Annotated in this window: 54 protein-coding genes and 1 tRNA gene (2 of these 55 running past the window's edge); 18 read left to right on the plus strand and 37 right to left on the minus strand. The window is 69.8% G+C overall.

The window, feature by feature from the left end; genetic code table 11:
* The 4 genes from ACZ7G3_RS14095 to ssd all read right to left on the minus strand — a co-directional run.
* Positions 1–770, minus strand: the 5' portion of a protein-coding gene (locus ACZ7G3_RS14095; protein WP_470925599.1) for a type II secretion system F family protein. It extends 40 nt beyond the left edge of the window; only the first 770 of its 810 coding nucleotides appear in the window; the start codon lies at positions 768–770; the stop codon falls past the left edge of the window.
* Complete coding sequence (locus ACZ7G3_RS14100) at positions 767–1,642, minus strand: type II secretion system F family protein (RefSeq protein ID WP_470925600.1); 876 nt, start codon at positions 1,640–1,642, stop codon at positions 767–769. The genes ACZ7G3_RS14095 and ACZ7G3_RS14100 overlap by 4 nt, the downstream gene beginning before the upstream one ends.
* Positions 1,639–2,808: a TadA family conjugal transfer-associated ATPase gene (locus tag ACZ7G3_RS14105; protein ID WP_426601298.1), complete on the minus strand. Its 1,170-nt coding sequence runs from the start codon at positions 2,806–2,808 to the stop codon at positions 1,639–1,641. Before ACZ7G3_RS14105 ends, ACZ7G3_RS14100 begins: the two co-directional genes overlap by 4 nt.
* A gap of 416 nt (positions 2,809–3,224) precedes the next feature.
* Positions 3,225–4,349, minus strand: a complete 1,125-nt coding sequence (ssd, locus tag ACZ7G3_RS14110; RefSeq protein ID WP_470925602.1) for a septum site-determining protein Ssd — start codon at positions 4,347–4,349, stop codon at positions 3,225–3,227.
* A gap of 673 nt (positions 4,350–5,022) precedes the next feature.
* Here ssd and ACZ7G3_RS14115 point away from each other — a divergent pair.
* A complete protein-coding gene (locus tag ACZ7G3_RS14115) occupies positions 5,023–5,904 on the plus strand; it encodes an HAD family hydrolase (RefSeq protein WP_470925604.1) in 882 nt (293 codons plus the stop codon).
* Between the two features lie 363 nt (positions 5,905–6,267).
* On the opposite strand, the gene ACZ7G3_RS14120 is transcribed toward ACZ7G3_RS14115, so the two are convergent.
* On the minus strand, positions 6,268–7,092 hold the full coding sequence (locus ACZ7G3_RS14120; RefSeq protein WP_426601301.1) for a Fic family protein: 825 nt from the start codon (positions 7,090–7,092) through the stop codon (positions 6,268–6,270).
* A gap of 111 nt (positions 7,093–7,203) precedes the next feature.
* On the opposite strand from ACZ7G3_RS14120, the gene ACZ7G3_RS14125 reads away from it, so the two are divergent.
* Entirely contained in the window at positions 7,204–8,184 is a 981-nt protein-coding gene (locus ACZ7G3_RS14125) for an ATP-binding protein (RefSeq protein ID WP_470925605.1), read from the plus strand.
* A 330-nt stretch (positions 8,185–8,514) separates the two neighbouring features.
* On the opposite strand, the gene ACZ7G3_RS14130 is transcribed toward ACZ7G3_RS14125, so the two are convergent.
* A complete protein-coding gene (locus ACZ7G3_RS14130) occupies positions 8,515–9,798 on the minus strand; it encodes a polysaccharide deacetylase family protein (RefSeq protein ID WP_470925607.1) in 1,284 nt (427 codons plus the stop codon).
* A gap of 360 nt (positions 9,799–10,158) precedes the next feature.
* Here ACZ7G3_RS14130 and ACZ7G3_RS14135 point away from each other — a divergent pair, with 360 nt between their 5' ends.
* The 6 genes from ACZ7G3_RS14135 (at position 10,159) to ACZ7G3_RS14160 (ending at position 18,370) form a co-directional block, all read left to right on the plus strand.
* Complete coding sequence (locus ACZ7G3_RS14135) at positions 10,159–12,582, plus strand: SulP family inorganic anion transporter (protein ID WP_470925609.1); 2,424 nt, start codon at positions 10,159–10,161, stop codon at positions 12,580–12,582.
* A gap of 217 nt (positions 12,583–12,799) precedes the next feature.
* A complete protein-coding gene (gene acs, locus ACZ7G3_RS14140) occupies positions 12,800–14,755 on the plus strand; it encodes an acetate--CoA ligase (RefSeq protein ID WP_470925611.1) in 1,956 nt (651 codons plus the stop codon).
* A gap of 286 nt (positions 14,756–15,041) precedes the next feature.
* Positions 15,042–16,466 carry a Na+/H+ antiporter NhaA gene (nhaA, locus tag ACZ7G3_RS14145; RefSeq protein ID WP_470925612.1) on the plus strand — a complete coding sequence of 475 codons (1,425 nt, stop codon included), beginning with the start codon at positions 15,042–15,044 and terminating at the stop codon, positions 16,464–16,466.
* A gap of 113 nt (positions 16,467–16,579) precedes the next feature.
* A complete protein-coding gene (locus ACZ7G3_RS14150) occupies positions 16,580–17,068 on the plus strand; it encodes a phage holin family protein (RefSeq protein WP_426523935.1) in 489 nt (162 codons plus the stop codon).
* Positions 17,065–18,033, plus strand: a complete 969-nt coding sequence (locus ACZ7G3_RS14155; protein ID WP_426601307.1) for an alpha/beta fold hydrolase — start codon at positions 17,065–17,067, stop codon at positions 18,031–18,033. The genes ACZ7G3_RS14150 and ACZ7G3_RS14155 overlap by 4 nt, the downstream gene beginning before the upstream one ends.
* A 148-nt stretch (positions 18,034–18,181) precedes the next feature.
* Complete coding sequence (locus ACZ7G3_RS14160; protein ID WP_426523912.1) at positions 18,182–18,370, plus strand: hypothetical protein; 189 nt, start codon at positions 18,182–18,184, stop codon at positions 18,368–18,370.
* A gap of 84 nt (positions 18,371–18,454) precedes the next feature.
* On the opposite strand, the gene ACZ7G3_RS14165 is transcribed toward ACZ7G3_RS14160, so the two are convergent.
* The 3 genes from ACZ7G3_RS14165 to nth all read right to left on the minus strand — a co-directional run bounded on the left by ACZ7G3_RS14165 (position 18,455) and on the right by nth (position 21,530).
* The gene (locus tag ACZ7G3_RS14165; RefSeq protein ID WP_470925615.1) at positions 18,455–19,654 is read right to left on the minus strand and encodes a MarP family serine protease; all 1,200 of its coding nucleotides are present in this window, start codon (positions 19,652–19,654) and stop codon (positions 18,455–18,457) included.
* 47 nt (positions 19,655–19,701) lie between these two features.
* On the minus strand, positions 19,702–20,415 hold the full coding sequence (locus ACZ7G3_RS14170) for an NUDIX hydrolase (protein WP_470925617.1): 714 nt from the start codon (positions 20,413–20,415) through the stop codon (positions 19,702–19,704).
* A 65-nt stretch (positions 20,416–20,480) separates the two neighbouring features.
* Complete coding sequence (gene nth, locus ACZ7G3_RS14175; RefSeq protein ID WP_470925803.1) at positions 20,481–21,530, minus strand: endonuclease III; 1,050 nt, start codon at positions 21,528–21,530, stop codon at positions 20,481–20,483.
* 375 nt (positions 21,531–21,905) lie between these two features.
* On the opposite strand from nth, the gene ACZ7G3_RS14180 reads away from it, so the two are divergent.
* Positions 21,906–22,580 (plus strand): Crp/Fnr family transcriptional regulator, encoded by a 675-nt coding sequence (locus ACZ7G3_RS14180; RefSeq protein ID WP_003975365.1) that lies wholly within the window; start codon positions 21,906–21,908, stop codon positions 22,578–22,580.
* A gap of 111 nt (positions 22,581–22,691) precedes the next feature.
* On the opposite strand, the gene ACZ7G3_RS14185 is transcribed toward ACZ7G3_RS14180, so the two are convergent.
* From ACZ7G3_RS14185 to ACZ7G3_RS14205, 5 genes are all read right to left on the minus strand, one after another.
* A complete protein-coding gene (locus ACZ7G3_RS14185; RefSeq protein WP_470925618.1) occupies positions 22,692–23,534 on the minus strand; it encodes an MBL fold metallo-hydrolase in 843 nt (280 codons plus the stop codon).
* A complete protein-coding gene (locus ACZ7G3_RS14190; protein WP_470925620.1) occupies positions 23,531–24,505 on the minus strand; it encodes an NUDIX hydrolase in 975 nt (324 codons plus the stop codon). Before ACZ7G3_RS14190 ends, ACZ7G3_RS14185 begins: the two co-directional genes overlap by 4 nt.
* Positions 24,506–24,585: 80 nt before the next feature.
* Positions 24,586–25,644, minus strand: coding sequence for an alpha/beta fold hydrolase (locus ACZ7G3_RS14195; protein WP_470925805.1), 1,059 nt, complete (start codon positions 25,642–25,644; stop codon positions 24,586–24,588).
* Positions 25,645–25,894: 250 nt separating this feature from the next.
* Complete coding sequence (locus ACZ7G3_RS14200; protein ID WP_375923950.1) at positions 25,895–26,362, minus strand: RidA family protein; 468 nt, start codon at positions 26,360–26,362, stop codon at positions 25,895–25,897.
* Positions 26,359–26,520 carry a DUF4177 domain-containing protein gene (locus tag ACZ7G3_RS14205; RefSeq protein ID WP_003975360.1) on the minus strand — a complete coding sequence of 54 codons (162 nt, stop codon included), beginning with the start codon at positions 26,518–26,520 and terminating at the stop codon, positions 26,359–26,361. The genes ACZ7G3_RS14200 and ACZ7G3_RS14205 overlap by 4 nt, the downstream gene beginning before the upstream one ends.
* Positions 26,521–26,626: 106 nt before the next feature.
* Between ACZ7G3_RS14205 and bagA the strand changes: the two genes are divergently transcribed.
* A complete protein-coding gene (bagA, locus tag ACZ7G3_RS14210; RefSeq protein ID WP_470925621.1) occupies positions 26,627–27,604 on the plus strand; it encodes an ATPase BagA in 978 nt (325 codons plus the stop codon).
* Positions 27,601–29,061 (plus strand): ATPase BagB, encoded by a 1,461-nt coding sequence (gene bagB / locus ACZ7G3_RS14215; protein WP_470925623.1) that lies wholly within the window; start codon positions 27,601–27,603, stop codon positions 29,059–29,061. Before bagA ends, bagB begins: the two co-directional genes overlap by 4 nt.
* Before the next feature lie 118 nt (positions 29,062–29,179).
* On the opposite strand, the gene wblA is transcribed toward bagB, so the two are convergent.
* On the minus strand, positions 29,180–29,521 hold the full coding sequence (gene wblA / locus ACZ7G3_RS14220; protein WP_426523921.1) for a transcriptional regulator WblA: 342 nt from the start codon (positions 29,519–29,521) through the stop codon (positions 29,180–29,182).
* 459 nt (positions 29,522–29,980) lie between these two features.
* Here wblA and ACZ7G3_RS14225 point away from each other — a divergent pair, with 459 nt between their 5' ends.
* The gene (locus ACZ7G3_RS14225; RefSeq protein ID WP_470925625.1) at positions 29,981–32,293 is read left to right on the plus strand and encodes a transglycosylase domain-containing protein; all 2,313 of its coding nucleotides are present in this window, start codon (positions 29,981–29,983) and stop codon (positions 32,291–32,293) included.
* 191 nt (positions 32,294–32,484) lie between these two features.
* Here ACZ7G3_RS14225 and ACZ7G3_RS14230 read toward each other — a convergent pair whose 3' ends face one another.
* Positions 32,485–32,949, minus strand: a complete 465-nt coding sequence (locus tag ACZ7G3_RS14230; RefSeq protein WP_470925627.1) for a GatB/YqeY domain-containing protein — start codon at positions 32,947–32,949, stop codon at positions 32,485–32,487.
* Between the two features lie 158 nt (positions 32,950–33,107).
* Here ACZ7G3_RS14230 and ACZ7G3_RS14235 point away from each other — a divergent pair, with 158 nt between their 5' ends.
* The 3 genes from ACZ7G3_RS14235 to ACZ7G3_RS14245 all read left to right on the plus strand — a co-directional run bounded on the left by ACZ7G3_RS14235 (position 33,108) and on the right by ACZ7G3_RS14245 (position 35,011).
* Positions 33,108–34,037 carry a metallophosphoesterase gene (locus tag ACZ7G3_RS14235; protein ID WP_470925629.1) on the plus strand — a complete coding sequence of 310 codons (930 nt, stop codon included), beginning with the start codon at positions 33,108–33,110 and terminating at the stop codon, positions 34,035–34,037.
* Positions 34,038–34,117: 80 nt separating this feature from the next.
* On the plus strand, positions 34,118–34,870 hold the full coding sequence (locus ACZ7G3_RS14240) for a Pr6Pr family membrane protein (RefSeq protein WP_426601317.1): 753 nt from the start codon (positions 34,118–34,120) through the stop codon (positions 34,868–34,870).
* A 67-nt stretch (positions 34,871–34,937) separates the two neighbouring features.
* Positions 34,938–35,011, plus strand: a tRNA-Pro gene (locus ACZ7G3_RS14245).
* Positions 35,012–35,088: 77 nt separating this feature from the next.
* Here ACZ7G3_RS14245 and ACZ7G3_RS14250 read toward each other — a convergent pair.
* From ACZ7G3_RS14250 to ACZ7G3_RS14315, 14 genes are all read right to left on the minus strand, one after another.
* Positions 35,089–36,255: a site-specific integrase gene (locus tag ACZ7G3_RS14250; protein WP_470925631.1), complete on the minus strand. Its 1,167-nt coding sequence runs from the start codon at positions 36,253–36,255 to the stop codon at positions 35,089–35,091.
* Complete coding sequence (locus ACZ7G3_RS14255; RefSeq protein WP_470925633.1) at positions 36,255–36,437, minus strand: helix-turn-helix domain-containing protein; 183 nt, start codon at positions 36,435–36,437, stop codon at positions 36,255–36,257. The genes ACZ7G3_RS14250 and ACZ7G3_RS14255 overlap by 1 nt, the downstream gene beginning before the upstream one ends.
* Positions 36,430–37,746 carry a replication initiator gene (locus ACZ7G3_RS14260; protein ID WP_470925806.1) on the minus strand — a complete coding sequence of 439 codons (1,317 nt, stop codon included), beginning with the start codon at positions 37,744–37,746 and terminating at the stop codon, positions 36,430–36,432. Before ACZ7G3_RS14260 ends, ACZ7G3_RS14255 begins: the two co-directional genes overlap by 8 nt.
* A gap of 134 nt (positions 37,747–37,880) precedes the next feature.
* The gene (locus ACZ7G3_RS14265) at positions 37,881–38,120 is read right to left on the minus strand and encodes a SpdD protein (RefSeq protein WP_470925635.1); all 240 of its coding nucleotides are present in this window, start codon (positions 38,118–38,120) and stop codon (positions 37,881–37,883) included.
* 14 nt (positions 38,121–38,134) lie between these two features.
* Entirely contained in the window at positions 38,135–38,329 is a 195-nt protein-coding gene (locus tag ACZ7G3_RS14270) for a hypothetical protein (protein WP_470925637.1), read from the minus strand.
* A gap of 10 nt (positions 38,330–38,339) precedes the next feature.
* A complete protein-coding gene (locus ACZ7G3_RS14275) occupies positions 38,340–38,531 on the minus strand; it encodes a mobile element transfer protein (RefSeq protein ID WP_470925639.1) in 192 nt (63 codons plus the stop codon).
* Positions 38,531–38,731 (minus strand): hypothetical protein, encoded by a 201-nt coding sequence (locus tag ACZ7G3_RS14280; RefSeq protein WP_426558294.1) that lies wholly within the window; start codon positions 38,729–38,731, stop codon positions 38,531–38,533. Before ACZ7G3_RS14280 ends, ACZ7G3_RS14275 begins: the two co-directional genes overlap by 1 nt.
* A 28-nt stretch (positions 38,732–38,759) precedes the next feature.
* Positions 38,760–39,407, minus strand: a complete 648-nt coding sequence (locus tag ACZ7G3_RS14285) for a DUF2637 domain-containing protein (protein ID WP_470925641.1) — start codon at positions 39,405–39,407, stop codon at positions 38,760–38,762.
* The gene (locus ACZ7G3_RS14290; protein WP_470925643.1) at positions 39,407–39,577 is read right to left on the minus strand and encodes a hypothetical protein; all 171 of its coding nucleotides are present in this window, start codon (positions 39,575–39,577) and stop codon (positions 39,407–39,409) included. The genes ACZ7G3_RS14285 and ACZ7G3_RS14290 overlap by 1 nt, the downstream gene beginning before the upstream one ends.
* A gap of 85 nt (positions 39,578–39,662) precedes the next feature.
* Complete coding sequence (locus ACZ7G3_RS14295; RefSeq protein WP_470925645.1) at positions 39,663–41,033, minus strand: FtsK/SpoIIIE domain-containing protein; 1,371 nt, start codon at positions 41,031–41,033, stop codon at positions 39,663–39,665.
* A 5-nt stretch (positions 41,034–41,038) separates the two neighbouring features.
* Positions 41,039–41,389: an SCO3933 family regulatory protein gene (locus ACZ7G3_RS14300; protein ID WP_279564180.1), complete on the minus strand. Its 351-nt coding sequence runs from the start codon at positions 41,387–41,389 to the stop codon at positions 41,039–41,041.
* 120 nt (positions 41,390–41,509) lie between these two features.
* A complete protein-coding gene (locus tag ACZ7G3_RS14305) occupies positions 41,510–42,238 on the minus strand; it encodes a GntR family transcriptional regulator (RefSeq protein ID WP_470925647.1) in 729 nt (242 codons plus the stop codon).
* A gap of 89 nt (positions 42,239–42,327) precedes the next feature.
* Positions 42,328–42,765: an ATP-binding protein gene (locus ACZ7G3_RS14310; protein WP_398133528.1), complete on the minus strand. Its 438-nt coding sequence runs from the start codon at positions 42,763–42,765 to the stop codon at positions 42,328–42,330.
* 280 nt (positions 42,766–43,045) lie between these two features.
* A complete protein-coding gene (locus ACZ7G3_RS14315) occupies positions 43,046–43,786 on the minus strand; it encodes a GntR family transcriptional regulator (protein ID WP_426558304.1) in 741 nt (246 codons plus the stop codon).
* 81 nt (positions 43,787–43,867) lie between these two features.
* Here ACZ7G3_RS14315 and ACZ7G3_RS14320 point away from each other — a divergent pair, with 81 nt between their 5' ends.
* The 3 genes from ACZ7G3_RS14320 to ACZ7G3_RS14330 all read left to right on the plus strand — a co-directional run bounded on the left by ACZ7G3_RS14320 (position 43,868) and on the right by ACZ7G3_RS14330 (position 47,716).
* Positions 43,868–44,962: a DUF1152 domain-containing protein gene (locus ACZ7G3_RS14320; protein WP_470925650.1), complete on the plus strand. Its 1,095-nt coding sequence runs from the start codon at positions 43,868–43,870 to the stop codon at positions 44,960–44,962.
* 472 nt (positions 44,963–45,434) lie between these two features.
* Positions 45,435–46,784, plus strand: a complete 1,350-nt coding sequence (locus tag ACZ7G3_RS14325; protein ID WP_470925652.1) for a hypothetical protein — start codon at positions 45,435–45,437, stop codon at positions 46,782–46,784.
* Entirely contained in the window at positions 46,781–47,716 is a 936-nt protein-coding gene (locus ACZ7G3_RS14330) for a DNA adenine methylase (protein ID WP_470925653.1), read from the plus strand. The genes ACZ7G3_RS14325 and ACZ7G3_RS14330 overlap by 4 nt, the downstream gene beginning before the upstream one ends.
* A gap of 556 nt (positions 47,717–48,272) precedes the next feature.
* Here ACZ7G3_RS14330 and ACZ7G3_RS14335 read toward each other — a convergent pair.
* The 7 genes from ACZ7G3_RS14335 to ACZ7G3_RS14365 all read right to left on the minus strand — a co-directional run.
* Entirely contained in the window at positions 48,273–49,595 is a 1,323-nt protein-coding gene (locus ACZ7G3_RS14335) for a hypothetical protein (RefSeq protein ID WP_470925655.1), read from the minus strand.
* Between the two features lie 317 nt (positions 49,596–49,912).
* Positions 49,913–50,554 carry a hypothetical protein gene (locus ACZ7G3_RS14340; RefSeq protein WP_470925657.1) on the minus strand — a complete coding sequence of 214 codons (642 nt, stop codon included), beginning with the start codon at positions 50,552–50,554 and terminating at the stop codon, positions 49,913–49,915.
* A 330-nt stretch (positions 50,555–50,884) separates the two neighbouring features.
* Positions 50,885–51,472, minus strand: coding sequence for a class IV adenylate cyclase (locus tag ACZ7G3_RS14345; RefSeq protein ID WP_470925659.1), 588 nt, complete (start codon positions 51,470–51,472; stop codon positions 50,885–50,887).
* A gap of 235 nt (positions 51,473–51,707) precedes the next feature.
* Positions 51,708–52,889, minus strand: coding sequence for a restriction endonuclease subunit S domain-containing protein (locus tag ACZ7G3_RS14350; RefSeq protein WP_470925661.1), 1,182 nt, complete (start codon positions 52,887–52,889; stop codon positions 51,708–51,710).
* A gap of 14 nt (positions 52,890–52,903) precedes the next feature.
* On the minus strand, positions 52,904–54,310 hold the full coding sequence (locus ACZ7G3_RS14355; RefSeq protein WP_470925662.1) for an HsdM family class I SAM-dependent methyltransferase: 1,407 nt from the start codon (positions 54,308–54,310) through the stop codon (positions 52,904–52,906).
* A 113-nt stretch (positions 54,311–54,423) separates the two neighbouring features.
* On the minus strand, positions 54,424–54,609 hold the full coding sequence (locus tag ACZ7G3_RS14360; protein ID WP_121714063.1) for a hypothetical protein: 186 nt from the start codon (positions 54,607–54,609) through the stop codon (positions 54,424–54,426).
* 255 nt (positions 54,610–54,864) lie between these two features.
* On the minus strand, positions 54,865–56,025 hold the 3' end of the coding sequence (locus ACZ7G3_RS14365) for an ATP-dependent DNA helicase (protein ID WP_470925664.1). It continues 1,749 nt past the right edge of the window; only the last 1,161 of its 2,910 coding nucleotides appear in the window; its start codon lies off the right edge, out of view — the gene reads right to left on this strand; its stop codon occupies positions 54,865–54,867.

Here is a 56,025-nt window from a genome sequence, read left to right on the forward strand (position 1 = left end):
AGGCCGATCACCACCGGCAGCACGCCCACCGCGATGAACGCGGGCAGGAAGCACAGCCCCACCGGAGCGGTGACCATGACGGCCGCCCGGCGGGCCCGGGCCGTCGTGGCGCGAGCCCAGTCGGCACGGGCCTGGGCCGCGAGCCGGGCGACCGGACCGGCCGCGGGCAGGCCGGACACGTCGGCCCGCTCCAGTAGCCGCGCCAGCGGACCGGCGCCCGGAACCGCGGCCAACCCGCGCCAGGCCCCGCCCGGTTCACCGCCGAGCCGGACCTCCGCCGCGCCGTGCCCCAACGCGTCCCCGACGGGTCCGCCCAGGGCGTCACCCACCGCCTGGGCCGCCGCCACCGGACCGGCACCCGCCGCGATGCAGGCCGCCAGCAGATCGGCTGCCAACGGAAGTTGACGAGCGGCGTCCGCGGCCACGGCCCCCGCCGCTTCCCTCCCGGAGGCCGACCGTCGGGAGCGCCAACGCCACAGCCCTGCCGCACCCACCAGCCCCACCACGACGCCGACGACACCCCCGACCAGAGCCCATCCCGCGCCCACCGTGCCCACCAGCGGCAGCCATCCGCGGACGGCGTCCAGCAGCTCGGCCCGCCGTGGGGTGGCGCGGGCCGGTTCGGGGGCCAGCAGCCCGGTGAGCCGTCTGCGCACCGTCCGCTCCCGCCGCACGGCTCCCAACCCGCGCGCCAGCCATCCGGCGACCAGCACCGTCCCTGCCACTGCCCCCACCACGGACCCAAGCCCGTGGACCACGTCCCCGTTCACGACACCGACTCCGCTCCACGCACGATCCGCGACACCCACCACACGCCCAGGCCCTCCAGGAACCCGCCGGCCAGCAGGCAGCCCAGCCCGGCCCCGGTGTGCAGCAGCACGCGCAACGGGTCGGAACCGAGGGCGACTCCGAGCAGGAGGCCGAGGACCGGCAGGCCGGCGAGTATCACCGCCGTGGCGCGCGCACCCGCCAACTGGGCGCGCAGGTCGGAGCACTGATCACGTTCGGCGCGCAGTGCGCCCTCCAACCGGTCGAGCCCGGCCGCGAGTCCGGCACCCTGGTCGACGGCGACCCGCCAGCACGCCGCGAGCCCCCGCAGCCCCTCGGCACCCGGTTGCCGCGCCGCCGCCGCGAGCGCACCCGGGACGTCCCCACCGAACCGGGCCGCCGCCAGCACCGCCGGCTGCGCGTCACCGAGCCCTCCGGAGTCGTGCGCCGCACACAGCAGTGCCTCGCCCGGCTGGCGGCCCGCCCGCACCTCCCCGGCGAGCACCCCGCACAGCGCGATCACCGCGTCCCGCCGGCGCTCCCGGGCCCACCGCTCTCGGCCTGCCAGGCGTGTCCGGCGCAGCACCGGCACCCCGGCCGCACCCGCGACGACCGGCAGCACCGAATGGCCCAGTACCGCCAGCGCCACCCCAACCGTCAACGACCACCACTCGGGCCTCAGCCGACCGCGGACGCACCGCAGCCCGTCCGTCACCAGGCGCACCGTGGGCGGTCCGGTACCGGCCGTCCCGCCGTCGGCGAACACCCGTCGCGCACGCCGCGCCCCGGAGTGCCACCCGCTCCCGGCCAGCCACGCCGCCGTCGCCAGACAGACCAGGGCCACACCCGTCGACAGCTCACCCGTCCCCGTCACCCGTACGCCTCCCGTCCGTCGGCGCGCGCTTCGAGACCGCCACCGCGCAGCAGCTCCCGCAATCGCTCCCAGCCGCACTCGGCCACGAAGGCCTCCGTGCCCCACCGCAGCGCCGGCACCGTCCGCACCAGCCCCGACGGGTCGCGCTCCAGTACGTGCACCTCGGCGATCCGACGCCGTCCGGTTCGGTCCCGTACCAGGTGCAGGACCACCGAGAGCGCCGCCGCGAGCTGACTGTGCAGGGCCGCCCGGTCGAGGCCCGCGGCCGTACCGAGTGCCTCCAGCCGGGCCGGTACGTCGGCAGCTGCATTGGCGTGCACCGTCCCGCAGCCGCTGTGACCGGTGTTCAGCGCGGCCAGCAAGTGGGCCACTTCGGCGCCGCGCACCTCGCCGACGACGAGCATGTCCGGACGCATGCGCAGTGCCTGCCGAACCAGGTCCTCCAGGGTGACCAGGCCCGCGGCCTCCTGGTTGGCGGGCCTGGTCTCCAGGCGGACCACGTGCGGGTGGTCCGGCCGCAGCTCCGCCGAGTCCTCGGCAAGGACGATGCGTTCGTCCGGTCCGACGAGCCCCAGCAACGCACTCAGCAGCGTCGTCTTCCCGCTGCCGGTACCGCCGCTGACGAGGAAGGACAGCCGTGCTCCCAGCAGCGCGCGCAGTACGCGGTCGCCGCCGGGCGGCACGGTGCCCGCCGTCGCCAGTTCGTCGAGCGTGAACGCACGCGGCCGTACCACCCGCAGCGACAGACTCGTGCAGCCGACGGAGACCGGTGGCAGTACCGCGTGCAGCCGGGTGCCGTCGGGCAGCCGGGCGTCCACCCACGGCCGGGCGTCGTCGAGCCGGCGCCCGGCGACTGCGGCGAGGCGCTGCGCGAGCCGCCGTACGGCACCGGCGTCCGGGAAGGAAACCGTCGTCAGCTCCAGGCCGCCGCCCCGGTCCACCCAGACCCGGTCCGAGGCGGACACCAGTACGTCGGTCACCGTGGGGTCGGCGAGCAGCGGTTCCAGCGGTCCGCTGCCGACGAGCTCCGACCTCAGCTGCTCGGCGGCGCCGAGGATCTCGGCGTCCCCGAGCACCCGCCCCTGCTCCCGAAGGGCCTGCGCCACGCGCGCGGGCGTCGGCTCGGCCCCACTCTCGGCGAGCCATCGCCGGACACCGTCGAGCATCCCGGGAGCGGGGCCCGGGTCTCTCACGGAAGCCGGCGCCGAAGGGCGCCCGTATGCCGGTTCCGGAAGCCGCCCGGAAACCAGTTCCGGAAGCCGCCCGTGGACAGAGGACGTCCGTGAAGCCCAGCGCGGGACCACCCGCCCGGTCGGTCCCGCGTCCGTCCCGGAAGGCCGGCGGCTCGGTGCCTGGGCCCCTTCCGCGGCCGGTCCTCCGCATCCTCCGAGAGCCCCGTCCGGCAACCGTTCGTCAGCGGGCTCCGGTGCCGCACCGGAGCCCGTCCCCCCGGGCACCGGGGAGGTCGGCACTACCGCGGACTCCCCGGCAGCCGGCTCCGCGCACCCGGCTCCGGTCCTCTCGGCCGGCACGCCACCGCTCGGCACACCGCCACCCGATCCCTCAAGGTCCGCAGGGGCCCTCATGCCGCCCCGCCCGTCTCCACCAGCGCCCGCTCCCAGAACTCCCGGCAGAAACGCGCCAGCGGGCCTCGTGCGGACGTGCCCGGGGGGCGCCTGCTCTCGGTGGCGCGCAAGAGCCCGGACTCGATGGGCACCTCACCGACCAGGGGCAGTCCGAGCAGCCGGGCCACCTCGCGGTCGTCGAGCCCGGAGGCGTACGGACCGCGGACCGCGACACGGAGGTCGCGCAGGACCATGCCGACCGCTGCGGCCACCCGGTCCGCCGCCGCGACGGCCCGCAGTTCGGCCGGGACGAGGAGGAGGCCGACGTCGAGCTGGGCGAGGACTTCGGCGACGCCGTCGTCGATCCGGCGCGGCAGGTCGACGACGACCGTGCCGCCCCTGCGCCGGGCCGCCGCGAGCACCGCCCGTACGGCCTGGGCCGGCACTGTGACGCGGTCCCCCCGGTCCCAGCTGAGTACGCGCAGCGAGTGCAGCTCGGGCAGTGACTCCTCCAGGGCGCCGCCGCCGACCCGTCCTCGCGAGGCCGCGAACGCGGGCCACCTCAGCCCCTCGGCCGTCTCGCCCCCCAGGAGGACGTCGAGGCCGCCGCCCAGCGGGTCGGCGTCCACGAGGAGGCTGCGCATCCCCTCGCGCGCGGAGGTGACGGCGAGCGCGCAGGCCAGTGTCGACGCTCCGGCGCCGCCCCGGCCGCCGATGACGCCGACGGTGAGCGCGGGCCGGCCGACGCCTTCGGCGACGTCGGCGATGCGGTCGACCAGCCACTGCTCACCGTCGGGCAGCATCAGGACGTGGTCGGCGCCGATCTCGACGGCCCTCTGCCAGACCCCCGAATCGTCCTGGTCGCGGCCCACGAGGACCACCCCCCGTCTCCGCACGGCTCCGCGCACACGCCGCGCGGCGTCGTCGCCGACGAGGACGAGCGGCGCGGCTTCCCAGCTGCCCCGCTGTCCGGCGGCAGCCCGTACCGCCGGCACCGAGTGGTGCACCTCCGGCGTGGCACCGGCCGCCGCGCACAGACGCAACAGGTCGTCGAGCAGTTCGGTGTCCTCGGTGACGATCAATGGCCCGCTCTGCCGCCCCTCGGCGGCAGGCGGCGGGTCGTTGACGATGGTTCCGGTCATGACTCGCGTCCCCCTTCGCTGCGACTTCCGCGGTCGCGCCCGACATCTGTGGCCTCGCGCGGCCCTCGCGGCCCCGCGATTCGCAATCGCGTGAAGAACCGGCAACCGGTCCCCACGTGAACGGCCGGCGTGAACGCCCGATGTGAACACCGACTTGTACGTCGGCTTGAACTTCGGTCGATCCCGGCCATACGCGTCCTGCAAACACAACCGGCCGTAGAACTCGACGCGGCCCGGACGCATGGGAATCACGGTGCACCGATCCGGGAAATCGTGTGGATCTTGGTCGAAAACTGTGGACAACTCGACGGTTGTGAATATCGCCCCCACAAACCGCGGAGCCCCGCCCCTCCCCCGCTCCGCCCCGCCCACGACTCCCGGAGAGCAGTGCGACGACTACCCTCCGTCAGGAAGCATGGGCATGACAATCCATACTCGGCACCGTCACAGCACACGGCCCTGGAACATGAGATGAGAAGAAAAACCCACCCGGACATGCGACGACCCCCGCCGGGGGGGAGAGCGGGGGTCGTCTCCACGGCCGACTCGGGGGGGGGGGGAGGAGTCGGACCGGGTTAGCACGGTCGCGAACGATCCGTGACTTCCATGGTGTACCCGAGAGCCATCTCAGGCAAACCCACGCGCCCCACCTTACGCCGAATGGGCTGCGCCTATGCTCGGGGTCGTGGAAAACCACTCCTTGCCGCACTCCATGCCCCGCGCAGCCGCCTTCTTCGACCTGGACAAGACGGTCATTGCGAAGTCGAGCACACTCACGTTCAGCAAGTCGTTCTACCAAGGCGGGCTGATCAACCGCAGGGCTGTCTTGCGTACCGCATATGCCCAGTTCGTGTTCCTCGCGGGTGGAGCCGACCACGACCAGATGGAGCGGATGCGCGAGTACCTCTCCGCGCTGTGCCGCGGCTGGAACGTCCAGCTGGTCAAGGAACTCGTCGCCGAGACCCTGCACGACCTGATCGACCCGATCATCTACGACGAGGCCGCCTCCCTGATCGAGGAGCACCACACCGCCGGCCGGGACGTCGTGATCGTCTCCACGTCGGGCGCCGAGGTGGTCGAACCCATCGGCGAGCTGCTCGGTGCCGACCGGGTGGTGGCGACCCGCATGATCGTGGGCGACGACGGCTGCTTCACGGGAGAGGTGGAGTACTACGCGTACGGCCCCACCAAGGCGGAGGCGATCCGGGAGCTGGCCGAGTCCGAGGGGTACGACCTGACCCGCTGCTACGCCTACAGCGATTCGGCGACCGACCTGCCGATGCTGGAGTCGGTCGGCCATCCCCACGCGGTGAACCCGGACCGGGCACTGCGCCGCGAGGCTCTCGCGCGCGAGTGGCCGATCCTCGACTTCCATCGTCCGGTACGGCTCAAGCAACGGATCCGGGGCTTCTCCGTACCGCCGCGCCCTGCGCTCGTGGCCGCCGCCGCGGTGGGCGCCGCAGCGGCCACCGCGGGTCTCGTCTGGTATGCGAGCCGGCGGCGGTCCGCGACCGTACGGAGCAGCCCGGGAAGTCGCTCTTTCACCCGCGTATGAGCGGGAAGGTAAAGAAGTGCAGCGTGCACTTCCGCTTGCCCCGGGCCAGGAGTACAAAGGACTCAACGGCCCGCGAGACCAAGGACATCCGAAAGGATCACCTTAAAACCGCATTTGGCCCCACGGACCGAGCATGGACATCGGGCACCCACGCGACGTCGACCCGTCGATTACGGGCCAGCCGCACCAGGTGACGGGCAAAGTTCCCGACCTGATGGGCAACATATCGAGGACGCCTGGTAACCCGGTGGTCATGCCAGCGGCGGTGCGAGTACTCGTACCGCCGCATTTACGTCCCGCCCGGCACGCCACGCGCCCGACACGGCTCCCCGGGCTCCCTGCCCCTGGGCGCGTCCCACGTTCCTACGCGGCCCCGCGCTGGAGCGCCTCGCACACCGCCGTCGACTCGCGCGCGCCCAGCTCGACCGCCCTGCCGCAGTGGGCGATCCACGCGGCCACACCCTCCGGGGTCGCGGAGACGTAGCCGTCCAGCGCCGTCAGGTAGGCGGCGCGCCCGAGCTCGGCATGGCCGACCTCGGCCGGGCAGACGGATTTGGGATCGAGACCGCTGTTGATCAGGACGATGCGCGCGGCCGCGCGCGCGACCAGGCCGTTGTGCGAGGTGAAGGGACGCAGCGCCAGCAGCTCACCGTGCACGACGGCAGCGGTCACCAGTGCCGGCGCGGAACCACCCGCCATGACCAACCCGGCCAGGCCGTCCAGGCGGCCGTGCGCCTCCTCGGCGTCCGGCAGCGGCAGCCGGACGAGCGGCTCGTCCACCGGCTCGCCCTGCCGGCGGGGCCGTCCCACCTGATCGGCCTTGGTCGCGGCCGCCACCAGGTGCAGCCGGGCCAGCACCCGCAGCGGAGACTGCCGCCAGACGGACAGCAGTTGCCCCGCCTCGGCGGTCAACCGCAGAGCCGCACCCACCGTCCGTGCCTCGTCGTCACCGCTGAAGTCGGTCCGCCTGCGCACCTCCTCCAGCGCCCAGTCCGCCCCGGACAGCGCCGCCGAGCTCCGGGCGCCGCGCAGTGCGGCCTCGGAGGTGATCTCGTTGCTGCGGCGCCGCATGATCCGGTGGCCGTACACCCGGTCCACGGCCTTGCGCACGGACTCCACGGACTCGGCCACGCCGGGCAGTGCGCCCAGGGCCGCGAGCGGATCAGCGGTCGCGCCTGTCGTACTCATGAGTACGACCCTACGCATCCCGACGCCACACCCCACGAATGAGTGGTCTTCTTCACGTAGACCTGGGACCACCTACCACCCACAGCTATCGCTTCACTACTCTTGGTGAACATGAAAATTGCTTTCGTCGGGAAGGGCGGCAGCGGCAAGACCACCCTGTCCTCCCTGTTCATCCGCCATCTCGTCGCCACCGGTGCACCCGTCGTCGCGGTCGACGCCGACATCAACCAGCACCTGGGGGCCGCGCTGGGGCTCGACGAGGAGGAGGCGGCCTCGCTGCCCGCGATGGGCGATCACCTCCCGCTGATCAAGGACTACCTGCGCGGGACCAACCCGCGCATCGCCTCCGCGACGAAGATGATCAAGACGACTCCGCCCGGCGCCGGCTCGCGTCTGCTGCGGTTGTGCGAGGACAACCCGGTCTACGACGCCTGCACCCGGCCGGTGGAACTCGACGGCGGGGCCGTCCGTTTGATGGTCACCGGGCCCTTCACCGACGCCGACCTGGGAGTCTCCTGCTACCACTCCAAGACGGGAGCGGTGGAGCTGTGCCTGAACCACCTGGTCGACGGCCGTGACGAGTACGTCGTGGTCGACATGACCGCGGGCTCGGACTCCTTCGCCTCCGGCATGTTCACCCGTTTCGACATCACGTTCCTCGTCGCCGAGCCGACCCGTAAGGGGGTCTCCGTCTACCGCCAGTACAAGGAGTACGCCCGCGACTTCGGCGTCACCCTGAAGGTCGTCGGCAACAAGGTGCAGGGGCCGGACGACCTCGACTTCCTCCGCGAGCAGGTCGGGAGCGACCTGCTGGTGACCGTCGGGCACTCGGACTGGGTGCGCGCCATGGAGAAGGGCCGGCCGCCCCGGTTCGAGCTCCTGGAGGAGCCCAACCGCCGTGCGCTGCACACCCTGCACACGGCCGTCGCCGCGACCTACGAGCTGCGGGACTGGGCGCGCTACACGCACCAGATGGCCCACTTCCACCTGAAGAACGCCCGTAGCTGGGGCAACGAGCGCACCGGGGACGACCTGGCAGCACAGATCGACCCCGGTTTCGTCCTCGGCGAAGGTGTCGCCGCGCCGGTGTGACGGCACCCTCGCCACCCCCACCACCGCCTCCGGCGCCCTCACCACTTCCGCTGGATGCAGCCTCCGCGATTCCCACCCCCACCGCCTCCGGCGCGCCGCTTCCGCCGGACCCGGTTCCCACGCCGGGCAGTGGACTCACACCTCCGCTGGCCCACACGCACCACCGGGCTCGTTCCACCACCGGACCCACACACTCCAGCGGGCCCCACGCTCCGCCGGAACCACACGCTCCGCCGGCACCATCGCCTCCGCCGGACCCGCTCCCTCGCCAGCTCCGCCGGAACCATCACCTCCACCGGCCCCGCCTCCTCGCCGGCCCCGCCGGAGCGGTCAGCGCTTGGCGGCCGGCGCCCCTGGCACGCCCTTCGGCGCCGGTGCGGGACCGGCCGCGAGGAAGGACGCCCAGCCCTTCTTCGGGGCCTCACCGACGTCCAGCGTGCGCAGCTTCTTCAGAACCTTCGGGTCCTGGGCGTCCAGCCAGTCCACGAGCTGCCGGAAGGAGACACAGCGCACCTCGTCCTTGGTGCACACCTCCTCGACGACCTCCTCGATGGCACGCATGTAGGTACCGCCGTTCCAGGACTCGAAGTGGTTGCCGATGATCAGGGGCGCCCGATTGCCGTCGTAGGCCCGCCGGAAGCCCTGAAGCAGGCCGTCGCGCATCTGGTCGCCCCAGAGCTCGTGCTTGGCGGGGTCGCCCTGCGTCGTGGTGCCCGACTGGTTGACCATGAAGTTGTAGTCCATGGTGAGCTGCTCGAAGGTGTGCCCGGGGAACGGCACCAGCTGCATCGACACGTCCCACAGCCCCCGCTTCTTCTTCGGCCAGACCTGGTCGTTCACGCCACTGCTGTCGTAGCGGAAGCCCATCTCACCGGCGGCCCGCACGAAGTTCTCCTGGCCTTCCAGGCACGGGGTGCGGGCCCCGATCAGCTCCTTGTCGTAGTCGAAGGGGAGGGGGGCCGCGTTCTTCATCCCGGTGTTGGTCTTCCAGGTCTTCACGAACTGCCTGGCCTGCCGGATCTCCTCCTTCCACTCCTCGACGGACCACTCGCCGACGCCGCCGCCGCTGCCGCAGAAGTGACCGTTGAAGTGGGTGCCGATCTCGTTGCCCTCCAGCCACGCCAGTCGCAGCTGCTCGACGGTGTCCGCGATGCCCTGCTCGTCGTTGAAGCCGATGTCGGAGCGGCCCGGGGAGTGCTGCGGCGGACGGTACAGATCCCGCTTCTCCTCCGGCAGCATGTACACGCCGCTGAGGAAGTACGTCATCGTCGCGTCGTTCTCCTTGGCCACTTCACGGAAGTGGGAGAACAGCTTCTGGCTGTCCTCGCCCGCGCCGTCCCAGGAGAACACCACGAACTGCGGGGGCCGCCGGCCGGGCTCGAGGCGTTCGGGTCTGGGGAGATGCGGCTGGGCCCCGGTGTACGCGGTGGAACCGTCACCGATCAGCCGGACCGCGTTCTCGGGTGCGGGCGCCGCTTTCCCCTTCTCCTTCCCCGGACCGTTCGTCCCTTCACCGGAACCGGAACCGCTGCCGATCGCGCAACCGGCGAGCGACGCGGCGCAGACCGCGGCGGCGATCGCGGTACGCGCGGCGATCCTGTGGGTGGCGGCCATGTTCCGCCCACCTTCTTCCTTCTCTCGGGCCAACGCCGACGAGGCGATGTCGGGTGCTGAGCCGGGATGTGCCGTCAGCGCCGTCAAGGTGGCACGAAAGCGAGAAGGAATTAGTACGACAAGCCGATGAAATACCCCATTCACTCGGTTGAGCGGCCCATTACTCCATTTGCGCGAAAAATCTATGCCTTCCCTTTACTCTGGATTACGATCTGTTTACCGAGCGCGACGATTTGCGCACTCGGCGAGTGCTCGGTGAGTGCTCGGCATCCCGCCGTGACCCACGGCCGCGAACCGTCCCCGCCCAGCGGTGGACCGACCATGACCGCGACCGCGCAGCCCCGGAGGAGACGGGAAACAATGTCAGCCTGCGTACCCGCCCGGGCCGATTCGGCCCGAACCAAGCACGTCCATCCACCCCACAGCCCGCCACCCCGCGGCCCCCGGCGCTTCCGCGTCGCGGGCGCCGACGTGTCGGCCTCGATCGCGGTCTTCCTGATCGCCCTGCCGCTCTCCCTCGGGATCGCCCTCGCCACCGGCGCCCCCCTCCAGGCCGGCCTCGTCGCGGCCGCGGTGGGCGGGATCGTCGTCGGACGGCTCGGCGGCTGCCCACTCCAGGTCAGCGGTCCCGCCGCCGGACTCACCGTGGTCACCGCCGACCTCATCGTGCGCTACGGATGGCGTACGACCTGCGCCATCACCGTGCTCGCCGGGCTCGCCCAGCTGGGCCTCGGCTGCCTGCGCGTGGCGCGCTCCGCGCTCGCCGTCAGCCCCGCCATCGTGCACGGCATGCTCGCCGGCATCGGCGTCACCATCGCCGTCGCCCAGCTGCACATCGTCCTCGGCGGCACCCCGCAGAGCTCGGTGCCCGACAATCTGCGGGCCCTGCCCGCCCAGCTGGCGAGCCCGAGACCGGCGGACCTGGCCGTGAGCGTGCTGACCCTGACCCTGCTGCTGCTCTGGCCGCGGGTCCCCGGCCGGGCCGGGCAGCTCCTGGGCAAGGTCCCCGCCGCCCTGGTCGCCGTCGCCGGCGCCACCGTGGTCGCGGCCCTCGCCGGGCTCCGCCTGCCCAAGGTCGACCTGCCGTCCTGGAGCAGCCACGCCCTGGCCACGCTGCCCGACGGCCCGGTGCTCGGCCTGATCGCCGCCGTCCTCACCACCACCCTGGTGTGCAGTGTGCAGTCCCTGCTCGGCGCGGTCGCCGTGGACAAACTGGTCGCCGCCCGGCCGGGTCTGAGCGGCCGGGTGAAACGCTCCGACCTCGACCGCGAACTGCTCGGGCAGGGTGCCGCCAACATCGTCTCCGGATCGCTCGGCGGACTGCCCATCGCCGGTGTGGCCGTGCGCAGTTCGGCGAACGTGGGCGCGGGCGCCGTCAGCCGGAACTCCACGATGCTGCACGGCGTTCTCGTAGTGATCGCCGCACTGCTGATGGTCCCGGCCCTGGAGTTCATCCCGCTCGCCGCACTCGCCTCCCTGGTCATGTCCGTCGGCCTCAAAATGGTGTCCCTGAACCACATCCGCACGGTGACCCGCCACCGTGAGGTGCTGGTCTACGCGGTCACCACCTGCGGCGTGGTGTTCTTCGGCGTCCTGGAGGGCGTCGCACTGGGCATCGCCGTGGCCGTCGGCGTCGCCCTGCAGCGCCTGTCCCGCACCCGGATCACGCACGACGAGACGGAAGGAGTCCATCATGTCCACGTCCGGGGCCAGTTGACGTTCCTCGCCGTGCCGAGACTCAGCCGGGTCCTGCACCAAGTCCCCCAGGGAGCCGACACCGTCGTGGAGTTGGACGGGTCGTTCATGGACCACGCGGCCTACGAGACGCTGCAGGACTGGCAGAAGACGCACACCGCGCAGGGCGGCTCCGTCGACATCACCGGCCGCCGTCCCGGCACCCGCATCTCCGAACCGGCCGATGCGGACGGCTGCCGCTGCCGCCCCTGGACACCCTGGCGCAACCACCAGTGCGAGCGCCCGCAGCCGGCGCCCCCGCCCGGCGCCGACCGGCAGGACGGCACCGGAGAGTCGTCCGGGACGACGACCGGTCCGAGCGGCGCCGACGGTCCGGCCACGCTCACCGGACGCGGTGGCCCGGGCAGGGCCGCCGGATCCAGCGGACGGGAACTGGCGCGTGGCATCAGCGCGTTCCAGCGCAACACCGCCCCGCTGGTACGCGGCGAACTGGCCCGGCTGGCCCGTGAGGGACAGCAGCCCTCCCAGCTGTTCCTCACCTGCGCCGACTCGCGGGTGGTCACCTCGATGATCACCTCCAGCGGCCCCGGTGACCTCTTCGTCGTGCGCAACGTGGGCAATCTCGTGCCGCTGCCCGGCGAGGAGAGCGGCGACGACTCGGTGGCCGCCGCGATCGAGTACGCGGTGGACATCCTGAAGGTGCGGTCCATCACGGTGTGCGGACACTCCGGCTGCGGGGCCATGCAGGCACTGCTCAGCGCCGAGCCCGGGGGTGCGCGGACGCCGCTCAAGCGGTGGCTGCGGCACGGGCTGCCGAGCCTGGAGCGCATGCCCGAGGACGAGGCTGCCCGGCCCCGGCTGGCCGGACGCCGCCCCACCGACGCGGCCGAGCAGCTCTGCCTGGCCAACGTGGTCCAGCAGTTGGAGCACCTGCGCGCCCACGACGCGGTGTCCCGGGCGCTGCGCGCCGGGGACCTGGAACTGCAGGGCATGTACTTCCACGTGGGCGAGGCCCAGGCGTACCTGCTCTCCGAGGACGCCGAGGGCGCGGTGTTCGAGCTGGTCCTCGAGACCGACCTGACCACCTGAGCCGTACGGGTAGCCGGGCGCGGGGAGTGTGAGCGTCGTAACAGGCGCTGAACCCCGCGCCGCCGGCGTCCGTGGGTACTGATGACCACTGGCCACGAGGGCGAACGACCACCAGACAGGTCTAAACCAGTTGTCCGTCGACCCTTGTCATCGGCCCCCCGGGTCTGATGAGCTGTGGCCTGGGACACAACGGACAACCCTGAGAACGGGAGATGTCGTGAGCAACGAATCCTTGGCCAACCTGCTCAAGGAAGAGCGCAGGTTCGCGCCCCCCGCCGACCTGGCCGCCAACGCCAACGTCACGGCGGAGGCGTACGAACAGGCCAAGGCTGACCGGCTCGGCTTCTGGGCCGAGCAGGCCCGCCGGCTGACGTGGGCCGAGGAGCCGACCGAGACCCTCGACTGGTCGAACCCGCCGTTCGCCAAGTGGTTCAAGGACGGCACGCTGAACGTCGCCTACAACTGCGTGGACCGGCACGTGGAGGCCGGGAACGGCGACCGCGTCGCCATCCACTTCGAGGGCGAGCCCGGCGACAGCCGCGCCATCACCTACGCCCAGCTCAAGGACGAGGTGTCCAAGGCCGCCAACGCCCTGCTGGAGCTGGGCGTGCAGAAGGGCGACCGGGTCGCCGTCTACATGCCGATGATCCCCGAGACGGCGATCGCGATGCTGGCCTGCGCCCGGATCGGCGCCGCCCACTCGGTCGTCTTCGGCGGCTTCTCCTCGGACGCCCTCGCCACCCGCATCCAGGACGCCGACGCCCGCGTCGTCATCACCTCCGACGGCGGCTACCGGCGCGGCAAGCCGTCCGCCCTCAAGCCCGCCGTCGACGAGGCCGTCGAGCGCGCCGGCACCGTCGAGCACGTGCTCGTCGTCCGCCGCACCGGCCAGGACGTCGCCTGGGACGACTCCCGCGACAAGTGGTGGCACGAGACCGTCGAGCGCCAGTCCGCCGAGCACACGCCGGAGGCGTTCGACGCCGAGCACCCGCTGTTCATCCTGTACACGTCCGGCACGACGGGCAAGCCCAAGGGCATCCTGCACACCTCCGGCGGCTACCTCACGCAGACGGCGTACACGCACTGGGCCGTCTTCGACCTCAAGCCGGAGAGCGACGTCTACTGGTGCACCGCCGACGTCGGCTGGGTCACCGGCCACTCGTACATCGTCTACGGCCCGCTCGCCAACGGCGCCACGCAGGTCATGTACGAGGGCACGCCGGACACCCCGCACCAGGGCCGGTTCTGGGAGATCGTGCAGAAGTACGGCGTGACGATCCTCTACACGGCGCCCACCGCGATCCGGACGTTCATGAAGTGGGGCGACGACATCCCCGCGAAGTTCGACCTGTCCTCCCTGCGCGTCCTCGGCTCGGTCGGCGAGCCGATCAACCCCGAGGCCTGGATCTGGTACCGCAAGAACATCGGCGCGGACGCCACCCCGGTCGTCGACACCTGGTGGCAGACCGAGACCGGCGCCATGATGATCAGCCCGCTGCCCGGCGTCACGGACGCCAAGCCGGGCTCCGCCCAGCGCGCGCTGCCCGGCATCTCCGCCACCGTCGTCGACGACGAGGCGAACGAGGTGCCGAACGGCGGTGGCGGCTACCTGGTCCTCACCGAGCCGTGGCCGTCGATGCTGCGCACCATCTGGGGCGACGACCAGCGGTTCATCGACACGTACTGGTCGCGTTTCGAGGGCAAGTACTTCGCCGGTGACGGCGCCAAGAAGGACGACGACGGCGACATCTGGCTGCTGGGCCGGGTCGACGACGTGATGCTGGTCTCCGGCCACAACATCTCCACCACCGAGGTCGAGTCGGCGCTGGTCTCCCACCCGTCGGTCGCCGAGGCGGCCGTGGTGGGCGCGGCGGACGAGACGACCGGGCAGGCCATCGTGGCCTTCGTGATCCTGCGCGGCACGGCGGCGGAGACCGAGGACCTGGTCACCGACCTGCGCAACCACGTCGGCGCCACCCTCGGCCCGATCGCCAAGCCCAAGCGGATCCTGCCGGTGGCCGAGCTGCCGAAGACCCGGTCCGGCAAGATCATGCGGCGCCTGCTGCGTGACGTGGCGGAGAACCGGCAGCTCGGGGACGTCACCACCCTGACCGACTCCACCGTCATGGACCTCATCCAGACGAAGCTCCCCGCGGCGCCCAGCGAGGACTGAACCGTCCGTTCCGAGGGCACCCGGCGAGAGACACCGGGTGCCCTTTTGGCGGGTGCCGGCACCGATACGTCACGTTACGCACCGTCACGGAGATCACCCGGCGCTTCCGCCGCAGGTTAGGTAGGCTAATGAGCGCGTAAGAAACTCAACACAAGATCCTCAAGGTCCGCGGGACAAGATCCTCGGAACGAGTTCCTCGAATCAAGGGCCTCGAAGATCCTCATGGTGCGCCGGGAAGTCTGGTCGGCATGTGTTCTGTGCTGCCCATCGACCGGAGGTTCTCCCTGTGACCGCGCCCCGCACCCCCCGAAAAGCCTTCGGACGCCTGTCCCTCCCGGAGCGGAACTACGTCGCGGACGCGCTGCGCACCGAGACCGTCGGCGGTGTCCTGCTGCTCGTCGCCGCGGTCGCCGCGCTGGTGTGGGCGAACATACCGGCGCTGAGCGACAGCTACGAGAGCGTCAGCCACTTCCACTTCGGCCCCGCGGCCCTCGGCCTGGACCTGTCGGTCGCGCACTGGGCCGCCGACGGACTCCTCGCGATCTTCTTCTTCGTGGCCGGCATCGAGCTCAAGCGCGAACTCGTCGCCGGTGACCTGAAGGACCCGAAGGCCGCCGCCCTCCCGGTGGTGGCGGCGCTGTGCGGCATGGCCGTACCCGCGCTGGTCTACACGATCACCGCCACCTCCGGCGGCGGCTCCCTGGCCGGCTGGGCCGTGCCCACCGCCACCGACATCGCCTTCGCGCTCGCCGTACTCGCCGTCATCGGCACGTCCCTGCCGAGCGCCCTGCGCGCCTTCCTGCTGACGCTCGCCGTCGTCGACGACCTGTTCGCCATCCTGATCATCGCGGTCTTCTTCACCGACTCGATCAACCTGGTCGCGCTCGGTGGCGCGATCGTGGGCCTCGCCGTCTTCTGGCTTCTGCTCCGCAAGGGCGTCCGCGGCTGGTACCTGTACGTCCCGCTCGGTCTCGTGATCTGGGGGCTGATGTACAACAGCGGCGTCCACGCCACCATCGCCGGCGTCGCGATGGGCCTGATGCTGCGCTGCCACACCCGAGAGGGCGAGCGGCACTCCCCCGGCGAGCACATCGAGCACCTCGTACGCCCCCTTTCGGCGGGCCTGGCCGTACCGCTGTTCGCGCTGTTCAGCGCGGGTGTCGCGCTCTCGGGCGGCGCGCTCGCCGACGTGTTCACCAAGCCGGAGACCCTCGGCGTCGTGCTCGGGCTGGTCGTCGGCAAGACGCTGGGCATCTTCGGCGGCACCTGGCTGACGGCGCGCTTCACGAAGGCCTCGCTCAGCGACGACCTCCAGTGGGCCGACGTGTTCGCGGTGGCGACCCTGGCCGGCATCGGGTTCACCGTCTCGCTGCTCATCGGCGAGCTTGCCTTCGAAGGCGACGCGGCGATGACGAGCGAGGTCAAGGCCGCCGTCCTCGCCGGCTCCCTCATCGCGGCGGCCCTGGCGACGGTCCTGCTGAAGATACGGAACGCCAAGTACCGCAAGCTGATCGCGGACGAGGAGCGCGACGACGACCTCAGCGGCGTCCCGGACATCTACGAGGAGGACGACCCCGCGTACCACCTGCGTGTGGCCGCGATCTACGAGAAGAAGGCCGCCGAGCACCGCCGGATCGCCGACGAGATGGAGTCGGCGCGGCTTGCCGAAGTGCCGGGCGGGGCAGGCGATGAGGGCGACGGTCCGGCATGATCTGACGAGACGGTACAAAAGACGGACCGTACGCGGTCGGGCCGCCGTAGTCAGGCAGCGTTCGACAGCCACGGAACCGTACGCAGATGAGCCAGCAGAAGAGGGAGACCGCGATGAGCGCACCCGACGGCAGCCCGGTCGGCACCGAACGCAGCATCGGCCAGCTGTTCGCCTCGGCGACCACCGAATTGTCGGCGCTCGTGCACGACGAGATCGCGCTGGCCAAGGCGCAGCTGAGGCAGGACGTCAAGCGCGGGGCGACGAGCGGCGGCGCGTTCTCGCTGGCCGGGGCCGTCCTGGTGTTCTCGCTGCCGATGCTGAGTTTCGCGCTGGCCTACGGCATCCGGACCTGGAGCGGCTGGAACCTCGCGGTCTGCTTCCTGCTGTCTTTCGCGGCGAACGTCCTCGTGGCGGCCCTCCTCGCGCTGATCGGCATCGTCTTCGCGAAGAAGGCCAAGAAGGGCCGCGGCCCGCAGAAGGTCGCCGCCTCGGTGAAGCAGTCGGCGGGCGTGCTGCAGAACGCCAAGCCGCACCCGCGGCCGGAGCTGCCCGCGGACCGGTCCCCCGAAGCCATCGAGGCTGTGGCACGCTCGTCCTCATGACGGACCCCGCCACCCCTATGGGCCAACCCCCATCGGCGCAGCACCCCACCTCGGTCGTACGGCTCGGTGTACCGGGCGGGCGCGAGGTGATCCACCGGGACGTCGCCGCCAACGGCGCCCGCTTCCACATCGCCGAGCTGGGTGACGGACCCCTGGTTCTGCTGCTGCACGGCTTCCCGCAGTTCTGGTGGACCTGGCGGCACCAACTGGTGGCCCTCGCGGACGCCGGTTTCCGCGCGGTCGCCATGGACCTGCGCGGCGTCGGCGGCAGCGACCGCACCCCGCGCGGCTACGACCCCGCCGGCCTCGCCCTCGACATCACCGGCGTGGTCCGCTCGCTCGGCGAGCCGGACGCCGCGCTGGTCGGCCACGACCTGGGCGGTTACCTCGCCTGGACGGCCGCCGCGATGCGGCCCAAGCTCGTGCGGCGGCTCGCGGTCTCGTCGATGCCGCACCCCCGGCGCTGGCGCTCGGCCATGCTCGGGGACGTCCGGCAGACCCGGGCGGGTTCCCACATTCTGGGGTTCCAGCGTCCCTGGGTTCCGGAGCGTCAACTGACCGCGGACGACGGCGCGCTGGTCGGCCGGCTGCTCCACGACTGGTCGGGGCCGCGACAGCTGGACGACGAGGCGGTGGAGGCCTACCGCCGCGCCATGTGCATCCCCTCCACGGCGCACTGCTCGGTCGAGCCGTACCGCTGGATGGTGCGCTCCCTGGCCCGTCCCGACGGCATCCAGTTCTACCGCCGTATGAAGCGGCCAGTGCGCGTGCCGACCCTGCATCTGCACGGCTCGCTGGACCCCGTGATGCGGACGCGGAGCGCGGCCGGGTCGGGGCAGTACGTCGAAGCGCCGTACCGCTGGCGGCTGTTCGACGGTCTCGGGCACTTTCCGCACGAAGAGGACCCGGTCGCCTTCTCCACCGAACTGATCAACTGGCTGAAGGATCCCGAACCCGATCGGTGACCGATGCGACCGACCCGGTGACCGAACGAACACGTCCGGCAGGCACGTCAGAACGCTTGTCCTATGAACGGCCACTTGCCCGGCGCATAGGCCAATTGAGGGGCCCAAGAACGGTTACCGACCTTGGGGCGGGGGCACACGTCCGGGTATGGGCTGGACGCACGACTACAGTGACGTAGCACGCGACGGCCGCTCGACGAGCGGCGTAAGCACCCACCGACGAGGAGGCACCCCGCAACTGGCGGGTGCGGACCTACGGGTGGGCATCCCGCGCATCCTGCGCCGCCGGGCCCGCTGGGTCTCCGTGCGCCTGCGCCATCCACGCGGCGCGAGCTGACACCCACACCCCGGGGACGCCCCGCAAGCCGACATCCCGCGAGCCGACACCCCCGCGACACGCGCGCCGCCGAACACCGGGTTCCTAGAGCGCGCAGTCGTCGCTGTCCACCTGCTGGTTCGCGGTGCGGCCCTTGGCGATGTCCTCACGGATCTCGTCCACGGTGAGCGCGTAACCGGTCTCGGAGTCGTCCAGGGACTTGGCGAACACCACTCCGTAGACCTCGCCCTCCGGGGTGAGCAGCGGGCCGCCGGAGTTGCCCTGACGGACCGTCGCGAACAGCGAGTAGACGTCGCGGTGCACGGTGCCGCGGTGGTAGATGTCCGGACCGTTGGCCGTGATGCGCCCGCGCACGCGCGCGGCGCGGACGTCGTACGCCCCGTTCTCGGGGAAGCCCGCGACGATCGCACTGTCGTCGCGGCTCGCGTCGTCGTCCGAGAACCGCAGCACGGGTGCCTTCAGCTCCGGTACGTCCAGTACGGCGATGTCGCGCCGCCAGTCGTAGAGGACGACCGTCGCGTCGTACTTCCGGCCCTCGCCTCCTATCTGCACCGTGGGCTCGTCCACGCCTCCCACGACGTGGGCGTTGGTCATGACACGGCGCTCGTCGAAGACGAAGCCGGTGCCCTCCAGGACCTTGCCGCAACCGGTGGCGGTGCCCATGACCTTGACGATGGAACGCTTGGCGCGGGCGGCGACCTGACTGCCGGCCAGCGCCGGGTCGGGCGCCTGGACGTCGGGGATCTGCTCGTTGGAGAACGGGCTGAAGACCTGGGGGAAGCCGTTCTGCGCGAGGACGGAGGAGAAGTTCGTGAACCACGTGTCGGCCCGTGCGGGCAGCGCCCTGGAGACGCCCTGCAGCACCGTGGAGCTGCGGACCTCCTTGCCGAGCGTCGGCAGCGTGGTGCCGGCCAGTGCCGAGCCGATCAGCCAGGCGACCAGGAGCATCGCCACCACGTTGACCAGGGCACCGCCGGTGGCGTCCAGAGCGCGGGCCGGGGACCAGGTGATGTACCGGCGGAGCTTGTTTCCGAGGTGGGTGGTCAACGCCTGGCCGACGGACGCGCAGACGATGACGACGACGATCGCGACGACGGCGGCGGTCGTACTCACCTCCGCGTTGTCCGTCAGGACGTCCCAGAGGACCGGGAGCAGATAGACGGCGACGAGACCGCCGCCGAGGAAACCGATCACCGACAGGATGCCGACCACGAAACCCTGGCGGTAGCCGACGATCGCGAACCAGACGGCGGCCAGCAGCAACAGGATGTCCAGCACGTTCACCGATTCAAGCCCCGCCTCGTCGTCGTACGCTCACACCGGTCACCCTGTCATGACCGCCGGTCCAGCGGGACCTGCTTCTCCCTGTCCCAGGGCCGCTCCCAGCCCGCGAAGTGCAGCAGCCGGTCGATGATGCCGGCGGTGAAGCCCCAGACGAGCGCTGATTCGACCAGGAACGCCGGACCGCTGTGGCCCAGGGGATGGACGGCGGTGACTCTGTTGGCGGGGTCCGTGAGATCGGCCACGGGGACGGTGAAGACCCGCGCGGTCTCGTTCGGGTCGACGACGCCGACCGGGGTGGGCTCGCGCCACCAGGCCAGCACCGGGGAGACGACGAAGCCGCTGACCGGGATGTACAGCTTGGGCAGGACGCCGAATATCTGCACGCCGGCCGGGTCGAGCCCGGTCTCCTCCTCCGCCTCGCGCAGGGCGGCCCGCAGCGGCCCGTCGCCCTGGGGGTCACCGTCCTCGGGGTCGAGGGCGCCGCCCGGGAAGGCCGGCTGACCGGCGTGGGAACGCAGGGTGCCGGCCCGCTCCATGAGCAGCAGCTCCGGGCCGCGCCCGCCGTCGCCGTCGCCGTCGCCGAACAGGATCAGTACGGCGGACTGGCGTCCGGCACCGTCCTCCGGCGGCAGGAAGCGGCTCAGCTGTCCGGGCTGCACCGTCTCGACGGCCCGCACCACCGGATCCAGCCAGCCCGGCAGGCCCTCCTTGCTGAGGATCCCGCCCCGCGTGTGCCCCTGCGTGTCGCTCGCCCGTGTCATCGCCACCCCCGTCCTGCCGATTTCAACGCCCGACGCCCCCGAGATCGTTCCGTGAGACCGTTCCGTCACCCGGCCCCCAGCGGAGGTGCCGGGGTGCCGCCCGCGTCCAGGTACGCCTGCGGGGGGTTCAGACGCTGGCCCGGGAATCCGCCCTTCTCGTACTTCAGCAGCTTCTTCGCCTTCTCCACGTCCGTCTCGCCCTCGCCGTACGCCGGGCAGAGCGGTGCGATGGGGCAGGCCCCGCAGGCGGGCTTGCGGGCGTGGCAGATCCGGCGGCCGTGCCAGATCACGTGGTGCGAGAGGTCCGTCCAGTCGCTCTTGGGGAAGAGCGCGCCGACGGCGGCCTCGATCTTGTCCGGGTCGGTCTCGCCGGTCCACTGCCACCGGCGCACCAGGCGCTGGAAGTGGGTGTCCACGGTGATGCCGGGGCGGCCGAACGCGTTGCCGAGGACGACGAAGGCGGTCTTGCGGCCGACGCCGGGCAGTTTGACGAGGTCCTCGAGACGTCCGGGGACCTCGCCGCCGAAGTCCTCCACCAGGGCCTTGGACAGCCCTATGACCGACTTGGTCTTGGCCCGGAAGAAGCCGGTCGGGCGCAGGATCTCCTCGACCTCCTCGGGATCGGCGGCGGCCAGGTCCTCGGGGGTCGGGTACTTGGCGAAGAGGGCGGGCGTCGTCTGGTTGACGCGCAGGTCGGTGGTCTGGGCGGACAGCACCGTGGCCACGACCAGCTGGAACGGGTTCTCGAAGTCCAGCTCCGGGTGCGCGTACGGGTAGACCTCCGCGAGCTCGCGGTTGATACGGCGGGCGCGGCGGACCAGCGCGGTGCGCGACTCACCGCCCGGCGTCTTCGGGGCGACGGTCTTCGCCGGGGCCACGCCCTTGACGGCGGCGGTGGCCTTCTTCGGGACGACGGCGGGCTTCTTGGCGGGCGCCTGCTTCTTCACGGGCGCCGGGGTCCTGCCCGAGGCCGCCTTCCTCGCGGGGGCGGCCCTCTTCGCGGGCGCCGCCTGCCTCGCGGGCGTCTTGTTCACGGGCGCCGTCTTCTTCGCGGGCGCCGTCTTCTTCGCGGGCGCCGTCTTCTTCGCGGGCGCCGGGTCGTTCTCGGCGTTCATCTCCACGGCACCCTTCTCCTCAGTCACCCTCTTGGCAGGCGTCGCCCTCTTCGTCGCTCTCGCCGTCTTCCTACCGCCATCGGAGCCCTGTTCGCCCACGGCGGAATCGCGACGTACACCCACCCGCGCAGCCCCCTCGGCCTGTGCTCTCACCGGCGATTTGGACACCCGGCCAGCCTACGGCCCGGCACCGACATCTGCCCCGCACCCCGAAGATCGGCGTCCAATTGGACCCCTGCCGCGTACCCCAGGACACCAGTGCGGCATCCTTGTGACAGATCACACTGTTTGGACTGTCCGGCAAAATGGGCACCACGGACCCCTGGTACACCGGGGGAACAAGATCCTCTGAGCCGGTCGACAAGGAGAGAACTCGTGGACGACGTTCTGCGGCGCAACCCGCTCTTCGCGGCGCTCGACGACGAGCAATCCGCGGAGCTCCGCGCCTCCATGAGTGAGGTGACCCTCGCCCGCGGCGACACACTGTTCCACGAGGGGGACCCCGGAGACCGCCTCTATGTGGTCACCGAGGGCAAGGTCAAGCTCCACCGCACGTCCCCCGACGGGCGCGAGAACATGCTGGCCGTCGTCGGCCCCAGCGAGCTGATCGGCGAACTGTCGCTCTTCGACCCGGGCCCGCGCACGGCCACCGGCACCGCGCTGACCGAGGTCAAGCTGCTCGCCCTCGGCCACGGCGACCTCCAGCCCTGGCTGAACGTCCGCCCCGAGGTGGCCACCGCCCTGCTGCGCGCCGTCGCGCGCCGCCTGCGCAAGACCAACGACGCCATGTCCGACCTCGTCTTCTCGGACGTTCCCGGTCGTGTCGCCCGCGCCCTGCTGGACCTCTCCCGCCGCTTCGGCGTGCAGTCCGAGGAGGGCATCCACGTCGTGCACGACCTGACGCAGGAGGAGCTGGCCCAGCTGGTCGGCGCGTCCCGCGAGACGGTCAACAAGGCACTGGCGGACTTCGCCCAGCGCGGCTGGCTCCGCCTGGAGGCCCGAGCGGTGATCCTGCTGGACGTGGAGCGGCTGGCCAAGCGCTCCCGCTGACCGGCCCCGGCCGGCACGCCCCGGCCGGACACGCCGGTCGGGCAGGCCTCACACCGGGCAGGCCTCACACGGGGCAAACCTCACACCGGGCAGGAACCGGCCGGGCAGGCCTCAGTCCGGCAGCTGGATGAGCCCGTGCTCGCCCAGGTACTCCAGCTGCGCCCGCACCGACAGTTCCGCCGCCGGCCACAGCGAACGGTCGACGTCCGCGTACACGTGGGCGACGACCTCGCCCGGCGTCCGGTAGCCGTCCTCCACGGCCGTCTCGACCTGGGCGAGGCGGTGGGCGCGGTGGGCGAGGTAGTACTCCACGGCGCCCTGGGCGTCCTCCAGGACGGGGCCGTGGCCCGGGAGCACCGTGTGCACCCCGTCGTCGGCCGTGAGCGACCTGAGCCTGCGCAGGGAGTCCAGGTAGTCGCCGAGGCGGCCGTCCGGGTGGGCCACCATCGTCGTACCGCGGCCCAGGATCGTGTCGCCCGTCAGGACCGCCCGGTCCGCCGGGAGATGGAAGCACAGGGAGTCGGCCGTGTGCCCGGGGGTCGGTACGACCCTCAGTTCCAGGCCGCCGACCCCGATCACGTCACCTGCGGCCAGCCCCTCGTCGCCCAGCCGCAGCGCCGGGTCCAGGGCCCGTACGTTCGTGCCCGTCAGCTCGGCGAAGCGCGCGGCGCCCTCCGCGTGATCCGGGTGGCCGTGCGTCAGGAGCGTCAGCGCGACGCGCTTGCCCGCCCGCTCCGCGGTGTCGACGACGTTCCGCAGGTGCGCGTCGTCCAGCGGGCCCGGGTCGACCACGACGGCCAGGCCGGAGTCCGGCTCGGCGAGGATCCAGGTGTTCGTCCCGTCCAGGGTCATCGCGGAGGCGTTCGGCGCGAGGACGTTCACCGCGCGCGCGGTGGCCGGCCCCGAGAGAACGCCGCCCCGCGGCTGGCCGGGCAGTGCTGCTGCGTCCGTCATGCGAGGGCTCCCCCGGTCGGGTCGGAAGGTGGTGTCGCCGGCGCCTGTGCCGCGCTCGGGACGTGTTTGGTGAACTCGTCGTGCCCCGGCCAGGAGAGCACGATCTCGTCACCGGCCAGCCGCGCCTCGGCCAGTACGGGTGTCATGTCGCGGCCCCGGGCCGACGCGAGCGCCTCGGCCGCCGTACCGCACTCCGCGAGACCGCGCAGGGTCGCGATGGTCGGCGGCATCATCAGCAGCTCACCCTTGTCGTACCCGGCCGCGGCCTCGGCAGGGGTGATCCACACCGTGCGGTCGGCCTCCGTGGAGGCGTTGCGGGTGCGCTGCCCCTCGGGGAGGGCGGCCACGAAGAACCACGTGTCGTAGCGCCGGGACTCGAACTCCGGGGTGATCCAGCGGGCCCAGGCGCCCAGCAGGTCGGAGCGCAGCACGAGGCCCCGGCGGTCCAGGAACTCCGCGAAGGACAGCTCACGGCCGACCAGGGCGGCGCGGTCCGCCTCCCAGTCCGCGCCGGTCGTGTCGCCGGCCACGGAGTCGCGGGTCGGCCCGGCGAGCAGGACGCCCGCCTCCTCGTACGTCTCGCGTACGGCCGCGCAGACGATCGCCTGGGCGCCCGCCTCGTCGACACCGAGCCGGTCCGCCCACCACGCGCGCGTGGGGCCCGCCCAGCCGATGTCACGGTCGTCGTCGCGCGGGTCGACCCCGCCGCCCGGGTAGGCGTACGCACCGCCGGCGAACGCCATGGAGGTGCGCCGGCGCAGCATGTGGACGGCGGGGCCGGTACCGGTGCCGGTGTCCTTGAGGAGCATGACGGTGGCCGCGCGCTTCGGGGTGACCGGGGTGAGGGTTCCGGCCGCCAGCGCGCGGATGCGGTCCGGCCATTCCGCGGGGTACCACTGACCGTTCGCCTGGACACTCGCCTGGACATTCGCCTGGTCATTCGCTTGACCGTCCGCCTGACCGTTCGCCATGGCCGGAGGCTATCCGGTGACGGGCGGATGTTCGAGTGGCCGCCGGGCCGGAGGACACCGGAAGAGGCCCGCGCCCGCGGTCAGCCGGGAAGGGCGGCCAGCCACTCGGTGAGCAGCCGGTTCGTCTCCTCGGGGCGCTCCTGCTGGAGCCAGTGGCCACAGCCGTCGAGGAGGTGGGAGGCGGTCAGGCCGGGCAGGGTGGCCGGATACGCCTCGATCGCGTCGGACAGCCAGGTGGTGGAGGCGTCCCGGTCGCCGCCGAGGAACAGGGAGGGCTGGGTGATGGGGGCTCCCTGGTGGGCGGCCATGTCGGCCCAGTCACGGTCCATGTTGCGGTACCGGTTGAGGGCGCCGGTCAGACCGGTGCGCTCGAACTCCCCGGCGTAGACGTCCAGCTCCTCCTCGGTCAGCCAGGACGGCAGCGGACCGTCCGGGAACCGGTCGCGCATCCTGCCGCCGGGGGCGACGAAGTGCGGGTCGGGCGCCTCCGGGGCGGGCATGGTGTCGCCGGACAGGGCGGCGTAGAGGCCGGCGAGCCAGCCGCGCACGTCGGGCTCGATCTCGGACTCGGCACGGCCCGGCTCCTGGAAGTAGGAGACGTAGAACTCCTGCCCGGCGAAGGGTCCGGCGGGGTCGCTCATGCCGGCGAAGACGTCGCTGGGCTTCGGGCCGCCCGGCGGGGTGTACGGCACGCTCAGCAGGCCGACCGCACGGAACACGTCGGGCCGCAGCAGCGCGGAGTGCGCGGCGATGTTCGCGCCCCAGTCGTGACCGATGATCACGGCGGACCGCTCGCCCAGCGCCTCCACCACGGCGACGTTGTCCGCCACCAGGTCGAGCATCCGGTACGCCTCCACCGCGTCGGGCCGGGAGGAGCGCCCGTAGCCGCGCACGTCGATGGCGACGGCGCGGAAACCGGCGGCGGCCAGCGCGGGGAGCTGGTGGCGCCAGGAGTACCAGGACTCGGGGAAACCGTGGACGAGCAGGACCAGCGGTCCGCTGCCCTGCTCCACCAGGTGGATCCGGCCGGCCGGACCGGGCACCAGGCGGTGGACCGGCTGAAGGGCTGACCCGTGGGCCGGCCGAGGGGCCGCCCCGTCGGCGGGCCGCTGGCCGTCGGGCACGGGTGACTGGGGCATGGACATGGACATGGGCATGGCTCCTCCTGCGCACGTGCGGTCGGTCCGGTGCCGGCGCGGACCAGGGCCGGCACCGGGCCGGTTCCCGCTCCGCACGGAGCACCGGAAGCGATCCTGCGGGCGCGTGGCCGGCGAGGCGAGGTTTCTTGCCACGCCGGCAACGCACACGCCGGCGACGCACCACCGCCCCCGTGGAGCACCACGCTCCCGTGGGGCGCCGGGCGCGCGGTGCCGCCCGTACGCAGTCGCCCTACGCCTGGACGAGCTCGACCTGGACCTCGACCTCCACCGGCGCGTCCAGCGGCAGGACGGCCACGCCGACCGCGCTGCGGGCGTGGACGCCCTTGTCGCCGAGCACCTCGCCGAGGAGTTCGCTGGCACCGTTGATCACGGCCGGCTGGCCGGTGAAGTCGGACGCGGAGGCGACGAAGCCGACGACCTTCACCACGCGCGCGACGCGGTCGAGGTCACCGGCGACGGACTTCACGGCGGCCAGGGCGTTCAGCGCGCAGGTGCGTGCCAGCTCCTTGGCCTCCTCCGGGGTGACCTCGGCGCCCACCTTGCCGGTGACCGGGAGCTTGCCCTCCACCATCGGCAGCTGGCCGGAGGTGTAGACGTACGGACCCGACTGCACGGCCGGCTGGTAGGCGGCCAGCGGCGGAACGACCTCGGGCAGTGTCAGACCGAGTTCGGCCAGCTTCGCCTCGACGGCGCTCACGCCTGCTTCTCCCGCTTCAGGTAGGCCACGAGCTGCTCGGGGTTGTTCGGCCCGGGCACGACCTGGACGAGCTCCCAGCCGTCCTCGCCCCAGGTGTCCAGAATCTGCTTCGTGGCATGGACGAGCAGCGGCACGGTTGCGTATTCCCACTTGGTCATGTGGCCGACTCTAGCCGTTGCCCGGGACGCCTCGGCGGGCCGACCGGGACCACGTTGTCCACAGCCCCGGGCGTACTCGGCGCGCGGACTGGTTACGCTCGAATACGTGAGCAGGCTCCAGGTCGTCAGCGGCAAGGGCGGAACCGGCAAGACCACGGTGGCCGCGGCCCTCGCGCTGGCCCTGGCCACCGAGGGGAAGCGCGCGCTTCTCGTCGAGGTCGAGGGCCGCCAGGGCATCGCGCAGCTCTTCGAGACGGAAGCGCTGCCTTATGAGGAGCGGAAGATCGCCGTCGCTCCCGGGGGCGGGGAGGTGTACGCCCTCGCCATCGACCCCGAACTGGCACTTCTGGACTACCTCCAGATGTTCTACAAACTGGGCAGCGCCGGGCGGGCCCTGAAGAAGCTCGGCGCGATCGACTTCGCGACCACCGTCGCGCCGGGGGTCAGGGACGTCCTGCTGACCGGCAAGGCGTGCGAGGCGGTGCGGCGCAAGGACAGAAGCGGGCGGTTCGCGTACGACTACGTGGTCATGGACGCCCCGCCGACCGGGCGCATCACGCGGTTCCTCAACGTCAACGACGAGGTGGCCGGCCTCGCGAAGGTCGGGCCGATACACAATCAGGCGCAGGCCGTGATGCGGGTGCTGAAGTCCCGGGAGACCGCCGTGCACCTGGTGACGCTGCTGGAGGAGATGCCGGTCCAGGAGACCGCGGACGGCATCGCCGAGCTGCGGTCGGCGCGCCTCCCGGTGGGGCGGGTCATGGTCAACATGGTCCGGCCCGAGGTGCTGGACGCGACCGCCCTGGACCTCGTACGGAGCACACCGCGTACGGCACTCGCCCGCTCCCTGTCGGGGGCCGGGCTCGGCGGGGCGCGGCGGGGCGGACACGCCGAGCGGCTGGTGGACCCGCTGCTGGCGCAGGCCGAGGAGTACGCCGAGCGGTACACGCTGGAGCAGGAGCAGCGGGCCGTCCTGACCGGTCTCGGCCTGCCGCTGCACGAACTGCCCTTGCTCGCCGAGGGCATGGACCTGGCGGGCCTGTACGAACTGGCCATCGAGCTGCGGAAGCAGGGGATCGCATGAGCCCGAGCCCGGACCCGGCCGCCCGTCACCTGGAGGGCGCGCGGCACCTGTCCCCCGCGCGGGTGCTCGACGTCGACCCGCTGCTGGAGGACCCGAAGACCCGCATCGTGGTGTGCTGCGGTTCGGGCGGGGTCGGCAAGACGACCACCGCGGCGGCCCTCGGCCTGCGCGCGGCCGAGCGCGGCCGCAAGGTGGTCGTCCTCACCATCGACCCGGCCCGGCGGCTCGCCCAGTCCATGGGCATCGACTCGCTCGACAACACCCCGCGCCGGGTGAAGGGCGTCGACGACTCGGCGGGCGGTGAGCTGCACGCCATGATGCTCGACATGAAGCGCACGTTCGACGAGATCGTCGAGGCGCACGCGGATCCCGACCGGGCGGCGGCGATCCTCGGCAACCCCTTCTACCAGTCGCTCTCGGCGGGCTTCGCGGGCACGCAGGAGTACATGGCGATGGAGAAGCTGGGGCAGCTGCGGGCGAGGGACGAGTGGGACCTCATCGTCGTGGACACCCCGCCGTCCCGGTCGGCGCTCGACTTCCTGGACGCCCCCAAGCGTCTGGGGTCCTTCCTGGACGGCAAGCTGATCCGCGTCCTGCTGGCCCCGGCGAAGGTCGGCGGCCGGGCCGGCATGAAGTTCCTGAACGTCGGCATGTCGATGATGACGGGCGTTCTGGGGAAGGTGCTGGGCGGGCAGTTCCTGAAGGACGTGCAGACCTTCGTGGCCGCGATGGACTCGATGTTCGGCGGGTTCCGTACGCGCGCGGACGCGACGTACAAGCTGCTCCAGGCGCCCGGGACGGCGTTCCTGGTGGTCGCGGCCCCGGAGCGGGACGCACTGCGTGAGGCCGCGTACTTCGTGGAGCGGCTGGCGGCCGAGGACATGCCGCTCGCCGGCCTGGTGCTCAACCGGGTCCATGGCAGCGGCGCCGACCGGTTGTCGGCCGAGCGGGCGCTCGCCGCCGCGGAAAATCTTGAGGAACCCCGCATTGTGGATCAGGACGGCGGGAAAGCTCGAGTTCGTAACTCTCCTGACACGCACGGCAGTTCAGACTCTTCCGAGCCGGGCCTTCCCGAGCCCGGCTCTTCCGGTCCCGCGCCCCAGTCCACGTCCACGTCCGATCCCGAATCCAAGGCCGACCCCGACCCTGATCACGGCTCCGACCCCGCCTCCGACCCCGATCCGGATCCAAAGCCTGAGCACTCCCCCGAGGCTCCCGGTACACCGGACCGGTCCGTCGACCAGCTCACCGCGGGCCTGCTGAGGCTGCACGCGGACCGTATGCACCTGCTCGCCCGCGAGCAGCGCACGCGTGACCGCTTCACCGCGCGTCATCCCGAGGTGGCGGTCACCGAAGTGGCCGCGCTGCCGGGCGACGTGCACGACCTCGCGGGGCTGCGGGAAATCGGCGTCCGTCTCGCGACGGACCGGCCCGAGCTGCCCGGGACGGGCGTTTGATCCAGCCGCGGCGTCCGAACCGGAGCACCCGAACGACATGCCCGGACGACATGCCCGGACGACGCGCCCGAACGGCACGCCCGAACCGAGGTGCCGCCGGAGGAGCTCCCGGACCGGCTCAGCCCACGGCCGCCACGTAGTTCTCGTAGATCTCTTCGTCGTCGAGGGGCATGATGCCGGCCCCTCGCTCGTACTCGGTCCGCGCCGTCTCCAGCAGACGGCGCCAGGAGGTGACGGTGGGCCGCCGGCGCAGCAGTGCGCGGCGTTCCCGCTCCGTCATGCCTCCCCATACGCCGAACTCGACGCGGTTGTCGAGCGCGTCGGCCAGGCACTCGGTCCGCACCGGGCATCCGGTGCACACCGCCTTGGCCCTGTTCTGCGCTGCTCCCTGAACGAACAGTTCGTCCGGATCGGTAGTGCGGCAGGCGGCCTGCGCACTCCAGTCGGTTACCCAGCCCATACCGGCGCCGTCCTCTCCCGAATCGAGGCTCCCCCACGGCGGCAGCGGCATATTCACCGCCGCCAGTTGAGGACGTTACGGAAGGCGGGCACAGCGCAACACCCCCTTCGGGCCCAATCTTGAATGGCCCGAACGGACTATGGGTAAGCGGCAGATCACCCGGGGGAGTGAGCTGGCGACATGCGTGACTATCCCGGCATTCGGGTCATGCCTGCTACGCCACAACGGACACCGGCTGACACACGAGGCGGATTCGGACGCGCGTCCCACACACTGCGGCACGCGCCCGTACACCCCAACGCGCCCCCAGCGGGGCCCTTCGGAAAAAAGTCGAGCGGATCCGGAACGATTCGGGGTCACCGGACGTATTGATACGTGGCCGCACTGCTGTGACAGTTGAGTGCAGCTTAGGCCAAGGCATATACGCGTGTCCGGCGAATGAGAACGTAGGCTGCCTCCATGCCAAAGAAGCGCTCGGGCGGTGGTCTGTCGCCAACGCAACAGGCCGCCAAGTTCCTCGGTGTCAGTGTCCTCGCGGGAGCCGTGCTGGCCGGCATCGCGTTGCCCGCGGTGGGCGCGCTGGGCCTGGCGGCCAAGGGGTCGGTGGAGAGTTTCGACGCACTCCCGGCCAACCTGAAGACTCCCCCGCTGAGCCAGCGCACCTCCATCCTCGACGCCGACGGCGGCACCATCGCCACGGTGTACTCGCGCGACCGCACGGTGGTCGACCTGAAGGACATCTCGCCGTACATGCAGAAGGCGATCGTCGCCATCGAGGACTCTCGTTTCTACGAGCACGGCGCGGTCGACCTCAAGGGCGTACTGCGCGCGCTCAACAAGAACGCGCGCAGCGGCGGGGTGTCCGAGGGCGCGTCCACGCTCACGCAGCAGTACGTCAAGAACGTCTTCGTGGAGGAGGCCGGCGACGACCCGACGCTGGTCGCCCAGGCCACCCAGCAGACCCTCGGCCGCAAGATCCGCGAGCTGAAGCTCGCCATCCAGGTCGAGGAGGAGCTGGGCAAGAAGCAGATCCTCGAGAACTACCTGAACATCACGTTCTTCGGCCAGCAGGCCTACGGCGTCGAGGCGGCCTCCCGGCGCTACTTCTCGAAGTCCGCCAAGGACCTCGAACTCCAGGAGGCCGCGCTCCTGGCCGGCATCGTCCAGTCACCCAGCCGGTACGACCCGGTCAACGACGAGGCGGAGGCCACCGAGCGGCGCAACACCGTGCTGCAGCGCATGGCCCAGGTCGGTGACATCTCGCAGGCGGAGGCCGACAAGGCCCAGGCGGCACCGCTCGGACTGAAGGTCAGCCGGCCCAAGAACGGGTGCATCACGGCCGTGAAGAACTCGAGCTTCTTCTGCGACTACGTGCGCGAGGTGTTCCTGAACGACCCGGTCTTCGGCAAGACCCGCAAGGACCGTTCCAAGATCTGGAACCAGGGCGGCCTGACCATCCGCACGACGCTCGACCCGCAGGCCCAGGAGTCGGTGCAGGCCTCCCTGAAGGACCACATCTACCAGTCGGACTCGGTGTCCGCGGCGACCACGCTGGTCGAACCGGGCACCGGCAAGATCCTCGCCATGGGCCAGTCGAAGCCGTACGGCTACGGCAAGAACGAGACGGAGATCAACTACTCGGTCGACGCGGCCTACGGCGGCTCCAACTTCGGCTTCCCCACGGGCTCGACGTTCAAGCCCTTCCTCGCCGCCGCGGCGCTGGAGGAGGGTGTGCCGGCGACGAAGGAGTACTCGTCGCCGTACGAGATGGAGTACCCGAGCCCCGTCCAGACCTGTGGCAAGCCCTGGATCAACGACAAGTCCTACACCGTCGAGAACGAGAACGAGACGGAGGTCGGCCCGTACCGCCTGGAAGACGCGATGGGCCTCTCGGTCAACACGTACTTCGTGCAGATGCTCTCCGACATCGGTCTGTGCCCGGTGGCCAACATGGCGGACAAGCTGCACGTCCGGCAGGGCAACGGCGAGAAGCTGCCGCAGAGCCCCTCCGCCCTCGCCCTCGGTTCGGTCGGTATGTCCCCCCTGACGCTGGCGAACGCGTACGCGACCTTCGCCTCGCGCGGCATGTACTGCACGCCGGTCGCGATCGAGTCGATCACGCAGAAGGTCGGCAACGAGCAGAAGTCGCTCGAGGTGCCGAAGTCGACGTGCTCGCGGGCCATGAGCGAGAAGACCGCGGACACGGTGAACACCCTGCTGCGGGGTGTGGTCGACTCCGGTACGGGTAAGGAGGCCGGCCTCAGCGACCGGCACAACGCCGGTAAGACGGGTACGACCGACGAGCGCAAGAACGCCTGGTTCGCCGGCTACACGCCGAACATGTCGGGCGCCGTCTGGGTCGGCAGCGCCTCCCAGGAGGTCGAGATGAAGAACATCTCGATCGGCGGCGTCACCCACGCCCTCGTCTTCGGTGGCGCGGTCCCGGGCCCCATCTGGAAGGACGCCATGACCGGCGCCCTGGCCGGCAAGGAGTCCCCGAACTTCAACATCGTCGACATTCCCAAGGCCGACAAGGACAAGGACAAGGGCCCGGGCGGTGACGCCGGCGACGGCGGCGACGGCGGCGGCGACCGGGACGACGGTGGCAACGGCGACGAGGACAACGGCGATGAGGGCGACGGCGACGCCGGTGTCATCGGCGGCCTGATCGACGGCGGCACCGGCAACGGCGGCCCCGGCGGCGGCTTCCCGGGGAACATCATCCAGGGACAGGGCAACGGCGGAAACGGCATCGGCGGGCGGCGCGACTGACCTCCGGCACGACGCCGAGCTCCGGTACGACACCGAGCCCAGCCCCGGTCGACACCGAACTCCGGTCGACACCGGGCAAGCTCCGGTACGACGGCGAAGACCGGCGGCCCCTTCCTCACGAGGGAGGGGCCGCCGGTCTTCGCCGGTTCTTCGTGGACGCGGTCACCCGCGGTGGCGGGGGACGACGGCACTCAGCCGGCCAGCAGCTTCTTCACCGCGGCGGCGACCCGGCCGCCCTCGGCCTGCCCGGCCACCTTCGGGTTCACGATCTTCATGACGGCACCCATGGCCCGGGGCCCCTCGGCACCGGCCGCCTTCGCCTCCTCGACGGCCTGCGCGACGATCGCGTCCAGCTCGTCGTCGGACAGCTGCTGGGGCAGGTAGGCGGCGAGCACCACGCCCTCCGCCTTCTCCCGCTCGGCCTGCTCCGTACGACCGCCCTGCGCGAACGCCTCGGCGGCCTCGCGGCGCTTCTTCGCCTCGCGAGTGATCACCTTCTGCACCTCGTCGTCGGAGAGCTCCCGCTTCTCCTTCCCCGCGACCTCTTCCTTGGTGATCGCGGCGAGCGTCAGCCGGAGCGTCGAGGAGCGGAGCTCGTCACGATCCTTGATCGCGGCGTTGAGGTCGTCGTGCAGCTTCGACTTGAGCGTGGTCATGGGGTGATTGTCGCAGGTGCGGAAGGAAGAGCGCCTGCTCATTTAAGGACCCTCTGCCAACGACCCTCTGCCGCGACCGTTGGTGAGCATCCCGGCGAGTGCCTTGGCCGGCCGCCCGCGCGGTCGGCTCCCGCCACCGCTTCTGACACGATGGCTGCATGCGCGTGCGATACGGAGTACCCCTGGGAATCACGGCGGTTGGCGCCGCCGGTCTGGTCTACGCGGCGGGCTTCGAGGCCCGCTCGTTCCGCCTCCGACGGGTGACGGTCCCCGTCCTGCCCCCCGGGATGCGCCCCCTGCGCGTGCTGCAGGTCTCCGACATCCACATGGTCGGCGGCCAGCGCAAGAAGCAGCGCTGGCTGCAGTCGCTGGCCGGCCTGCGCCCCGACTTCGTGATCAACACCGGCGACAACCTGTCCGACCCGGACGGTGTCCCGGAGGTCCTGGACGCCCTCGGCCCCCTGATGGAGTTCCCGGGCGCCTACGTCTTCGGCTCCAACGACTACTACGGCCCGAAGCTGCGCAACCCCGCCCGGTACCTGATCGAGAAGGCCCAGGGCCGCCACGGCCTGAACGGCAACGCGCCCGCCGTCGGAGTCGTCCACAACCCGTGGGAGGACCTCCGCGACGGCTTCGACGCGGCCGGCTGGCAGAACCTCACGAACACGCGCGGCATGCTCAAGATCGAGGGCGTGTCCGTCGAGCTGACGGGACTGGACGACCCGCACATCAAACGGGACCGGTACGCGGAGGTGGCGGGCGGCCCGTCCGGCACGGCGGACTTCTCGATGGGCGTGGTCCACGCGCCGTACCTGCGCGTCCTCGACTCGTACACGGCGGACGGCTACCCCCTGCTCCTCGCCGGCCACACGCACGGCGGCCAGCTGTGCATCCCCTTCTACGGCGCCCTGGTCACCAACTGCGACCTGGACACGGAGCGCGTGAAGGGCCTGTCCACCCACACGGCCGAGGGCCGTACGGCCTACCTCCACGTATCAGCGGGATGCGGAACGAACAGGTACACACCGGTACGTTTCGCCTGCCCGCCGGAGGCGACGCTGCTGACACTGGTGGGGCGGGAGCGCTGACCGCCGGCCGGGGGCGGGCCGGGTAACCCACACGGCCCACCCGCATAGCCCGCCATGTCCGGTCTGTCTAGCTTGGGGCCATGACAGCCCCGATACCCAGGGACATCCCGGACCTCCCCGCACTCCCGGGCCCGCCCCGACTGCTGCATTCCCCCGTCCCGGCGACGGCCGTCCTGACCCCCGTACGCCGCCCGCTGGTCGCCGGCTTCCGCGCCCTCACCGCACTTCTGGCCCTGACGGGCGTGACCATCGAACTACTGGTGGGCGGCGGCCCGGCCACCAGTCCCCTGAGTCACTTCACGGTCCAGAGCAGCATCCTGCTGACCCTGGTCATGCCGGCCTCCGCCCGTCGCGCCTGGTCCGCCCGCCACCCCCTGCCGGGCGCCCTCACGGGCGCGGTCCTGCTGTACGTCGCCGCCGGCGGCCTCGTCCACCACCTGCTCCTGGCCAACGCGGCGAGCCCGTTCGCCGTGACGGACGGCACGGGCACGGGCTGGCACACGGCCGCGGCCCACATCCTGAACACGGCCGTCCCCGTCGCCGCGGCCCTGGACTGGCTCCTGCTCACCACCCCCGGCCGCCTGCACCTGCGCCAGGCCGCCGCGTGGCTCCTCTACCCCCTGGCCTACCTGGCCTTCTCCCTGGCCCGCGGCGAGCTCCTCCTCCCCGGCACCCAGGACCGCTACCTCTACCCCTTCCTCGACGTCGACCAGCACGGCTACAAGGGCGTCCTCGGCAACGCCCTCCTCCTGGGCCTGTCCCTCTACGCCCTGGGCGCCCTCCTCGTGGCACTGGACCACATCCGCCCGAACCCGCTCCGCCACCGCAGATAAACCGGATTTCACCTCCGGCCGCCGGTGGGCTAAAGTAAACGACGTCGCCGCGACAAGCAGCGACGATCGGGGTGTGGCGCAGCTTGGTAGCGCGCTTCGTTCGGGACGAAGAGGTCGTGGGTTCAAATCCCGCCACCCCGACAGTGAAACACCAGGTGAGGCACCTACTGAATTCAGTAGGTGCCTCACCTGTTTCGTGTGCGTGTCTATCTGCGTGACTACCGCTCCGGAGCGCGCTTGAAGATGCCGTCCATGATCACAGCGCCGGTCTGGATCACGGGCCGGATCTGCTTCCGGTAGACCTCCTCGGTCACGGCCGTGCCGGAATGGCCGACCAGGCGGGAGATCTCCTCCAGCGGGACGCCACGGTCGGAGAGCAGCGACACGAAGCTGTGCCGGAGCTCCCGAGGGGTCCACTCGTCGGCGTTGACGCCCTCGGCATCCTTGAGCGCCTGGCGGAAGGCGCGCCGGACGTTCGTGGCATCGAGCGGCTTGCCCACGGCCGAGGAGAAGACGAGTCCGTGCTCGTCCCACTTGTCACCAGCAGCGAGCCGTTCCCACCCCTGATCTTCGAAGTGCTGCCAGAGAATCTCCACGCAGCGCGCCGGCAGGGCGAGCGTGCGCCGGGACTTCCGTGTCTTCGTGTCCCCACCACGCCGCACCGAGCGCCACACGGCGATGTGCGGAGGCTGGGGCGGATCGGCGTCCGGCCGTCCTTTCAAGAAGACGTGGTCCCAAGTGAGCGCCCGCAGTTCCTCGGTACGGGCGCCGGTCAGCAGAGCGACGACGATGTACGCGTGCATGGAGGTGCCCTCCGCCGCCTTCAGCACCGCCTCAGCCTGAGAGAAGGACAGCGCCTTGGACGGCCGCCCAGCCTGCCCCTGGGGCACCGAGCACAGCTCGACCACGTTGCGCTTCACCTTGTCCCGCGCCATGGCCCTCTTGACCGAGCGGTTCAGGCAGGAGTGGACAGCTTGCAACGTGCGCGTACTGAGCGTCTGCCCCTTGGTCGCCAGCCAGCGGTCGATGTCCTCCGCACTGAGGTCGCGGAGCTTGCGTGCGCCCAAGGCCGGGATGACGTGCTTCTGACTCAGGAGCGTGCACGTCTCGACGGTGCCAGGGTCTCGCCCCGCCAGACCGTACGCGAGCCAGTCATTCACGGCATCGGCAACGGTGTAGTTCGTCGGCGCGATCGCGAGACCGTCTTCGTGGTCCCGTAGAACCTCCTTGAGCTTGTTCTTCGCCTCGGTCTTGGTCTTGCCACTCCCCCGTTTCACGATGCGTTTGCCGCTCGGGTCGAAGCCGAGGTTCGCCGTGGCGATCCAGCGCTGTCTCTTCTCGTCCCAGTGGAGGCCGCCGTCACCGCGGCTACGACGCTTGGTCATCAGGCAGCACGCTCCATCTGTCCTGCGATGAAGTCCCCGAGGGCGGAGGCGGGGATGCGCCGGCACCGGCCGATGGCGACGGAGGGCAGACGCCGGGTACGGATCAGTTCGTAGACCGTGGACCGGCTCACCTTCAGGCGAGCCATGACTTCACCCACGGTCAACAGCTCTTCGTCACGCATGCGTCGGCTCTCCTTCTGTTCCGGGGGCGGGTTGGAGGGTTTCGGTGAGCCAGGCTTCGGCGTCGGTGAGGGCGGTACCGGCGTAGATCCAGTGGGCGAGGACGAGCGTGGTCGTCTTCCTGCCGGTCTCGGTCACCGCAGCGGCTTGGGCACGGCGGTATTCGGCGCGGGCGGTACGGAGGGCGCCGAGGGTGGTGGAGTAGCGACGGGACTTCGTGGAGAAGTGGCCGCGGAAGCCGAGCATGTGGGCCCAGGCGCGCAGGCGGAGGTGTTCGAGTTCTTTGCGGGCGCCGAGGGTCCAGGCGGTTCGGACGAGGCGACGGGCGTGGTCGCTGATGTCGAGCTGGGCGAGTTCGGCGAGGAACTTCAGTGGGCGGTCGAGGGCGCCGGTCGCGGTTTCGGCGCCCTTGGTGGCGTACTTGGCGATGTACGCGGCCACCGCCCGTTCGGTCAGCTCCTGGCCGCCCTCGAAGTCGGCGGACCGGATGATGCGTACGTCGAACTGGCGGCCGAAGGCGAAGGTGTGGGCGTGGCCGTCGATGGTCGGGCCGTCGACCTGGGCGGCAGTGGCGGCGGCGCGGATGGCGTCGGTGAGCAGTTCGGCGGTGGCCCAGGCGGGAGGCGGGGTGTCGCTGCCGGTGGGGCCGTCGATGCGGATGACGGCGTGGAAGTGGACGGCCCCGCGCTTCTGGTACTCGGCGACCTTGGCGAAGGAGACCCGTGCGTGCTCGCGGAAGGTCCGCTGTGTGAGGCCGGCGCGCTTGGCGACCTCCCGGCGAAGGTAGATCGAGAAGCGCCGCCACAGCAGGCCGGCGTGCGCGTTCCACAGGACGGCCGCTTCGTAGTCGTAGGTGTCCGGGTTGAGCGGGGTGCCGAGTACGGCGTCGTCCTGGTCGTGGAGGGTGCCGCAGCGGCAGGGGCGGACGGTGCGGGCCGGGCCGGTGGGGCGGTTGTGGACCGGGCCGAAGCCGGGGGCGGTGAAGGTGGCGAAGACGCGAGGGTGGGCGGAGACGTGTTCGGGGACGCCCTTGCCGCCGCGCAGGCCTGAGGTGATCAGGTGGAAGGTGTCGCGGCGGTACACCTCTGCGCAGGCGGCGCAGCGGGTGGTGCGGCGGTTGTTGCAGCGGACCAGGAGGTGACCGGCCGGAAGGTCGGTGGAGTCCAGGTGGTGGAGGGCGGCGCCGATCACTCCGGTACGGGTGTCGACGGCGTACTCGGTGCGGTGGCCGTCGAGGCGGATCGGGTGCGTGCAGCCGCCCAGGCCGGAGAGTTGGCGGGCCAGCTCGGGCAGGTTGCCGAGGGAGGCCAGGGTGGAGAGTTCCGCCAGCGGGGGCGGAGTCTGCCGGGTGATGATGGGAGTTCCTTTCGGCTGTTACGGCGGTTGGGAGGGACGGCCCCGGGGCGGCGGGATGCTTGGCGGCTTGTTGCCGCCCCGGCGGCCGGTCAGCGCTTGTTCGCGCTGCTGACGAGGGAACGCAGGACGACGGCGGCGATGGCCACGGATACGGCCGTGACGGCGACCGCCGCCAGGAGCGCGGTGAGGACGACGCCCACGACGACCACCGCGGCGACCGGGCCGATGTAGGGGGCGAGGGTGCGGCCGGCGAAGGGCATCGGGATGTGGGTGTGGTGGTGGGTGAGGTCGGTCGGGGTCGGGACGTCGGGCAGCTTGGGACGGAACACTGCGTATCTCCTTGTCAGTCGCGGGTGCCGTTGACGATGTCGACGCCGGAGCGGGTGCCGGAGTCGATGGCCGGGGCGAGGAAGGTGCGTGAGAGCAGGAAGCCGAAGAGTGCGATCACGACGACGATCCAGACTCGGACGCCGAGGAACCGGACCGTGCCCCAGGCGATGAGGCCCAGGACCAGGACGAGCGGCAGCGAGACGGTCACGGGAGCTCCCTCAGCGGACGCGGCAGCGGTGGGTGCGGGCGGCGAGTTCGGCGGCGGCGCGGCTGTCGTAGTCGGCGGCGAAGCCGCAGCGCGGGGCGGTGCAGGCCGCGGTGTGCTGCTCGCGGCCCCGGTCGTCGTAGTAGGTGGCGACCTGTACGGGGCCGATGCGGACGACGCGGCGGAAGCGCGGGGTGCGGGGCATCAGGGCAGGTCCTTCCAGCTCTCGTCGTTCTCGCCGGTGAAGTCGGTGACGTGGTCGAGGAGCCAGCGCCGGATCTCGTCGCCCTCGTACTCGTCGGCGGTGAGGATCACGGGTTCGGCGATGAGCATCGCTTCGGTGAGGCGGTTCTGGCGGGTCAGCTCGGCAGCGCGGTTGAGCACGCGGAGCGTGGACGGGCGCACGGTCGGAGTACCTCCGTGGATCAGGTGATCAGGTGAGTTGTGCGGCGATGGCTTCGGCGAGCGGCATCGGGACGCCGAGCCTGGCGCGAAGGGTCGAGGTGTCGATGGCTGTGCCGGTCCGGGTCCTGTGTTCGTCAGCGACCTTGTGGGCCAGGGCGACGAGGGCGGGCGGAACGGGCACGGGGGTGGGTGTGGGTGTGGGGGGTTGGGCGGGGTCCGGCACGGGCGCGGTGGATGACTCGGGAGTTGTCGACGTGGGCGCCGGCTCTGTCTTCGCGGTCGGTGCCGCTTCAGGTCCTGCCGGAGGCGTTCGCGTTCCGTGGGCGAGAAGAGTCCCGCCGAGGAAGGCGACCGCGGGCCAGCCGGCGACGAGGATGCGCAGCCAGGCGGGTACGTCGTTCAGGTCGAGGAGGCCGGCGGTCGCGACGTTGGCACCGAGCGAGGCGACCAGGGCGACGAGGAACCAGCACCAGGCCGACGCTTTCGCGGCGCCGGAGCGGAGTCGGTGCCAGGCGGCGACGAGGAGCAGGTCGACGGAGATTGGATACGCCCACGCCTTCCATCCGGTCTGTCCGGCAGCGGCGGCGAGGTCGTGGAGGTGGGCGAAGGACAGGGCCCCGGCGATGACCGCCTGGATCAGGACCGCGTCCGCGCGCACGACCGTGGGGCGGGGCATCAGGCCGACTCGCCGGGGAGGAGGCCCGGCGGGGGCTCCGGCAGCGACGCGGCCAGGGCGGAGCCCATGACCTCCACGAAGGTCGCGTCGGCGCCGGGTGTTTCGGCGTACATGGCGAGATGGCCCAGCAGAAGGACGGTGCGGGCGAAGTCCTCGCAGTCGCGGCACATGGTGGCTGCTCTCCTTTCTTCAGGCATGGCGGGGGTAGGGACTCGGCGCGGGACGGCCACGCCTGCCGTGGGAGGGGCGAGGGGGTTACGGGGCCGGGTGCGGTGCGGTCACGGGCTGAAGTGACTGCGCGGGCACGGTCGAGGTCGACGGCCGGAAGGGTGCGAGTGCCGGTACGTCGGGGGCGAGGTGAGCCGTGGCGCGGCAGGTGGCCGCCGCGTCGGCGAGGGTCAGGTGCGGCGTGCGGATGCGGGACCAGCCGCCGGAGGTGTCGCCCACGGCGGCGAGGCCGGGCCGTTCGGCGGGGATGGAGCAGGCCGCGTAGACGGCTTCCGGGGCGATGTCGCCGAGGGCCATCTTGGCGGAGGCTTCGTCGTTGACGCGGTGGCAGACACGGCCGGTGAGCTGGGCCCGCAGCATGGTCGCGCCCTTGCCCAGCTCAGCGCCGAAGCGCTGTCCGCACACCTCCAGATAGATGCCGGCGGCGCGGCCGAGCTGGGCGAGGCGGATGAGCTGGGTGACCATCTCGTCCCGCCGGTCCTCGTCCTTCCTGCTCGCGACGAGGAAGAGTTCCGCCACCTCGTCGATGAACAGCACGAGGGGCGGCGGGCGGTCCTCGTCGGGCAGTCCCCAGATGTCGGAGGTGATCAGTTCGTCGGGGGTGCCGGGGGCGATGCCCTGCCGTGCCTTGATCAGGTCGTAGCGGTCCTCCATTTCGCTCACGAGGACGGGCAGCAGCTCGGCCGCCTGTCGCTGGTCGGTGGCCAGCGCGGAGAAGCGGGCGGCGAAGGGCGACAGTTCGACACCGCGCTTGCAGTCGATGCCGACCAGGGCCACGGGCTGAGTCGCCAGTCCGGCGATCAGGTTGCGCAGGTACATGGACTTGCCGGACAGCGTGGCACCGAGCACGAGTTCGTGGGGTACGGCGCGGTAGTCCCGGACGAACGCGGTCGCGTCCTCCCGCAGAGCCACCGGCACCCGCAGTAACCCGCCGCCGGATCGGCGAGGCATCCGTACCTTGCGCAGCACATCGAAGCCGACAAGTCGCAGTTCAACGACCCCGGGCTTGATGTCGCGCACGTATACGGCATGGACGCCCCAAGCGTGCCGCAACCGTTCGGCCGAGGCGGCGACGTCGGCGGGTTCCTGCCCGGGAGCGAGCCGGAGCCGCATCCGCAGCCCGGTCGCGGTGGGCCGGATGAGTCCCCGGCGCGGCGGGACCGGCCGGATCTCCCGGCGGGTGGTGGCCCTGACCGCCAGGACCCGCCAGCGAGGCGGTTCGACGGTCAGGCCGCAGGCGTCCATGGTCGAGGAGTACGAGGCGAGCAGTCGGACCACTGAGGCCGGGATCCCGACCGTGGACCAGTACGCGGCGGGGTGGGCATGCCGGGCGTAGGCCGCGCCGCCTATCGCCGCGAGTGACCCGCCCACCTCCACCACCGTCATCAGGTCGGTCACGTCGGTCAGCCCGCCTGAGCCATCGGGAAGGCGCCCGCGGCGACGGCGGTGGCACGGTAGGCGATGCCGTGCCGCTGCTGGCCGTTGAAGACGCTTTCCCAGGGACGTGCCACCAGACCGGGCAGAGAAACGGGAGCTCCGACGGTCAGACCGTCCGTGACTCCGCTCTCCGGGATGGTGACCTGGATCAGCGACGACTCGCCCTCGTCGATGTAGACGACGCCGACCGTCATCAGTGCCTCGCCGCTCACGGCGTCCTTGGCGATCTCCCCGGTCTTCCGGTCCCGCACCTTCGGGGCCGGCGGCTCGGTGAGCAGGACCGTGGCGGACGAGGCGTCAATGCGGATCACACGCACAAATTTCTCCTTCAGAGTCGGCAACCTGCCACCTGACAAGTTGACTTAGCAAGTCCGAAGCTAGGGATGCCAGGTTGACTTGTCAAGTGACATGCAGAGTGAACACGCCCGCGATTCGGGTCAGTTCAGGCGGTAGGTGTCTTCCAGCTCTTGCCTGTCGGCAGGCAGCAGCACATCAGACACCTGGAGTGCTCGCCCGGAGGCGTCGCAGGCGATCACGAGGATGCTCAGGACGGGTACGCCGTCCGGCAGGTCCAACAGCTCGCGTTCGGCAGCGTCGGGCAGCCGAGCAGAGACCCGCTCCGTCACGTGGTCGAAGCGGACCTTCTTGCGTGCTTCCAGGTGCGCCCGCGTCCCGGACTTCAGCGCGTCAGCGCTCGCCAGTTCGGTGCCCTCGACCAGGCCGGCGGGGAAGTAGGAGGAGAGCAGCTCCACAGCCTCGCCGTCCTCCTCGACCAGGAAGCGACGCATCAGAACCTTGGCACGCTTGGGCAGACCAAGAACCGAGGCCACACGAGTCGGCACCGGCACTTCCGCGACCTCGACGAGCCGTCCGGGAGTCTGCGACTCGTCCCGAGCCAGCACACCCCGCCCGCGGCGCTCCCTCTCCTCGACGTCCGCAGGACGCCCGCGCACGATGGTTCCGTACCCCTGCCGGGACTCCAGCCAGCCGTCACGCTTCAGCAGCTCCAGAGCCCGCACGACCGTGGGCCGGGACATTCCGAACGCCTGCACAAGCTGGTTCTCACTGGGGACACGGGTGCCGGGCGGGTACGTGCCGTCCTCGATGCGGCCCTGAATGGTCTGTGCGAGGCGCACGTACTTGGGGGCCTCCACCTCATATCCCATGCACGCCGCCCGTCGAGATTGGCCAAGTCAACTGGTCAACCAGACTAGCGACAATCCCCGGGCAGGTGTAGGAGCGGGGGACGCCTGGCTCAGGCAGGCCACGCATCGGCCATCAGGAAGGCGACCACCGTCCCGCCGAAGCGGCTGGGCCCGGAGTGCCAGGACTCCGCGATGGAGTCGACCAAGAGCAGTCCGCGCCCGTGGGCGTCGTCGGCGTCCGGCCGGCGAAGACGCACGTTCACCGGAAAGCCGGGGTTGTGCACCTCCACACGCAGCGAGGTTCCCTCCCGGAACCACTCCACGCGTACGCACCACTCCTCGTCAGCACGCCCGTACAGAATGGCGTTCGTCACCAGCTCGGAGATCAGCAGCGCGCAGTCGTCGACCGAACAGGCCGGGTTGTACGGGGCGATGAACTTTCGGAACCAGCGCCGAGCCCGGGGGACGGACTCCGGAATCGGGTGCAGGGTCAACGCCCCGAGCCACGGTGATTCCTCGCTGGGACAGCGGTTGAACCGGTAGGTCATCCGCGCTCACTCCTTGCCGCTGCCGTCGCAGTCGAGGCAGCGCCGCTTCGATGAGACACGGGTGCGGTCGTTGGCGGCGGCGAGCGCCACCGACGTACGCGAACCGACGCACTTCCAACCGCGTCCCCGGCATCCTCGGCATGCTGAACGCGTGCCCTGATCCGGTCGCCGACCTGCCACGCCGTGCCCCCTTCCAGTAAGTGGCCTTAGCCACTTACTGGATAGTGGCATTGGCCACTTGTGGCGCGCAAGCGGTTCGCGCAACTGACTGTCTGTCAGGTCACGTCAGCGGATACCCCTGCTCGAACGCCCAACGGTGCGGCGGGTACGTCGCCTCGGCGAACTCCAACGGCCGGTCCTGCATGTCGTAGACGACGTGGTGAACGACCAGCACGGCGGAGCCCGGCTCGAGATTCAGGTCGGCGGCCTCTTCGTCGGTGGCGCCTCGAGCGCACATCCGGTCCTCGGCGTAACTCCCCTGCCGCCCTGTCGTGTTCTCGACGTACATCAGGGTCCCCTCCTGAATCCGCCCGGGATCCGTGAGCTTGGGCGCGCGCTGACCGACATCGGGCGCGAACCAGGAGGTCGACAACGTGATGGGCCCGTCCTGGTTGTTGGTCACGCGCCGGCGATGGACGGCCCGGCGGTCCTTCACCAACCCGAGAGCCTCAGCAACGTGATCCGGGGCGTCCATCCAGCCGGCCGAGGTGATCACCGCGTACTCACCGGGCGTGTAGATCTTCCCGGTCTGACGAGCCCGGCCGTACAACTCCCGCGCACGCCGGTTGACTTCCAGACTCCGCACGTACGTCCCCGAGCCTTGCCGCTTCTCGACGAGCCCCTGATGACTCAGCGCCTCCAAGGCCCGTGCCGCGGTCGGACGGGAAACCTTCCAGTCAGCGGCCAACTGCCGTTCCGACGGCACCTCGTCACCCGCTCGCAGGTCACCCCGAAGGATCTGATCGCGGATGTGGTGAGCGATCTGGAGATACTTCGGTTGCGCCTCCTCGATCTGCGGCACGACTCCTCCTCGTCCAAGTGGCTATGGCCTCTAGCCACTATAGAGTGAGTGGCTAATACCAGAACCCGTAATGTTGACCACATGACGCGGTTGATCGTCGCAGCAGGAGGAGGGGGCGACGCAGTCGCCGCCGCAATGCTTCACGCCGCCCTGTACGGCGACGAGGACCAGGCGGTGATCCTCACCTACGCGTGGGACCGCCTCTTGGTCGACCCCGTACCGGGCCCCCGCAGCGCAGACGACTTCACCGGCCTCGAAGCCATCACCCGGTCCGTCCGGTCAGTGCCGGCGACGGCCCGCCCGATCGCTCCCGCAGGGTCCACCCTCCCCCGCCTCGCAGCCGAGCTTCCCCAGACGTTCGCCCTACTCGACCCACAGCACGGAGCCGAAGGCGTGACGAACCAGCTGGAGGAGCTGATCGCCCACCTGACGCCGGAGTCGATCGACCTCCTGGACGTCGGCGGAGACATCCTCGCCCGCGGCGACGAACCGACCCTCAAGAGCCCACTCGCCGACGCACTGACCCTTGCAGCGTGCTGCCGCGTAGACGCCCCTGTCCGACTCCTGGTCGCCGGCCCCGGCCTGGACGGCGAACTGTCGGCAGACGACCTTCGCTCGCTCCTGGGCCCCGTCGTCCACACCTTCACGGCGGAGGACGTAGCCCCGATCAGCAGCGTCCTGGAATGGCACCCATCCGAAGCCACGGGCATGCTCGCGGCGACGGCCCGAGGAGTCCGCGGTACGTGCGAGGTACGCGACGCCGGCCTGCCCGTACCGCTCACAGACGCGAGCCCACAGCTACACGAAGTCGACCTGGACGAGGCTCTGAGCCACAACGCTCTGGCCCGAGCCATCATGGCGACGACGACCCTGGACGAAGCCGAGGCCCACAGCCGCGAGGTCTGCGGTTTCTCGGAAATCGACTACGAGCGCAATAAGGCCACCTGGTTGAAGAACCAGCCGCCAGCGGCACTCGATACGGAAGCGGTGCTGCGCCAACTCGACCAGTTCGAGTCAGAGGCCCACGCCCGCGGAATCACCCACACGACGTTCCGCCACCTCACCGAGGCCCTGAGCCTCAACGGCACCCAGCGCAGCGACCTGCGCCAACTCCTGCTCTTCAGACGCCCGGATCAGTACGTAGCTCCGCTTTGGTGCATCCCCAACGCCACTTGAGTTACAACTTTCTCTACTGGTTCAAGGCCCGCGCACGGCGCGGGCGCGCGCCGCCTCTACGGCGCGGCCCGCCTCCTGTCTTCGCCCCGGCTGGCCGCGCCCGGCGGCGCGCTCGGCGGCTGCGGGCATGAAGTGGGGAGACACCCTTTGTGGCTGGGGCGGTCGGCTCCACGGCTTTAGCCACCTCCTCGGTTCGGGGCCCGCCTCGAGCAAGACCAGCGGGCCACTCGTTCAAGTTCCGGGCAGGATCACAGCCTGCCCGAGTTGCCGGCCAGCGTACGACCCCCTGATCATGCTTGGCCCCAAACCTGGCAGGACACCGGTCAAGCCCGCTCCGCCGACCTTGCGAGAGACGATTACAGGCCACCTGGCGAAAAATCATCTGTATAGCAATGAGGTCATCAGCCCACGTATGATCTGCCTGCCAGAAAATGTGGTGCACCGCAAGGGGGCGGCGAGGACTATGAGTGGCATGAAACAAGCAAGCATGCATGTGACGTCTCTGACCTTGGACGAGTTGAACCCTCGGCACGCACAGCCAACTAGCAGTCTCGAAGAATCGATCGCCGCCATCCTCGATAAGGATACGGACAAGATCCTGCGGCTGGCCAGGAGCATCGCCGAAAGAGGCCTCAACCCGACTGAACTGATCGTAGTCATGCCCGATGGTGACATAAATGTTGTCCTTGAAGGCAACCGCAGGATCGCAACGCTCAAGCTGCTCCACAAACCTGGCCTGGCTCCCAATGTTCAGCTGCAGCGGAAATTTGCCGCCATCGCCGCAAAGGCAGAAGTCCCTCGGCGGGTTCAGTGCATTATCGCAGAAAGCCGGCAGCAAGCCGCGCCGTGGATCAAGCTCAGACACACCGGAGAGAACAAGGGCGTCGGTGTCGTAAAGTGGGACTCCGCAGAGGTAAGCAGGTTTAGCGGCCGCTCGAATTCCACTGAGAAAGCTAGACTCCTCACGGAAGCCATGAATGCATGGTTCGCGGACGACGTCGACCTCATCGCCGATGTTGCAACCGTCCGGGAAAACAGGATCACTAACCTGGGTCGAATGATCGGAGACCCGGACATCCGAAAGAGACTGGGTATCTCGTTTGATGGAGATTCAGTCATTTCCGAATTCCCCAAAGAGCGGATGCACCGAATCCTCTCCCGCCTGTTCCATGATCTGGCCGGTTCCTATTCGGTGGATAAGATCAAAACGAAGGATCAGCGGACTACCTACCTGCAGAAAGTCGAGGAGGACTTGCCGCGGCTGGCAGATCGACTCGATACACCGCAGAGGTTTTCAACCACCAACCCCGCTGGCAGCGCAGAGTCAGTCGAGGCCAACGAGACGCCGGAGCCGAAGACCCCGAAGCCTCCTAGGCGCAGACGGCCAGACTTCGAGAAGCGGCTATTTCAAAGCGTTTCATTGCATAATGTAAGCATTCGCACTTCGGAGGTCTTCCAGGAGGCGAAGCGGCTCAGCATCGACGAGATGCCAAACATCGCAGCTATCATGGTGCGGATCGTAGTGGACATCGTAGTTCTTGACGCTGCGCATCAACTCGGCTGGAGCCGGGGCCAGGGCGACCTTAAGAGCCGGATCGGTGCCGCGCTCCATCAGGTTGATCCGGCACAGAACAACCCGGCGCTCAAGGATGCTTGGCGCTTCTCACAGAAGGACGAAGGAGCACTTGTGCTGAAGACCCTCCACCAGTTTGTGCACAACTGGCAGTCCAGCCCACTCACATCCGAAGTCCGGAAACTTAGCTTGGCTTACGGCCCCCTGCTGACGCAGATCGATGAACTTATCGAGAAGAAGAAGCGATGAGGTATATCAGTCCTCTGCGATATCCAGGAGGAAAGGCGCGCCTAGCGCCTTATATCGCGCACCTCCTTTCGCGACAACGCCCGCGTCCCCGATCGTACGCTGAAGCCTTTGCCGGGGGCGCGGGCGCCGCATTGCGTCTTCTTGTTGACAACGAAGTAGACCACATTCACATCAATGACCTAGATCCAGGCGTCGCAGCCCTGTGGCGCTGCATTTTTTTTGACTCCGACAGTCTCACCGAAGCAGTCGCCTCAGCAAAAGTAACCATCGACGAATGGCATCGTCACGCAGATATCTACAATAATCCTTCCGGTCGATCTGACATCGAACTCGGTTTTTCAACATTCTTTCTGAATAGGTGCAATCGATCCGGGATCCTGCGAGCGCGCCCGATCGGTGGGCTCGACCAGACCGGAAATTGGAAGATCGATGCCAGATTTAATCGAGACTCACTGATTGAGAGGATCGATCATCTGGCAAAATTGCGCGAACGCGTTACTATCTCACAAATGGATGCACGCTCCTTCATTCGGCACCTTGAGCCGCAGAGCGACCAAACTTTGATGTATGTGGATCCGCCCTACATCATTCAGGGAGACAGGCTCTACCTCGATTCACTAACAGGAGAAGACCACCAAGAGCTGGCGAACTTGCTGCGCCAAACTCCCCTGAGGTGGCTTCTCACTTACGACGCCAATAAACGCATCACCGAAGAATTGTATAAGGGTTTCCGGTGCGTGGAGTTTGACATTCTACACACAGCGCAGATACAGCGGACAGGCGTAGAGTATGCAATTTTTGGGAATAGGTTGATTCTGCCAGAGGTCACCGGAATAATCGGCGACGGAAATTTTAGATGGATGACGTCCAAGAGGAAGCGCGAAACCTCACGGAGTGTCGCGGAGAATCGCAGCGTGCAGCCTAATGGCTAGGAGCCGGAAGCGACGCAGGCCGTGCCAGATGCATGCCAAACGCGTCGGCAAGGAGCGGTCAACCACGGTGCCTTCCCAGGGAGGCACAAGCCTCATCTCGTGATTAAGAGCTGATCAAAGCAGTACCAACGCGGGAGGGTACTCGTGATTCCCAAGCTGAGGGCTCCGACCGTCGTCACGGGCCGGCCGTGACCGCTTGCTCTGGTTGACGTCACACCCCGATGGCGTGGCTGAGGCTGGTGGGGGTGCAGCGAGTCACACGCGCGCGTGGTCGGTCGGCGCACTCGCCATCGTGGCTGGCTGTCGTCGGCTAAGCTTCGTGCCACTGCCGTGCCAGATACAGCGGTCAGCCACGGTTAACAAGGGTGTCTGGAGGTCGAGTTGCCGGGCAACTCGTCAGGCATCGAAGCCGCAGGTCGCCGACTCGACGCCCCAGCCTCTCTCCTAAAGCGGTGCTGACTCAGAACTGTTGTGGTGCGATTTATGGCGCCGCCGCGAAGCGAGTGGAGCATCGCCAGCGAGGTGAAGCCTCACGCCCCTTACCGCCGAGGTCGGCTTACGGCGTCCACAGCGGAGAAACGCGGTGCGGCGTCGAGGAGACGGCCAGCAGCGATGTCATACCCCCGGGAACACCGAGCTTCCCTAGAGCCCAGTCGAGCGCAGCAGCTTCAACATCGCACATTCTGGCTATTAGGCTGGTCTGTTCCGGCAAAAGGATTCGCCGGGGGATCACGAACGTCTCACGGACCCGGTCGAGGGGCAGCCCCCTTCGGAAGCCCTGCGCGGCGGGGCGGGGCGCGTCCTCATTCGGCGGGAGCGGCAGGCGTCGGCGGGCCGCGTTCGAGACGATGATCCCGGCGACGTGGACATACTCCCCTAGGAGTGGTCCGAGCAGTTCTGCGAGCGCGTCGGTCTTGGCAGCGAGCGACATGTCGGCGAAGGGTGTCGGGAAGTGGAAGAGGCCGCTGTGGTCCTCCACCCAGATCCACGCAGTGCCCGCTCCCTGTGTCTTGGCGCACTTGCCGCGTACCTTGCCCAAAAGCCGCTTGCCCTGGTCTCTCTCTACGGTGTCCCCGGTCAGTGTGGTGCCCTGGGGGGCCGTCCCTGGATGGACGGTCAGCCGCCTCCCGGCGCTGCTGACGACGTCGACTGCGGCCTCCGAGGCCGTGCACTGTTGGGCGGCATCTTCGGTCCGCTTCTTCCAAGTTTCGAAGTCGTCGTCGTTGAGGAGTTCGGGGAGGTCTCCTTCCCAGTAGATGTCGCGGCCCCTGTCTAGGGTGAGGAGGTGGCCCCGGCAGTTCTGGCGGAACTTCTCGTAGTCCTGGAACCTTTGGTCCTCAGCGAAGGTGACGACCTCGATGAAGACCGGACCAATACGGACGTCGCCGGGGCCGCCGCTGGCTTTTGCCGGCTCCAACTCGACCGGGAGTCCGCGGGCCGCCCCCATGAGTGCAAGCCGAGCCTGCGTCTGGGTGTGCAGGAACCGGGACAGGGTGACGTCGCGGCGGGCGTCCCGTCTGACCGAGGCAAAGCCGGGCACCTCGGTTTTCTCCAGATAGGCGTACGCGGCCCACCACCGAATAGCCTCCACCCATGCTCCCCGCTCGGCTCCATTCATGAACTGAAGTACCGGGGCAGCCCGGCCCAGACCGACGAATGTGTCGCTGGCCCGGCCAGAGGCGGGCGAGGGGGTCACAGCCTTGGGCAGCCAGCGGCTGTCGAAGAACGCGGTGAGCCCGGCCACCGCGCGGGCGGTCACCTCGTGACCTGCAGGGGAGAGATAGTCGGCGCCCTCTGGGCAACCGAACCACGCCGCCCAGTCGATCGCCCGGAGGCCCTTGTCGATCGCCCGCCATATCTCTTCGTCCCGAGGGTGCATGCCCATCATCATGAAGGACTGGCAGACGAGGGCGCGGGCATTTTCCCGAAGCGTGGCGCTTGCTCCCGGCGGCTCGCCTAAAACCACTCCTTGTCCGGTGGCCGGGCTGCTGCTCGACCGCACCACAAGCGCACCAGATCAAGCGGGGAACAGCGGGAAATCAACGGGAAAGCGGCCCACCCCTGCGAGACCACGATCCATCCGTTCGGCAATGTCAGTGCCCGAACCGCCCCCAAATGATCGCAGCTTCCCAAGCTGAGAGCGCGAGGTCATTGCTCGTTGCCCATCCTGGGGGCCCATGGCCGCCGGAGCTCACATCACCCGACCACGGGGGGAGGCGGCGTGCCTGCACTGTCGCGCTCGGCACGACGCCGGAGCCGGTCTTCCTCCTGGGCCTCCGCGATGGCTTCCCACTCGTCCCGCTTGGCCTGCATGGACTCCCGCGCCTCCCGGAAGGCGTGGTTAGGTTCGGGCAGTGCCTCTTCCCGCTGCCACGTTCCTACGCACTCCACAGCATGGGCGATCACCCCGCGCAGCACTCCGGCGCGGGAGCGGCCGTGGAAGGCATACACCAGCCCGCTGTCCCACTCTTCCAGCAGGTTCATGGTCTCGTTGAGGCGGCGGCGCAGTTTCTTGTCCCGGATGACCCCGATGGCCAACCGGGCCGGCGCAATGAAATCTTGCAGTTTCTCATCCCACGCCTGTCGTGCCGCCGTGACGGCGGCGGTCGCCCCGGCGTCCATCCCCGGCTCCCAGTCGCCTGGGACCTCCCGGACATGCTTCTGAAGATCACCAAAAGTCTCGGCCAATGTGGTTACGGCTTGGTCCTGCTTGGCCTGGAGGCGGGCCAGGCGGGCATCAGCCAGTGCCTTAGCCTGCGCCCGGTGTGTACCGAGGTATGACAATCCCGCACCCACCAGGGCGCCAACGAGTCCGGAGACGGGTGAGATCCAGTCCATGGCCGCCAGTCTGCTGGATGGCCTATTGCTCTGGCCGCGTGTTTTCCACAAACGAGGAGAAGTACCGGGTGAGTGTCTAACTGCGTGACAATGCCAGCGAACGTCGGCGAACAACCGCGAACGCCTACGGACCATCAGCCCAGGTGAGCGCCGTACCAGCTCAAGGCAGCGCCCCCACCCAAGTTGCTTCGGGACGAAGAGGTCGTGGGTTCAAATCCCGCCACCCCGACAGAGAAATACCAGGTCAGGGGCTTGATTCGCGAGAGCGGGTCGGGCCCCTGAGTGGTTTGCTGGGGCGGATTCCGTGAGCAAGGATGTCCGCCTACCTGCTCAGTTGCGTCGAGGCGTCGAGGAAGCGTCCTCGTACTTCTCGACGTCGGAGAACAGGAGGGTCGGCTCAGTGAGGATGTCGCGGCCCGCCTCGCTCTTGTAGATCGCGTCGACGCTGCCGAAGCGGGCTTTGGAGTAGTCGAGGTCCAGCAGCGCGGCGGCCTGCCGGACCGATGCCTCGTCGGGCCCCTCGATCTCCAGGAAGGTGGGGAAGCCGGGCCAGGTGTCGAAGTCGAAGGCGACCTCGCCCAAGCGCCACTCCTCGCGGTAGTTCTCCTGGTAACGCACCTCGGTGAGCCCGACCCGGCGCAGGATGTCGGCCGTGGCGTGCAGATCAGTGACCTCGGTCTCGATCTCCTTGGTGCCGTCGATCCTCGTGCCGTCGGTGACCTGCTTGAGCGTGAGCGTCGACCGGGTGCCCTCGTCCCGGAGACGGATCCAAGTCCCGTGCTCGAAAGTGTCGTTCTCGTAGATCCTGCGGGTCAGGAGCGTGCGGGGGAACGCCTGGACGGCACCGACGGCGGTCAGTCTCACCTGGAGGCCGACAGCGTCGACGGCCCGGAACTTCGCCTCGTACTCGTGTTTCATGTGCCCTTCTCTCAGAAGTGGGCCATGGGGTGGACGCTCGTCGGGGGCATTGGCGATGTGCGTGCGTCCTCCCGAGTCGAGACGGTGCGGGAGGCTCTCACGTGGCCGGCCGTCGGCGTTCCTGGCGGAGACACCGTGGGAGATTCTTCACTCATCCGCGTGACCGCCCGGGGCGATGCCACCAGGCACCGCCCTTCGGCCCCGGAACAGGGCAGTGCCGGAGGCCGGGATTGCCCTAGTGCAACGGTCGATCCGCCCCCGACGGTAGGGCACTCAGCAGCGCCATGAGCGCTTCGTTCAAGGTCACGCTCTCTTCGACCCGCTGTTGTGCTACCTGGTGCAACGGCTGAGCCACACGATAGAACTCCTGCCGTACGGCGTCCTCGGGCCAGGCGGCCTCCAGCCGCGAGAATGCTCGTTTCGTGATCTCACGCGCCTGCCTGCCCTGAGCGACTGCGGACAGTTCCCGGCCTCTGAGCCGAAACTCGTGCAGGAGCCACCAGCGGTTCGCTGGGTCGTCGCCAGTACGTACCGCCAGTACGCTGCGGCCTGCGGCGACGGGCCGCGTGGCGACGACAGCACTCGCCCCCTCCGGTCTGGTGGCGATCAGGATGGTTCCCGGTTCGCACACGTCGCTCGGCGCAGCAAGGTGCCTGCGGCCTGGACTACCGAGGTACGGCAGACGCGCGTTCAGGATGTCGGACGGCGCGGCCCAGCCAGTGTCGACGCCGTCCTCGGGAGGGGTGGACGGCGCGGCCCTACCTGATGACGCGCGCGTGACCCTGGCGAGACCGCAGGTCGGCCATGATCCACGGTGCCGATTCAAGATGGCGAAGTGAGCATCCGCCAAGGCGACCGCATCGGCGGCGATGGACAGGTTGAGCCTCGTCTTGTCCTCGATCAGCGTTACCAGTTCGTGGAGCTTCTCGATTTGTTCGCGTGGTGGGACCGCCACAGGCATCTTTCTCAGCGCATCGATGCTCAGGGTCGGTTCGACGTGGGCGGAGACGTGCTGCTGAATCCATGCCCGGGCCCGAGGTGTCCTCAGCCAGATACGCAACCACCGGGCCACGTGCGGCGCGTTCTCCGATCTGACGATGCCGACCCCACGGGTGGCCATCCAGCCTTCGTGTTCCCGTGTGACGAGTGCCGCCTCGCCAACCCGGCGCACGAGCACCACGGCCAGGTCGTCGCGCTTCAGAGTCGCCCGTGTCTCCGGCAGCACGACCCCGCCCTCGCAACCGGGTTGGTCGGTGCCGATGCGGCCGTCCCGGATGTCCCCGGCCCGTACGACTCCCTGGTGGTCAGGAAGTCCGCGGTCGCTGATGCCGTACGTCACGTGGAGGTCCTTGGCAAGGTGCTCCAGGCTTGTGGTCGGCCATGCCTTCGGCTGGTCGGGGTGACTGTGGTTGGCCACGGTAAAAGCGTCCTTCACAGTTCGTCCAGTCCATCCAGGATGCGTCGCAGGTCCTGTTCCAGTGCGTAAGACTCTTCGAACTTGTCGTAGAGCTCCCACTTGAGCTCCTCAACCCGCTCCCTCGCTGCTACGTGTTCGTCGGCTGGTTCGAGAACGTGGGTCACCGGCAGCAGAACGTACCCGGCGGTCGCGACAGCCGCTGTGGACATGGAGGTGCACCAGCCGGATTCGTCCTCGTACCGAGCCGTCGCCCCACCCTGTTCGGTCGGTGCTCCCCGCCATGCGGTCAGGGTGCGCAGGATCCTGTCCGCTCCGTCGGCGGCGAGGCGGCGCTGCCGGGAGCCGGATGTGATCTCGAATGCGCTGCGGGCGTTGACGAACAGAACCTCTTTACGGCGGTCGGCGCTTCCCCAGCCCCGGTGAGGACTCTTGTCCCGGTTCAGCAGCCACAGGCAGCAGGGGATGCGCACATGGGGGAAGAGTCCGGGCGGCAGTGCGATGACGCACTCGACGAGGTCCTCTCGCACCAGGCGTTCACGGATGCGCTGCTCCGATGGACGCAGTCCGGTGGCGGCGCCGTCGGCCATCAGGACGGACGCCCTTCCTTGCGGTCCGAGGGCGTGTGCGATGTGCAGCATCCACGCGTGGTTCGCGTTGTCCCGTGGGGGGACCGTGCCCGCCCAGCGCGGATCGTCGCCAAGAGGGCGATCGACCGACCAGTCCGACAGATTGAACGGCGGGTTCGCCATCACGATGTCGTACGGGTCGTCGACGGGCCGGCTGAGACTGTCGGTGGGCGCTCCCAGGTCGGCCCGGATGCCGCGCGCGGCAAGGTTCAGCCGCGCGATCTGCAGCGTGTCGGCGTGTAGGTCCCGGCCCGTCAGCATCAAGTTGGGCTGCAGGCCGGTGCGCTCCCTCACATAGCGCTCAGCCTCCGCCAGTAGCCCCGCCGACCCGCACACCGGGTCGAGGACACGGTCTCCGTTCTGCGGCGCGACCGCTCCCACCATGAGGCGCACCAGGTCCCGCGAAGTGAAGTAGTGACCCCCTCTGGCCTGCGCGGCGGACAGGTCGTCCAGGCACTGCTCCAGCAGCTCCACCACTCGGTCGGCCCGGTCGATCTCCGTGACCAGAGCTCGCAGTTGCTCGTCGACCGTCGGGGGGAGGTGCGGTACGAAGTCCTGGACGGCCTCCCACCCCTCCGTGCCGAATGCCGGCATCAGCCATGCACGCACACAACGTCTGACGTGTGGCCCGAGCGGCGAAGATTTCGCGGCCTGGGCGACGAGCCAGCTCCATGGCGGCCGCTCGCCTGCCCCTCCCTCGCCTTGGTTCTCCTCTGCTCGGGAAAAGCCGTTCTGTGCCTGGTTCCTCACGTAGATCAGGCCGAGGGCGACTCGGCAGGCACTCTGCGTGCTCATTCGATCAGCGAGGCTCCTCGTCAGCCGTCGGATCTGGACGGGTCCCGCTCCCTCCCCGGCGAGCGGCCCTCCGAAGCCCGCTGTACCGCTCCACGCGCGTCGCTGATCCATCGTCACACCAGCCCGAGAGTCGAGAGGAAGAGGAGAGCGAGCGTGAGGGTGGCCGCGAAGGAGGCGGCACCTGTTTGGACTGCTCCCGGCAAGGGCGCGCCGGCTGCCTTCTTCACGATCCCTCCCAAGAGGGCGACGATCACCGCCAGGAGAAATGCCACGCTCGCCAGCAACAGCTTCCGTTCCATCCCAACTCCCCTTCGTTCCTCGACCGCATCACGGACGCCGTCCGAGATGCCTCGCGCACCGGCTTGGCCGTCACGTTCCATCAGAACCGTAAGAGCCCGGACGGAACGACGCACGGGAGCACGCCGTTTGGGATTTCGCTAGGCGCGCGCACCGAGATTAACCGCTGGTGGCAGAGAGCACCAAGTTTGGGCTTTTTACCGCGGGTTGGAGCCACCGCCGCGTGGAGCAGCGGGGCCGAGGGCATGTCGAAGGGCTCACTCCGGTGAGTGCAAGGCGACGCGCGCGTCCGGTCCTTGCCATCCGTCCAGGACCCTCCAGACAGTGCCCACTCCGAAAACGTCCTTCATCGCAGCCGCTGTCCAATCATCCGCCGGTGGCTCGGACAGGACGAGGTATCGTTGGTCGATGGCCCGGGACGACAGGTACTCGATCTCCATGAGACGTACCGCGCCTGCGCGCAGGTCGGCGTAGGTCGAACGGCCCGCACCCAGCACTTCGTAGAGGAACAAGCCCTTCGGACCGTCCACGACGACATCGGCGGCCGGAGAGTCCGAGGGGCGTAGGCCGGCCCTCAGAAGAGCAGCCTTGAGCTCGAAGCGCACGGCTTCATGGGTGTTGCACACTCTGTCGGCCTCCGCACCGACCCTCAATTCACGTGCAAGGGCCTCGCCGAACACTGGCTGCCCGGTGGGCTCGGGCGCGGAGGTGTCCGTGGGAGCGGCAGTATCCATGGTGTCGGTGTCCTTCTGCTCGTGCCTCGTCGCGGGTTCCGGTGACGTCGCCTGGTCGGTCGGCGGCGTGTCGTCGGTCCCGGTCCCGTCCTGCTGTTCGGGGTCCGAGCCGTGCGGCACCGTGCGGGCGGGCTCCGGTGCGGTCTCCGTCCGGTGAGCGGGCTCGCCGTCGAACCGACGGGACAGCTCCTCGCGCGCCTGGGACAGGGGGCCGACCCAGTGGTCGAAGGCAGGGTCGGACGCCAGGGCCGTGTCCAGGTCGGGCGTTCCCGAGGTGACGGCGTGACGTGTGCGCTGGGCGAGGTCCGCCAAGGCGCTCAGCCGGACCCGGTCCGCAGACCCCAGGATGCGCCATACGCTGAGCCAGTCGACCCGGTCCCGGCGCAGGCACCGGTTGGCCATGCCCTTCAGCTCCGAAAGACGGTCCGCGGTTCCGGGCGGCGCTGTGCCGTCGCCCTCAACGATGTCCTGGAGGGCGCCGAGTGCTCCCAGGTAGCGCGGAGCCATGCGGGCGCTGATGGGTTTGCGGCCGAAGTCACCGGCTGCGACGAGACTCACCGGCCCCTCGTTCCGCGTCACCCAGGCATCAAGCCGGGAACCGGCCTTCGGCGCGGATTCCCCGTGCCGGGATACGAGCAGCAGGGTTCGCTCGGTCGCCGGAGCAAGGGCCTTGACCTTCCAGTG

Source organism: Streptomyces sp. NPDC037271 (genome assembly GCF_055603605.1).

Excerpts from the sequence above, each read along its gene's own strand:
- ACZ7G3_RS14225 (WP_470925625.1), top strand. The coding sequence starts at position 29,981 with ATGCCAAAGAAGCGCTCGGGCGGTGGTCTGTCGCCAACGCAACAGGCC.
- ACZ7G3_RS14290 (WP_470925643.1), bottom strand. The coding sequence starts at position 39,577 with ATGTGCCGCGACTGCGAGGACTTCGCCCGCACCGTCCTTCTGCTGGGC.
- bagB (WP_470925623.1), top strand. The coding sequence starts at position 27,601 with ATGAGCCCGAGCCCGGACCCGGCCGCCCGTCACCTGGAGGGCGCGCGG.
- ACZ7G3_RS14135 (WP_470925609.1), top strand. The coding sequence starts at position 10,159 with ATGTCAGCCTGCGTACCCGCCCGGGCCGATTCGGCCCGAACCAAGCAC.
- ACZ7G3_RS14255 (WP_470925633.1), bottom strand. The coding sequence starts at position 36,437 with ATGCGTGACGAAGAGCTGTTGACCGTGGGTGAAGTCATGGCTCGCCTG.
- ACZ7G3_RS14340 (WP_470925657.1), bottom strand. The coding sequence starts at position 50,554 with ATGGACTGGATCTCACCCGTCTCCGGACTCGTTGGCGCCCTGGTGGGT.
- ACZ7G3_RS14250 (WP_470925631.1), bottom strand. The coding sequence starts at position 36,255 with ATGACCAAGCGTCGTAGCCGCGGTGACGGCGGCCTCCACTGGGACGAG.
- ACZ7G3_RS14240 (WP_426601317.1), top strand. The coding sequence starts at position 34,118 with ATGACAGCCCCGATACCCAGGGACATCCCGGACCTCCCCGCACTCCCG.
- ssd (WP_470925602.1), bottom strand. The coding sequence starts at position 4,349 with ATGACCGGAACCATCGTCAACGACCCGCCGCCTGCCGCCGAGGGGCGG.
- ACZ7G3_RS14305 (WP_470925647.1), bottom strand. The coding sequence starts at position 42,238 with ATGGGATATGAGGTGGAGGCCCCCAAGTACGTGCGCCTCGCACAGACC.
- ACZ7G3_RS14155 (WP_426601307.1), top strand. The coding sequence starts at position 17,065 with ATGACGGACCCCGCCACCCCTATGGGCCAACCCCCATCGGCGCAGCAC.
- ACZ7G3_RS14275 (WP_470925639.1), bottom strand. The coding sequence starts at position 38,531 with ATGCCCCGCACCCCGCGCTTCCGCCGCGTCGTCCGCATCGGCCCCGTA.
- ACZ7G3_RS14125 (WP_470925605.1), top strand. The coding sequence starts at position 7,204 with ATGAAAATTGCTTTCGTCGGGAAGGGCGGCAGCGGCAAGACCACCCTG.
- ACZ7G3_RS14115 (WP_470925604.1), top strand. The coding sequence starts at position 5,023 with ATGCTCGGGGTCGTGGAAAACCACTCCTTGCCGCACTCCATGCCCCGC.
- ACZ7G3_RS14345 (WP_470925659.1), bottom strand. The coding sequence starts at position 51,472 with ATGAAACACGAGTACGAGGCGAAGTTCCGGGCCGTCGACGCTGTCGGC.
- ACZ7G3_RS14120 (WP_426601301.1), bottom strand. The coding sequence starts at position 7,092 with ATGAGTACGACAGGCGCGACCGCTGATCCGCTCGCGGCCCTGGGCGCA.
- ACZ7G3_RS14105 (WP_426601298.1), bottom strand. The coding sequence starts at position 2,808 with ATGCTCGACGGTGTCCGGCGATGGCTCGCCGAGAGTGGGGCCGAGCCG.
- ACZ7G3_RS14285 (WP_470925641.1), bottom strand. The coding sequence starts at position 39,407 with ATGCCCCGCCCCACGGTCGTGCGCGCGGACGCGGTCCTGATCCAGGCG.
- ACZ7G3_RS14230 (WP_470925627.1), bottom strand. The coding sequence starts at position 32,949 with ATGACCACGCTCAAGTCGAAGCTGCACGACGACCTCAACGCCGCGATC.
- ACZ7G3_RS14335 (WP_470925655.1), bottom strand. The coding sequence starts at position 49,595 with ATGCACCCTCGGGACGAAGAGATATGGCGGGCGATCGACAAGGGCCTC.
- ACZ7G3_RS14325 (WP_470925652.1), top strand. The coding sequence starts at position 45,435 with ATGAAACAAGCAAGCATGCATGTGACGTCTCTGACCTTGGACGAGTTG.
- ACZ7G3_RS14355 (WP_470925662.1), bottom strand. The coding sequence starts at position 54,310 with ATGAGCACGCAGAGTGCCTGCCGAGTCGCCCTCGGCCTGATCTACGTG.
- ACZ7G3_RS14190 (WP_470925620.1), bottom strand. The coding sequence starts at position 24,505 with ATGGCGAACGGTCAGGCGGACGGTCAAGCGAATGACCAGGCGAATGTC.
- ACZ7G3_RS14195 (WP_470925805.1), bottom strand. The coding sequence starts at position 25,644 with ATGCCCCAGTCACCCGTGCCCGACGGCCAGCGGCCCGCCGACGGGGCG.
- ACZ7G3_RS14160 (WP_426523912.1), top strand. The coding sequence starts at position 18,182 with ATGGGCTGGACGCACGACTACAGTGACGTAGCACGCGACGGCCGCTCG.
- ACZ7G3_RS14130 (WP_470925607.1), bottom strand. The coding sequence starts at position 9,798 with ATGGCCGCCACCCACAGGATCGCCGCGCGTACCGCGATCGCCGCCGCG.
- ACZ7G3_RS14235 (WP_470925629.1), top strand. The coding sequence starts at position 33,108 with ATGCGCGTGCGATACGGAGTACCCCTGGGAATCACGGCGGTTGGCGCC.
- ACZ7G3_RS14205 (WP_003975360.1), bottom strand. The coding sequence starts at position 26,520 with ATGACCAAGTGGGAATACGCAACCGTGCCGCTGCTCGTCCATGCCACG.
- wblA (WP_426523921.1), bottom strand. The coding sequence starts at position 29,521 with ATGGGCTGGGTAACCGACTGGAGTGCGCAGGCCGCCTGCCGCACTACC.
- ACZ7G3_RS14185 (WP_470925618.1), bottom strand. The coding sequence starts at position 23,534 with ATGACGGACGCAGCAGCACTGCCCGGCCAGCCGCGGGGCGGCGTTCTC.
- nth (WP_470925803.1), bottom strand. The coding sequence starts at position 21,530 with ATGAACGCCGAGAACGACCCGGCGCCCGCGAAGAAGACGGCGCCCGCG.
- ACZ7G3_RS14320 (WP_470925650.1), top strand. The coding sequence starts at position 43,868 with ATGACGCGGTTGATCGTCGCAGCAGGAGGAGGGGGCGACGCAGTCGCC.
- ACZ7G3_RS14170 (WP_470925617.1), bottom strand. The coding sequence starts at position 20,415 with ATGACACGGGCGAGCGACACGCAGGGGCACACGCGGGGCGGGATCCTC.
- ACZ7G3_RS14330 (WP_470925653.1), top strand. The coding sequence starts at position 46,781 with ATGAGGTATATCAGTCCTCTGCGATATCCAGGAGGAAAGGCGCGCCTA.
- ACZ7G3_RS14150 (WP_426523935.1), top strand. The coding sequence starts at position 16,580 with ATGAGCGCACCCGACGGCAGCCCGGTCGGCACCGAACGCAGCATCGGC.
- ACZ7G3_RS14310 (WP_398133528.1), bottom strand. The coding sequence starts at position 42,765 with ATGACCTACCGGTTCAACCGCTGTCCCAGCGAGGAATCACCGTGGCTC.
- ACZ7G3_RS14360 (WP_121714063.1), bottom strand. The coding sequence starts at position 54,609 with ATGGAACGGAAGCTGTTGCTGGCGAGCGTGGCATTTCTCCTGGCGGTG.